Here is a 56,545-nt window from a genome sequence, read left to right as displayed (position 1 = left end):
CCACCGAGGCGATCGGTAGGGCGCATCGCACGCTCGAGGTTCACCAGTGCGCCCTCGCCCAGGCCACCGAGTGTCGTCAGCGACAAGGTCTCGGTGGACGCATCGGCCTGGAAGCTCGATGCATCGAACGCGATCACCGTCAGGCACACGCCATTCACCGCGATGCTCTCGCCGAGTTGCACGGCGTCGAACGGCAGCGTGCCGACGGCGACGGTCAGGCGGACGTCACCGCCCAGCGGCTGCAGCGCGGCGATGTGGCCGACGCCCTCGATGATGCCGGTGAACATCAGCACACCTCCGGCAGGAGGACGGGGAACGCAAAGGGAATCGTGGAAGGCATGGAACGTCTCTCGCTTGAACAGAGCGGAGACGCCTCCGGGCGCGAAGGCAGGCGCACGACGCCACGCTCGCGCATGGCTCGGCGATGCCGTCTTCTTTCATCCGGACTATGACCGTCGGCTCCGGCATCTGACCGGATCTGCTGACCCTTCGGCGGGACCGAAGGCGCTCGCGGGCTCGTCGCTGGGCGACCTACCGCCGGTGGGGAATTGCACCCCGCCCTGAAGACGTCGTTGGTGGTATGCCGGCGAACCGGCCGGGGCATTCTACCGCCTCGCTCCGGCGAAGGCCCTGAACGCAGCGTTCCGCGCCACTGCAGGAGGGGCTTCAGCCCCGATGCTTCCGGCGCCGTTGCGGATGGAAAACGGCCGGTCGGGGCTGAAGCCCCTCCTACACGGCTTTCCTGCGCAGGTGCAGGATCAGCGGCCAGCGCATGGTACGGACGCGCTGAGGATCGCCCCAGACTTCGGCCAGGGCCGGTGTATGGGCGTAGACCGGATCCTCGCCGGTCGCGGCGCGGTAGCTGCCGGTCGCCGACAGGCTGCCGAAGTAGCCCAGCAACGTGGGCAGGTTCCATTCGGCGGTCAGCCACAGGCGTGGCGTGGGTACGGCCTCGAACGGCCACACGTAGTCGCCGTACCCCATGTCCACGTCGGCGCGTTCGGGCGGCCAGTAGGGGTCGATATCGTCGCGGACCTTTTCGGCCACCTCGGCCAGGTCGTCTTCGAAAATGATGTCCTGGTAGGTCCAGGCGGCCAGTACGCCGCCTGGCCGCAGCACGCGGTCGCAGGTATCGAAGAAGCGGTAGCGGTCGAACCAGTGCAGCGCCTGCGCGACGGCCACCAGGTCCACGCTGAGGTCCGGCAGGCGGGTGTCTTCGGCCGGTTCGACCGCCAGGCTGACATTGGCGACGGCGCGCTCCTTCGCCCAGTGGCGCTCGATCTGCGCTGCACTGGGGTCGGTGGCGTACACATGGGCGAAGTGCGCCGCCAACCCGCGCGTCGCCTGGCCGCTGCCGCAGCCGGGCTCCCAGACCCGCGCATTGGCGGGCACGGCCGACGCGATCGCCTCGTACAGCGCCTCGGGATACGTGGGGCGCGAAGCGAGGTAGACATCAGCGACGCCGGAAAAATGATCCTTGAAAGCCACCATGGCGGGCGGTCAGCGGGCAGGTTGCAGCAGGAGGCGGTGATCTTCGCCAATCATGCGGCTGTCGACAATCTCCAGCTGCAGGCGGTCCGCCATCGCCTGGATGCCCAGTCCCCCGAACAACGGCCGGGCCTGGTCGCCCAACAGCATCGGCGCGACGTACAGCAGCACCTCGTCGGCCAGCCCGGCGGCAAGGAACGCGCCGGCCAGCGTGGCGCCCGCCTCGGCATGCACCTCGTTGATGCCGCGCGCGCCAAGCAGCTCAAGCACCGCCTTCAGATCGAAATTGCTGCCCGTCGCCGGCGCCACCACGCGCTGCACCGCCGTGTCGCGCGGTGGTTTGGCATCCGCGGCATGGATGTACAGCGTGGGTGCTTCGCCCTGCCGCACATTGCCGCGCGCCACCGTCGCCAGCCCGGGGTCCAGCACCACCCGCAGGGGCGGCTCGAACACCGTGTCATCCCCGAAGCGCACCGTCAGCGACGGATCATCCGCCAGCACGGTACCGGCGCCGGTCAGGATGGCCCCCGCACGGGCGCGCCAACGCATCACGTCGCGGCGGGAGGCTTCACCACTGATCCACTTGGAATCCCCGTTCGCCATCGCCGTGCGGCCATCCAGGCTGGTCGCCAGCTTCACCCGCATCCAGGGCCTGCCGCGTTCGACGCGCGACAGGAATCCACGATTCAGGCGCCGCGCCTGCGTCTCCATCAGTCCGGACTGCACGGCGATGCCTGCCGCGCGCAGTCTGTCGAAACCGGCACCATCGACCTGCGGGAAGGGATCGCGCATCGCCGCCACCACCCGGACCACACCCGCCGCGATCAGCGCATCCGCGCACGGGCCCGTGCGACCGGTATGCGCACACGGCTCCAGGGTGACGTAGGCCGTCGCGCCCTTCGCGCGTTCGCCCGCCGCCTGCAACGCGAACACCTCCGCGTGCGGCCCGCCGGCTTTCTGGTGCCAGCCTTCACCCACGATCTCCCCACCCTGCGCGATCACGCAACCCACCATCGGGTTCGGACGCGTGGTGTACGCCCCGCGTTCGGCCAGACGCAACGCACGCGCCATGCAGGTGTGATCCAGGGAGGAAAAAGCGAATTCGGTCATGCGTCATCCACGCGGCACGTCAGGGGCATGTGAACCAGTATGCGCCACGCGCTGCGCGGGCCGGATGGACATGACCACCACCGGTGTCCCATGCAGCGACGTGCACTCATCGACCTGCCAGCCCAGCGAGGTGTAGAAATCCTCATGCCACAGGGTGAACAGCCGGAGCACTGCCACGCCTTCCTGCGCAGCGTGCGCAACGGCGGCATCCACCAGGACCCGTCCACCGCCACGACCGCGCGCCTCCGGCAATACGAACAGGCTGCCCAGCCAGGGACTGCCGCGATCCTGCAGCGCCGGCGCATCCTCCAGCAGCAGACTGACAGACCCCAGCAGCGCCCGGTCATCCATCAGCAACAGCGTCGTCGGCACCGACGTGCGCGCCGCGTGATCCTCCAGCTCATCGGTGGCCGCCTGCAGGGTCCAGTCGTCGTACAGGCCGCCCCATTCGGCGTGGTGCCACGCGGCGAGCGCAGGTATGTACTGCCGGTGCCGACCGATCCAGTCGATGTGCACGAATCAACGCTTCTTGTTCTTGTCCGCGTGCTTGTCGAACGGCACCACATCACCGCCCAGCAGCGAGAGCTGGCCGGCGCCCGCAGGCAGGTCGCGCTCCAGCTTCTCGATCTCCTCGCGGAAATCGGCCACGTCCTCGAAACTGCGGTAGACCGAGGCGAAGCGCACGTAGCCCACATGGTCGAGCTTCCGCAGCTCGTTCATGACGAACTCGCCGATCTTGCGCGAGGCGATCTCGCGCTCGCCACTCATGCGGATGGCATGGATCACCGCGCGTACGGCCGCTTCGATCTGTTCTTCGGATACCGGCCGCTTCTGCAGCGCGCGGTCGAAGCCGGCACGCAGCTTGCGCGCATCGAAGGTGTCGCGGCGGCCATCGCCCTTGATGACCGCCGGCAGCTTGATCTCGATGTTCTCCAGCGTGGAGAACCGCTCCCCGCACGCCTCGCACTCACGGCGACGACGGATCGTCGCGCCGTCCTCGGATACGCGCGAATCGATCACGCGGGTATCGGTGTGCTGGCAGAAGGGGCAGTGCATCGTCGATCAGCCGTAGACGGGGTACTTCCGGCACTGCGCGGTCACGTTGTCCCGCACCTTCGCCAGCACGGCCTCGTCGGTCGGCGCGTCCAGCACATCGCAGATCCAGTTGGCCAGGTCGATGCAGTCCTGCTCGCCATAGCCGCGCGTGGTCACCGCCGGCGTACCGATGCGCAGGCCCGAGGTCACGAAGGGCTTGCGCGGGTCGTTCGGCACGGAGTTCTTGTTGACGGTGATGTGCGCCTTGCCCAGCGCCTCTTCCGCATCCTTGCCGCTGACGTCCTTGCCGATCATGTCGACCAGCATCAGGTGGTTTTCGGTGCCGCCGGACACGATCTTGTAACCGCGCGCGATGATCGTCTTCGCCATCGCCTGCGCGTTCTTCACCACCTGCGCCTGGTAGTCCTTGAATTCGGGCTCCAGCGCTTCCTTGAAGGCCACGGCCTTGGCCGCGATGACGTGCATCAGCGGACCGCCCTGGATACCCGGGAAGACGATGCTCTGCAGCTTCTTCTCGATCTCTTCGCCCGCCCCCTTGGCCACGATGATGCCGCCGCGCGGACCGCGCAGCGTCTTGTGGGTGGTCGAGGTGACCACGTGGGCATGCGGCAGCGGATTCGGGTAGACGCCGGCGGCCACCAGTCCCGCCACGTGCGCCATGTCGACGAACAGGTAGGCGCCGACCTTGTCGGCGATGGCGCGGAAGCGCGCCCAGTCCACCACCTGCGAGTAGGCGGAGAAGCCGGCCACGACCATCTTCGGCTTGTGCTCCAGGGCGAGCTTTTCGACCTCGTCGTAGTCGATCAGGCCCTGGTCGTTCACGCCGTACTGGATGGCGTTGAACAGCTTGCCCGAGGCGTTGACCTTGGCGCCGTGGGTCAGGTGGCCGCCGTGGGCCAGGCTCATGCCCAGGATGGTGTCGCCGGGGTTCAGCAGGGCGAAGTACACGGCCTGGTTGGCCTGGGAGCCGGAATGCGGCTGCACGTTGGCGTAGTCGGCGCCGAACAGCTGCTTCACACGGTCGATCGCCAGCTGCTCGGCGATGTCCACGTATTCGCAACCGCCGTAGTAGCGCTTGTGCGGGTAGCCCTCGGCGTACTTGTTGGTCAGCACGCTGCCCTGGGCCTCCAGCACGCGGGGGCTGGCGTAGTTCTCGCTGGCGATCAACTCGACGTGATCCTCCTGCCGGCGCGCCTCGTTGGCGATGGCCTGGGCCAGTTCGGGATCGTAGGTTTCGATGCGGGCGTCGCGCGGGAACATCGGGTCTCCGGGGCAAGGTCGGTCGGGAGGGCCGATTGTAGCCCGCCCGGGACCCCACGGACGAAGCGCCCTCCCGGTCCCGCTTGCCCACCGCCGCGAAAAGAAAAGCGCGCCGAAGCGCGCTTTTCGGTCACACCCGACCTTGGGCTTCAGTGATGCAGCAGCAGGTCCGCGATGATGCCGGTGGCGATGGCCACCATCAGCATGTTGCCGCGGTCGTCGCGGACCCAGTGGTAGCCACGGGGCGGGCGGCGCAGATCGTAGTAATCGTAGTCGTTCACCACGTACACCGGGCCACGGTAGTAGTCGCGGTAACGCTGGCCCTTCGCCCAGCGATGGTAGCCGGGCGCCGGGCGGTAGACCACGCGCGGCGGTGCGTAGTAGCGGCGGTCGTCGTAACGACGGCCATCGTGGTAGCCGTGACGGTACGCCTGGCGCTGATCACGGTAGTCGCGACGGTCATCGCGGCGGTCTTCGCGCCAGTCGCGGCGATCATCCCGCCGGTCATCCCGGCGGTCGTAGTGGTGCGAACGACCCCGGTCGTGGCCGCGATCATCGTCGCGCGCCAGCACGGGAGCGGTGACGGCGAAGGCCAGGACGGCGCAGGCCATGCTCTGGAAAATGCGCTTGGTATTCATGGAAACCCCTCTGTGTGGCACGTGAGTCCATGATGCGGATCGCATCTGAACCGATTCCCGCTGGAAAACGGTTACGGCTGTGTCAAAGGCGGGTTGGCGAAACGTATTCAGCCAGCGGTCGGGCGAGCCTTAGCGGCTATAATCGCCGCATTCCCAATTTGCCTCCCCGCCCGCCGTCCCCGGCCGGGCGCCGGGGCCTGCGTACCGGAGCCTGCATGTCCTCGCAATACATCTACACCATGAACCGGGTCAGCAAGGTGGTCCCGCCCAAGCGGCAGATCATCAAGGACATCTCGCTGTCCTTCTATCCGGGCGCCAAGATCGGCCTGCTGGGCCTGAATGGCGCCGGCAAGTCCACGGTACTGAAGATCATGGCCGGCGTGGACAAGGATTTCGAGGGTGAGGCCCGCCCGCAGCCCGGTATCAAGGTCGGCTACCTGGCGCAGGAGCCGGAGCTCAACCCTGAACACACCGTCCGCCAGGCCGTCGAGGAAGGCGTGGGCGATGTGCTGCAGGCGCAGGCCGCCCTCGAAGCCGTGTACGCCGCCTACGCCGAAGAAGGCGCCGACTTCGACGCCCTGGCCAAGGAACAGGAGCGTCTGGAAGCGATCCTCGCCGCCGGCGACGCGCACACACTGGAAAACCAGCTGGACGTGGCCGCCGACGCGCTGCGCCTGCCGCCGTGGGATGCCATCGTGGGCAAGCTGTCCGGCGGCGAAAAGCGCCGCGTGGCGCTGTGCCGCCTGCTGCTGCAGAAGCCGGACATGCTGCTGCTCGACGAACCGACCAACCACCTGGACGCGGAATCCGTCGAGTGGCTGGAACAGTTCCTTGCCCGCTACACCGGCACCGTGGTGGCCGTGACCCATGATCGGTACTTCCTCGACAACGCCGCCGAATGGATCCTCGAGCTCGACCGTGGTCGCGGTATCCCGTGGAAGGGCAACTACACCGACTGGCTGGTGCAGAAGGACGAGCGCCTGAAGCAGGAAGACAACCAGGAAAAGGCCCGCCAGAAGGCCATCCAGAAGGAACTGGAGTGGTCGCGCCAGAACGCGAAGGGTGGCCGCTCCAAGGGCAAGGCGCGCCTGGCGCGCCTGGAAGAGCTGCAGTCGGTCGACTACCAGCGCCGCAACGAGACCAACGAGATCTTCATCCCGCCGGGCGAGCGCCTGGGCAACAACGTCATCGAGTTCAAGAATGTCTCGAAGAAGTTCGGCGACCGCCTGCTGATCGACAACCTGAGCTTCCTGGTGCCGGGCGGCGCGATCGTCGGCATCATCGGCCCCAACGGCGCGGGCAAGTCGACGCTGTTCAAGATGATCACCGGCCAGGAAAAGCCGGACTCGGGCACCATCACCACCGGCCCCACCGTGCAACTGGCGTACGTGGACCAGAGCCGTGAAAAGCTCGAAGGCAACCACAACGTCTTCCAGGAGATTTCCGGCGGCCTGGACATCCTCAACATCAACGGCGTCGAGATCCAGTCGCGCGCGTACATCGGCCGCTTCAACTTCAAGGGCCAGGACCAGCAGAAGATGGTGGGCTCGCTGTCCGGCGGTGAACGCGGCCGCCTGCACATGGCCAAGACGCTGCTGCAGGGCGGCAACGTGCTGCTGCTCGACGAACCGTCCAACGACCTGGACATCGAAACCCTGCGTGCGCTGGAAGACGCGCTGCTGGAGTTCCCCGGCAACACCTTCGTCATTTCGCATGACCGCTGGTTCCTGGACCGCATCGCCACCCACATCCTCGCCTTCGAAGGCGACTCGCACGTGGAGTTCTTCCAGGGCAACTACCGCGAGTACGAGGAAGACAAGAAGCGTCGCCTGGGCGAAGACGGCGCCCGTCCGCACCGCCTGCGGTTCAAGGCGCTGAAGTGACGTGGTTGCGCGCACAGATGCGTGATCGCCTCTGACCTTGCCCAACGAGAACGCCGGCCCTGTGCCGGCGTTCTGGTCTGCGATCGGTCACTGCGTTCGACCTGCAAATGTGCGGCAATCGAATGCAAGGTGGGGTACTACCCTCCGACGGAGGTCGCCATCACCACTGCCACCGCTACCCCCATTACCACCTGGATGACAACGAAGAAGAGCCCACAACCCAGAAGGCCGCGCAGCAGCGATTTCCAGCGCGCATACGGCTGAAACAGCTGCATCAACGAAAAGATGCCGTAAACCGTCGAGACCAAGACCGACCACGCCGGCAAACCCGGGACCCAGCGTTGCAGAAGCAGCGCGATCGACCAGAAGACAAAGGTCTGGACGGTCAGGAAGGCCGCTATCACCAGCCATTCCGGGTAGTTCAGCGAACCGACGCGGTGAAAGGCCAACCGGAACGCCACTGCTTCGAACGGCAACAGCAGCAACGTCGCAGCCGCGAAATAGGCGTTCATCCAATCGCCGATCGACTTGGACGTGGTCGCCAACGCGGACGGCGATGCAGTTGCTCGCGTCGCCCATGCCGGTCCCCTGTCCGTGGTGCGCGGATTCCAGGCAAGCGTCGCGCATGCGTCCAACACGCGACGCCCGGCCGCCCCATCCCGGGGAAATCGCGCACCGCGACGGTGCCGATTAAAGCACTCCGCTTGCGCGCCGATAGCGCCTCAACACGGGGAGCGACTTCACGCTGCCGCATTCCGGCGCCGTGTCGCCCCGCCCCCTTCCCCACAAGGAGTTCCATGAACGCATGCGCTGTCGCCCCCGTGCCCGACGCCGGCATCGACGACCACATCCAGTCGGTATCGGGATTGTCGGATTCCTTGCTGAAACAACTGCGGCAATCGCTGCAGAAGATCGACGAGATCAACCGCATCACCCGCATCATCTCGATGAATGCACGCATCGAGGCCGTGCGTATCGGCAGCGCCGGACGCAGCTTCGGCGTGATCGCCGAAGAGATGGACACGCTGTCGCGACGGGTCAGCGACACCGCGCAGGAAATCGACCGCATGGCGGGTCGCACCAGCACCGATCTGCGCGAGCGACTGGACCAACTGCAGACCGACGTGCGCCGGACGCGGCTGACGGACCTGGCGCTGGCCAACATCGACCTGATCGACCGCAACCTGTACGAGCGCAGTTGCGATGTGCGCTGGTGGGCTACCGATGCGGCGATCGTCGCCGCCGCACACGACCCGCAACCGGCCGCGCTCACGCATGCCAGCCAGCGGCTCGGCCAGATACTGGATTCCTACACCGTCTATTTCGACCTCGTGCTCACCGACCTGCAAGGCAATGTGCTGACCAATGGCCGGCCACGCCAGTACCCGTCCGCAGGCCACTCGGTCGCGCAGCAGGAATGGTTCCAGTCCGCCATGTCCACGCGCAATGGCGAAGAGTTCGGCTTCCAGTCCATGCATGCGAGCACGCTTGCGGGCGGTGAGCGCGTACTGGTTTACGCCTGCACGGTGCGCGAAGGCGGTCGCGTACAGGGGCGCGTGCTGGGCGTGCTCGGCATTGTGTTCCGATGGGACGCACTGGCGCAGACCATCGTGGAACGGACGCCATTGTCGGAGGTGGAATGGCGCCGTAGCCGGGTCTGCATCGTCGATGCGCAGGGCCGGTTGCTGGCCGACACGCAGTCCGGCGCGGATGCCTCGCGACTCGATTTTCCTGGGCATGCATCCCTGTTCGCCCAGCCCCGTGGCGCGATCGACGTATCCATCGAAGGCCGCCCCCATTGCGTGGCACAGGCCGCGTCACCCGGCTACGAGACCTACCGCACCGGCTGGCATTGCGTGATCGTGCAAGGCGTCGACTGACGCCAGCAGCGCGACTCAGTCCAGCCACACCTCGCCGTCACGCACCTGCACGGCGACGGCGCACAGCGAATCGCCGCGGCAGGGCCCGGCGACGCAGTCACCGCGTACGAGTTCGAACGAGGCGCCGTGGGCGGCACAGACAAGGTGGCCGTCCTTGCTCTTGAGGAATTGACCGGGCGCCCAGTCCAGCCGTCTGCCGGCGTGGGGACAGACATTGAGCCATGCGCGCACATCGCCGCCATCGCGATGCAGGATCAACGACTCGGCATCGTCGCCGATCACGGCTTCAACCTCGGCGAAACCGCCGTCGGCGATGTCATTCAGTGCGCTCAGTCGCATGTCGCTTAACGAAGTCCTCACACGGTCATCAAACGGTCATCCGATACTGCGCGTACCGGCTCCGGCCGCATTCTGTCACGACGCAACGCCATGTACGCACGCCATTTCCAGTTCAATGCCTTCCGCCACGTGTTCGCTCCGCGCAAGCCGCGCCATCCGCTGCTGCGGGTCGGCCTGGGCCTGCTGGGTGTGCTGCTGCTCGGTGTGCTGGTGTTCTTCAGCGTGTTCGTCGGTGCCGCGATGATCGCCGGCGGCCTGGCTTACAAGCTCCTGCGCCAGCGGGGCAAGCCCAGCGCGCGCGATGCGCGGGTGGTCGACGCGGAGTACCACGTGGTCCGCAAGCCGGTGCTGCCGCTCTCGCATTGAGCATCTTGGCGGGGCGAGCGCGTTCCCGCCTACACTCTGCGGCCACATTCCCCGGGTGGCCGACATGACCGACATCATCCCTGCTCCGCCTGTTCCGCGCGTTCCGGTGCGCGGTGGCGGCACGTTCCCGGTGCGCCGCATCTTCTGCGTGGGCCGCAACTTCGCCGACCACGCGCGCGAGATGGGCGCGACCGCACCCGCTTCGAAGGCCGAGCGCGGCAGCCCCGTGTTCTTCCACAAACCGGGCGACGCGATCGTCACCGCGAATGCGGATGTTCCCTACCCGCCGGGCACGCGCGACCTGCACCACGAGGTGGAACTGGTCGTCGCACTGGGCAGCGACGCACCGCCCGGACCGCTCTCCCCCGGGGCCGCGAAGGCGCTGGTGATCGCCTACGGCGTCGGCCTGGACCTGACCCGTCGCGACCTGCAGGGCGCGGCCAAGGCCAAGGGCCTGCCCTGGGATACCGGCAAAGGCTTCGATCATTCCGCACCGGTCAGCGAACTGGTTCCAGCGGCGGATGTCGGGGTGCTGGAAGACCGCACGCTGACCCTGCGGGTGAACGGCGACATGCGCCAGCATGGCGCGCTGCACGACCTCATCTGGGACGTGGCCGACATCCTGCACGAGTTGTCCATGCTTTACGCGCTGAAGGCGGGCGACCTGGTCTTCATGGGCACGCCCGCAGGCGTGGCTGCGCTGGTGCCGGGCGACACGTTCACCGCCACCCTCGACGGCGTGGTCGAGTTGCGCGGCCGTATTGCCGGCTGATCGACGGTGCGTGCGATATAGTCGGCGCCGACGCCGCAGAGGCGCCGACTGACGAGGACATGGGATGGGCATGATCAGCGAGTTCAAGGAGTTCGTGTCGCGCGGCAACGTGGTCGACCTGGCCGTCGGCGTGGTCATCGGTGCCGCGTTCGGCAAGATCGTCAGCAGCCTGGTGGATGGCATCGTGATGCCGCTGGTGGGCCTGACGATGGGCGGCGTGAAATTCAGCGACCTGGCGGTGACCCTGCGCGCGGCGCAGGTGGATGCGGCGGGCAAGGAGATCGTGCCGGCGCTGCTGTTGAAGTATGGCGCTTTCCTGCAGACCGCCATCGACTTCCTGATCATCGCGTTCGTGATCTTCCTGTTCCTGAAAGCCTACAACCGCGTGCGTGCACCCGCGCCGGAAGCCGCCACGCCCGAGGACATCGTGCTGCTGCGCGAGATCCGGGACGCACTGAAGAAATAACGGCACGCGGCGTTCCGGATCGGCAACGCCGTCGACGGAAACACGGGGCCACGGGCTGGTAAGCTCGTGGCCTTCGTTTTCCGGGACCCTCCATGCGTCTTGCTCCGCTGCTGCTTGCCCTGGCCGTCACCGCGCCCGCCTTCGCCGCCTCCCGCGAAACCCGCATCCCCGACACCGCACTGGCCACTGCCGCGCAACTGCGCGAGCAGGCCCTCACGGACCGCACCGGCTGGAACGTCGTCGAATCACTGACGACCGAAGTGGGCCCGCGCCTGGCCGGCAGCGAGGCCGACGCGAAGGCGGTCGCGTGGGCACAGGCGAAGTTCAAGGCACTGGGTTTCGACAAGGTTTGGATCGAACCGGTGACGTTTCCCAAGTGGGTGCGCCGCAGCGAAAGCGCGGCCGTGCTCGGCACGCACGCGCAACCGCTGACGATCACCGCGCTGGGCGGCAGCCCCGCGGGCAAGGTGGACGCGGAGATCGTGCGCTTCGCCGACCTGGCCGCACTTGAAGCGGCACCGGCGGGCTCGCTGGCCGGCAAGATCGCCTTCGTCGACTATCCGATGAAGGCCGCGCGTGACGGCAGCGACTACCGCAACGGCGGCGCGATCCGCTCGAAAGGACCCTCGGCGGCGATCCGCAAGGGCGCCATCGCGTTCCTGATGCGCTCGGCCGGCACCGACAACCACCGCGTCGCGCATACCGGCATCACGCGCTTCGACGAGGGCCTGACGCCGGTACCGTCCGCGTCGCTGACCATCCCCGATGCCGACCAGTTGGCGCGCCTGTTGCAGCGCGGCCCGGTGCGCGTGTCGCTCGTACTGGATTGCGGCTGGGACGGCGAGTACACCTCGCACAATGTCATCGGCGAGATCACCGGGCGCAGCCTGCCCAAGGAAGTGGTGGTGATCGGTGGCCACCTGGATTCGTGGGACCTGGGCACCGGCGCGATCGACGACGGCGCGGGCATCGGCATCACCATGGCGGCGGGGCATCTGATCGGCCAGCTCAAGCAGGCGCCGAAGCGCACCATCCGCGTAATCGCCTTCGCCAACGAAGAGCAGGGCCTCTACGGCGGCAAGGCCTACGCGGAGAAGTACCTGGCCGACATCACGCGCCACCAGATCGCCGCCGAAAGCGACTTCGGCGCGGGCCGCATCTACGCGTTCAATACCGGCGCGCCGGACCATGCGCGCAAGGCGACCGAACAGATCGCGCAGGCACTGGCGCCGCTGGGCATCGAGTACGCACCCGGCAAGGGCAGCGCAGGCCCGGACATCAGTCCATTCGCCGCGAAGGGCATGGCGTGGGCGTGGCTGGCGCAGGACGGCAGCGACTACTTCGACCTGCACCACAACGCCGATGACACGCTGGACAAGATCGACCCGGCGGCGCTGGCGCAGAATGTCGCGGCGTACACGGTGTTCGCGTACCTGGCGGCAGAAGCCGAGGGCGATTTCGGCAGCCAGCTGAAGGAGTAGACCTGTAGGAGGGGCTTCAGCCCCGACCCTCACTGCTGACTACCGAGATCGCAAAAAAACGAAGTCGGGGCTGAAGCCCCTCCTACAGTTTTGTCGACAGACGCTGCTTCCACTGCGCCAGGAACACCGCCGTCGCGGCGGCGACGTTGAGGCTCTCGACTGCACCGCTGCCGGGAATCGACAGGCGCAGGTCGCAGGCCTCGGCGAGGCGCGCATCCATGCCCTCGCCTTCCGCGCCCATCACGTAGATCAAGCGTTGCGGCAGTCTTGCCGCGAACAGGTCATCTCCCCCGCGCACGACAGTGGCGGCCAGCGCAAAGCCTGCGCCGCGCAATTGCGCCAGCGCATTCTCCGGGTGGCCCATCCGCACCAGCGGCACCTGTTCGGCGCCGCCCTCGGCCACACGCGCGGCGGCACCGGACAGCGCCAGCGTGGAGTCGCGCGGCAGCAGGATGCCGGCCACGCCGAAATGCGCGGCCGAGCGCAGGATGGCGCCGAAGTTGTGCGGATTGCCCACGCCGTCCAGCCACAGCGCTGCGGCCGGCTGTCCCTCGGGAAGCGCACGCAACCAGTCCGTCATCGGCGACGGCGCCAGTTTCAGCACGTCGGCCACCACGCCTTCGTGGTGCGTGCTGGCAGCCAGGCGATCCAGATCACCCTCCTCCACCACCCGGTAGCCGACACGGTGCTTGACGCACCATGCCAGCAGGGGTTTCAGCGCGGGGATGCGCGCTTCGAGGAGATACAGCTTGCGGATGGCGTCGGGGCGCCGCGCGAACACCGCCTGCACGGCATTCAGACCGTACAGGCGCATTTCCTCGCGTGAAGCGTCCGCAGGACGTTCGACACCGGAGGCTTGGACGCGGGGTGGACGCTCATCCTGCGCCCTTGGCGGACGCCGGCGATCCGGCGGATTGCCGGGCGGACGCGGCGGACGGGTGTTCCAGGGATTGCTCACGTCAGGCCTGCTTCTTCCAGAAGTGCGCGTTGCGGATGCCGAGCGCTTCCGGATCGAAGGTCGGGTCCAGCCCCTGCTTCTTCTGCCGCTCGTAGTCGCGCAACGCGATCAGGGCCGGCTTCTGCAGGATCAGGATGGCGATGACGTTCAACCATGCCATCAGACCCACGCCGATGTCGCCCAGCGTCCACGCCATCGCGGCGTTGTGGTACGCGCCGAACACGACCATGCCCACGATGCCCAGGCGCAGCAGTAGCGTCGCCAGCGGGTGGGTTTTCTTCACGCCGGCCAGGTAGGTCAGGTTGGTCTCGGCCATGTAGTAGTAGGCCATGATCGTGGTGAAGGCGAAGAAGAACAGCGCCAGCGCCACGAAGCCTGCGCCCCAGCCCGGCAGCACCGATTCCACTGCCGCCTGGGTGAACTGCGCACCTTCCGATGGCTGCAGGCCGGGAACGCCGGAGAAGATCTCGACCAGCGTGTCCTTGCCGTTCTCGCTGACCGTCTTGAACGTGTTGTACATGCCCGTCGACAGCAACAGGAACGCCGTCGAGGTGCACACCAGCATGGTGTCGAAGTAGATCGCGAACGCCTGCACGTAGCCCTGCTTGGCGGGGTGCGAGACTTCGGCGGCCGCGGCGGCGTGCGGGCCGGTGCCCTGGCCGGCTTCGTTGGCGTAGATGCCGCGCTTCACGCCCCAGGCGATGGCCTGGCCGATGATCGCGCCGAAGGCCGCATGCGCACCGAACGCGCTGGAGAAGATGTCGGCGAACATCGCCGGCACCTTGCCGGCGTTGGCGATCATCACGATCACCGCCATCAGGATGAAGGCCAGCGCCATGAACGGCACCACCACCTCGGCGAAGGTCGCGATGCGCTTGATGCCGCCGAAGATGATGACCGCTAGTACGGCCGCCACGCCCAGCCCGATCCAGAGTTTCAACGCGCCGGTGCCGCCCACGGCGGCGCAGTCGCCCATGCCGCAGAGCACGTTGGTGGCGCTGTCGGCGATCGCGTTGGCCTGCACGCCCGGCAGCAGCAGGCCGGTGGCGATGACCGTCGCCACGGCGAAGGTCACCGCGTACCACTTCAGCCCCATCGCCTTCTCGATGTAGTACGCCGGGCCGCCGCGATAGCGCCCTTCGCCGTCCTTCTCCTTGTAGATCTGCGCCAGGGTGCACTCGATGTACGAGGTCGACGCGCCCAGGAAGCCCATCACCCACATCCAGAACACCGCGCCCGGGCCGCCATAGGCGATCGCCGTGGCGACGCCGGCGATGTTGCCGATGCCCATGCGTCCGGCCATCGAGATCGCCAGCGCCTGGAACGAAGACACGCCGGCGTCCGACTTCTGGCCCGTCACCGTCAGGCGGCACATCTCGGCGAAACCGCGCACCTGCATGACGCGGGTGCGGATGGTGAACCACAGGCCGGCACCCAGGCACAGCGCGATCAGCGCATTGCTCCAGATGATGCCGTTCAACCAGGCAAAAAAGGCTTCCACGGGGATGGGTCTCCGGTCGTTGATGCAGGGATGCGGGAAAGCGGCGGGCGAGCGCTGCCAAGTCCCTGAAAGATACCCGTAACCTGCGCCGCTGCGCAGTCCCCACGTGGATTCAGGGCCAGATCCGGCCCAGGAGCCGCAGGTCGTGCAGCCCGTCGGGCTTGCGCACGGCCGCACGGCGCACGCCTTCCTGCTGGAAGCCGTTCTTCTCCAGCACCCGTGCCGAGGCGGGATTGACGTCCAGCACGTTGGCCTCGATCCGATGCAGATCGAGCGCAGGCACCGCCCATTCCAGGTAGGCCGCGACGATGCGGGTCATGTGTCCCTGTCCCCAATGGCGGCGCCCCAGCCAGTAACCCAGTTCCGCCGCATGGGCCTTCTCGCCGTGGCGTGGGCGCACGCCGATGCCGCCGCAGGCCTCGCCGCCGATCTCTATCGCGAGCACGGGATGATCGAGGTCGACCACGCGACCGGCGAGGAAGGCTTCGCCATCCGCGCGCGTATAGGGATGCGGGAAGCGGTCGCTCAACCCGCGCGGTACAAGCGGGTCATCCGCATGCCGCACCAGGGCGTCCAGGTCATCATGCTGCCAGGCACGCAGCACGAACCCCTCGCCCTCCAGCCGGACGCCGGCGAACGGACGTCCGCCGGACTCAGCCATGGCCGCCCACGGAAGGGGTTTCCGCTTCCAGTTTGCCCAGCTCGTGCGCGACGGCTTCGGGCGAGCGCGTGTACGGCGCCAGCAGCGCATAGAACGCAGGCACCACGTACAACGACAGCAGCGTGGAGAAGGTCACGCCGAAGATCACCACGACGCCGATGGTCGCCCGGCTGGCCGAACCCGGGCCGCCGGCGAGCACCAGCGGCACTGCGCCCATCACCGTGGCCACCGACGTCATCAGGATGGGACGCAGGCGCACGCGCGCCGATTCGGCGATGGCGCGCGCCACATCCGCCCCGTCATCGCGCAGCTGGTTGGCGAACTCGACGATCAGGATGCCGTTCTTCGCCGCCAGGCCGATCAGCATCACGATGCCGATCTGGCTGAAGAGATTCAGCGTGCCGCCGGTGACCCACAGGCCGATCAGCGCGCCCAGCACCGCCAGCGGCACGGTCAGCATGATGATCAGCGGGTGGATGAAGCTCTCGAACTGCGCCGCCAGCACCAGATAGACGATCAGCAGCGCCAGCGTGAAGGTCAGCAGGATCGCGCCACCGGCTTCCTGGTACTCGCGCGACTCGCCCTTCCAGTCGATCTGCGCATAGTCCGGCAACTCCTCGGCCACCGTCTGCCGCGTCCATTCCAGCGCCTCGCCCATCGTGTAGCCGGGCGCGAGGCCGGCGCTGATGGTGATCGCCCGCAGGCGGTTGAAGCGGTTGAACGTGCCCGGCTCGGCGATCTCGCTCAGCGTCACCAGGTTGGACAGCGGGATCAGCGCGCCGTCGCTGCCGCGCACGTAGGTCTGCGCCAGATCCTCGGTATTGGCGCGCTTGTCGCGGCCGGCCTGCAGCATGACGTCGTACTCCTCGCCGTTGTCCACGTACGTGGTCACCTGGCGCGAGCCCATCATCGTTTCCAGCGTGCGGCCGATCTCCTGCACCGACACCCCGAGGTCGGCGGCGCGGTCGCGGTCGATGTTCACCCGCATCTGCGGCCGCGTTTCCTTGTAGTCGGAATCCGGGTCCTGGATGCCCGGGTTGGATTCCATCCGTTGCAGGATGCGGTCGCGCCACTGCGCCAGCTCGACGTAGTCGGGGCCACCCAGCACCAGCTGGTAGCGCTGGCCACGGCTGCCGACCAGGCCGCCGGCCACGTTGGCGCGCGCCTGCACGCCCGGCAGCCTGGACAGCTCGGCGCGCAGGCCGTTGACGACGTCGTCCGTGGTGGCCTCGCGCTCGTGCCAGTCCTGCAGAAACACGATCACCTGGCCGGTATGCATGTCCTCGCTGCCGCCGAAGCCGCGCGGCACGCGCGAGTTGGCGCGTTCGATCGGCTTGTCGCCGCCCACCTGGCCCATCACGATGCGCTCGACCTGCTGCATCTGGTTGACCATGTAGTCGAAGCCCGCGCCTTCCGGGCCATCGACCATGACGAAGAAGCGGCCGCGATCTTCCGCAGGCGCCAGTTCGCTCGGCACGCGCAGGCCGAGCACGACGATGGCGATGCCGCACAGCGCCATGGCCGCCAGCACCAGGCCGAGGATGCGCTTGCCGGTCAGGCCGACCAGGCGCTCCACGTGCCGGCCGTAGCCGTCGCTGACGCGGGTCAGCGTGCGGTTGGTCCACGCGTTGAGTCCGCGCGGCTCGGTATGCGGCCGCACCAGCTTGGACGACATCATCGGCGTCAGCGTCAGTGCGACGAAGGCCGAGATCGCCACCGCCGCCGCCAGCGCCACGGACAACTCGCGGAACAGGCGCCCGGTGTTGCCCTCCATGAAGCCGACGGGCAGGAACACCGCCACCAGCACCGCCGTGGTCGCGATCACCGCGAAGGCCACCTGGGCAGTGCCGCGGCGCGCGGCCACCAGCGCCGGTTCGCCCAGATCGGCGCGGCGCTGCACGTTCTCCAGCACCACGATGGCATCGTCCACCACCAGGCCGATGCAGAGCACCAGCGCGAGCAGGGTCAGCAGGTTGATCGAGAAGCCGAACGCATAGAGCGCGATGAAGGCGGAAATCAGGCAGACGGGCACGGTCACTGCGGGGATCAGCGCCGCGCGCAGGCTGCCGAGGAACAGCCAGATCACCAGGAACACCAGCACCATCGCCTCGCCCAGCGTCCAGTAGACACGCTCGATCGAGGCCTCGATGAACGTGGTGCTGTCGAAGGCGACGAAGATGTCGGTGCCTTCCGGCAGCGTCTGCTGGATGATCTCGGCCTCGGCGCGCGCCGCGCGCGCCACGTCGAGCGCGTTCGCGGTGGACGTGCGCACGATGCCCAGGCCGACGTTCGGCACCGCGTTGCTGCGCAGGTAGGAGCGACGCTCTTCGGCACCCAGTTCCACCTTGGCCACGTCGCCCAGCCGCACCACGTAGCCGTCCGCGCCCTTGCGCAGCGGCAACTGGGCGAACTGCTCCGGCCGCTGGTACCCGCGCTCGACGCGCAGGGTGAAGTCGCGCGTGGCCGATTCGATGCGGCCGGCCGGCAACTCGATGTTCTGCGCGCGCAGCGCGGTCTCGACATCACCGGTGGTCACGCCGCGCGCCGCCATCGCCTCGCGGTCCAGCCAGATCCGCATCGCATAGCGCTGACCGCCGCCGAGCTGCACGCGCGCCACGCCATCCAGCGCGGACAGGCGGTCCAGCACGTAACGGTCGGCGTAATCGGTCAGCTCCATCGTGTCCATCACGGTGGAACGCATGTTCAACCAGATGATGACGTCGGCGTCGGCCTCGACCTTGGAGATCTGCGGCGGATCGGCTTCGTCCGGCAGGCGGTTCATCACGCGGCTGACACGGTCGCGCACATCGTTGGCGGCAGCCTCGATGTCGCGGCTGAGGTTGAACTCGATGGTCACGTCGGCGCGGCCGTTGCGGCTGCTCGACTGGATGGTCTTGATGCCCTCGATGCCCGACAGACCGTCCTCGAGGATCTGGGTGATGCGTGTTTCGACCACCGCCGCCGACGCGCCCGGATAGTTCACCTCCACCGACACGATGGGCGGGTCGATGTTGGGCAGTTCGCGCAGGGTCAGCCGCAGGAACGACATCACGCCCAGCACGACCAGCAGCAGGCTGACCACCACCGCGAAGACGGGGCGCTTGATCGACAGATCGGAGAGCTTCATGCGCTCAGCCCTGGCCGTCGGCGGCGGGGGCGTCCTGCTTGGGCGTCGCCGCCGGGGCGGCATCGGCCACCTTCACGCCCGGACGCAGCTTGCCGGTGCCGTCGATGACGATGCGGTCGCCGGCGGCAATGCCCTTCATGATCTCGACCTGGCCGTCACGCCGCACGCCTGCGGTCACCGCCGCCTGCTCGACGCTGCCATCCGGCTTGACCCGGTAGACGAACGAATCGCGGCCCACCTGCACCACCGCGATCTCGGGAATCACCAGCGCCTGCCGCTCGGGACGGAACAGGCGTACGTCCAGCAGCATGCCTGGACGCAGCTTGCGCTCGGTATTCGGGAACACCGCACGCACGGTCACGGCGCGCGTGGTCGCGTCGATGCGCGCTTCGATGGTCTCCACCTCGCCCTCGAACGATTCGCCCGGATACGCGGCAGCAGTCGCGGTCACCGTGTTGCCGGCCTCGACAGACGCCAGCGCGGCCTCCGGCACCTGGAAGTCCACGTACATGCGCGAGATGTCATCCAGCGTGGCGATGGTGCTGTTGGCGGTGATCAGCGAACCGGGACTGACCTGGCGGATGCCCAGGACCCCGGCGAACGGCGCGCGCACGCTGCGGTCGCCGATGTCGGCGCGCGCCTGGCGCACGCGCGCGGCGGCGGCATCGCGCAGCGCGAGCTGGGTATCCAGTTGCGAACGGGCGATCAGCTGCTGGTCGGCGAGTTCCTTCTGTCGACGGTAGAGACGTTCGGCCTCCGCGTAGGTCGCCTCCGCCTGCACCAGCGTGGCCTGCGCGGCGTCGCCCTTCAGCGTGACCAGGGTCTGGCCAGCCTTGACCTGCTGGCCGCTTTCGAAATGCACGTCCTGCACGATCTCGCTGACCTTCGCGGTCAGGGTGACAGACTCGCGTGCCTTCGCCGTGCCCAGCGCCTGCAGGGTGTCGCTCCATGCGGCCTGCCGGACGACCTGGGTGGTGACCGGGATGGGCCGCTCGCCCGCGCCGCCATTGCCGTTGCCCTTCGCCTGCGCACCCTTGTCACCGCCACAGGCGGCAAGCAGCAAGAGGGGCAGCGCGACCAGCAGGGCGCGGGGGGCAAATCGGTTGAGCATGGAACTTCCCGTAATTTCCGTTATTCACGCAGTCTACCGGCCGTACGTGAAACACGCTGCAGCGGATGCGGCGGTTCGTGCGGGAAACGCGCCAAAGGGCATGGGGTGCACATGCCAAACCATGACCTATGACCCTTGCCGGCTGCGGCGAGGTCGGCCCTTGCGTTACTCCAGGCCCAGCTTCGCCAGCACCTGGAGCGCCAGGGTCTGGGGGTCCTGTTCGCCCGCGTGCAGATGCACATCGGGGTGCTCGGGGGTTTCATACGGCGAATCGATGCCGGTGAAATTCGGGATCAACCCCGCGCGGGCCTTGCGATACAGGCCCTTCACATCGCGCGCCTCGGCGAGATCGAGGGGTACGTCGACGAAGACCTCGATGAACTCACCGTCGGCGAACCGGTCGCGCGCCATCCGCCGCTCCGCACGGAAGGGCGAAATGAAGCTGACCAGCACGATCAGGCCGGCGTCGGTCATCAGCTTCGCCACCTCGGCCACGCGACGGATGTTCTCCACGCGATCCTCGTCGGTGAAGCCGAGGTCGCGGTTCAGCCCATGGCGCACGTTGTCGCCATCCAGCAGGAAGCTGTGGTAGCCCAGTGCATGCAAGCGCTTGTCGACCAGGTTGGCGATGGTGGATTTGCCCGCACCGGAAAGGCCGGTGAACCACAGGACTTTCGGCACCTGCCCCTTCTGGCGCGCACGCGCGGCCTTGTCGACATCGACATGCTGCCAGTGCACGTTGCCGGCGCGGCGCAGCGCGAAGTCCAGCGTACCCGCAGCGGCCGTGCCGTTGTCGTAACGGTCGATCAGGATGAAGCTGCCCAGCGCGCGATTGTGCGCGTAGGTATCGAAAGCGACCGGTTCATCCAGACTGAGGTTGCAGTAGCCGACCTCGTTGAGCTCCAGCCGCTTGGCGGCCAGGTGCTCCTGGGTGTTCACGTCGATGCGGTGCTTGATCTCCGTCACCGTGGCCGACACCGTGCGCGCACCGATCTTCAGCCAGTAGGGCCGGCCCGGCAGCAGCGGCGCGTCGGACATCCACAGCAGGTGCGCGGCGAACTGGTCGGCGACCTCGGGCGGATCGCCGGCGGCGGCGATCACGTCGCCGCGGCTGATGTCGATCTCGTCTGCCAGGGTCAACGTCACGGCCTGGCCGGCGTGCGCCGTGGCGACTTCGCCATCCGGGCCAAGTACCTGCTCGATGCGTGAACGGCGCGCGGACGGCAGCACCACCACCTCGTCGCCCGGCTTCACCTCGCCCGCCGCGATCGTGCCTGCATAGCCGCGGAAATTCTGGTGCGGGCGGTTGACCCATTGCACCGGCAGGCGCAGGCCCGCGCCGGTATCGTGCGCGTCGACCTGCACGCTTTCCAGGTGTTCCAGCAAGGCGGGGCCGGTGTACCAGGGCGTGCGCGCGGAACGCGTGGACAGGTTGTCGCCTTCCAGCGCCGACAGCGGGATGCAGGTGATCGATGCAATGCCGAGCCGCTGCGCGAGCGCGCGGTAATCTGCGGCGATGCGTTCGAACACGGCCTGGTCGAAATCCACCAGATCCATCTTGTTCACCGCCAGCACCACGTGGCGGATGCCGAGCAGCGAGACGATGTAGCTGTGCCGGTGGGTCTGCGTCAGCAGGCCCTTGCGCGCATCCACCAGCACCACCGCCAGGTCCGCGGTGGATGCGCCGGTGGCCATGTTGCGCGTGTACTGCTCATGCCCGGGGCAGTCGGCGACGATGAACTTGCGCTTGTCCGTATCGAAGTAGCGGTAGGCCACGTCGATGGTGATGCCCTGCTCGCGTTCGGCGGCCAGGCCGTCCAGCAGCAGCGCGTAGTCGATGCGCTCACCCTGGGTGCCGTGCTTGCGGCTGTCCTTTTCCAGCGCGGCCAGCTGGTCGTCGAACAGGCGCTTGCTGTCGTACAGCAGGCGGCCGATCAGCGTGCTCTTGCCATCGTCCACGCTGCCGCAGGTGATGAAGCGCAACAGCGGCTTGGATTCGTGCTGCTTCAGGTAGGTGGCGATGTCGCTTGCGGTATTCATGCAGCGGCCACCGACATCATCGTCATGCGCGTCAACTCCAGACCGGTATCGTCATCCCAGCGAACGCTGGGATCCACTTTGATCTTGCAGGGAGCCCAGGCAAGCGTCATTGATCGCGCGAACACCAACTTCGATCCCAGCGTGCGCTGGGACGACGGCGGAGGGATGCTCATCAGAAATAGCCCTCCAGCTTCTTCTTCTCCATCGATGCACCCGGGTCCTGGTCGATCACCCGGCCCTGGCGCTCGGAACTGGTGGTCACCAGCATCTCGGCGATGATCTTCTCCAGCGAATCGGCGTTGGAGTCGATGGCGCCGGTCAGCGGGTAGCAGCCCAGGGTGCGGAAGCGTACGCGGCGCTGCTGCGGCACTTCGCCGTCGCGCAGCGGCAGGCGCTCGTCATCCACCAGGATCAGCGCGCCGTCGCGCTCCACCACCGGACGTTCGGCGGCGAAGTACAGCGGCACCACCGGAATGTTCTCGCGGTAGATGTAGAGCCAGATGTCCAGTTCGGTCCAGTTGGACAGCGGGAACACGCGCACGCTCTCGCCCTTGTGGATGCGCGCGTTGTACAGGTTCCACAGTTCGGGGCGCTGGTTCTTCGGGTCCCAGCGGTGCTTGTCGTTGCGGAAGGAGAACACGCGTTCCTTCGCGCGCGACTTCTCCTCGTCGCGGCGGGCACCGCCTATCGCGGCATCGAAGGCGTACTGGTCCAGCGCCTGCTTCAGGCCCTGGGTCTTCATCACGTCGGTGTGCACGGTGGCACCGTGGCTGATCGGCCCGATGTCCTGAGCGATCCCGTCCGGATTGATGTGTACCCGCAGATCCACGCCGGTGTCCGCGGCGCGCCAGTCGCGGAAGGCGATCATCTCGCGGAACTTCCAGCGGGTGTCCACATGCAGCAGCGGGATGGGCGGCCGGGCCGGCGCGAACGCCTTCAGCAACAAGTGCAGCAGCACCGAACTGTCCTTGCCCACCGAGTACAGCAGCACCGGATTGCGGAATTCGGCGGCGACCTCGCGGAGGATGTGGATGCTTTCCGCTTCCAGGCGGTCGAGATGGGAGAGGCGGGGTACGGCGGTCATCGAGGCAGGCAAAGGAGGCGAAGGACCCGGACACGCTAGCCTAGCAGGGCGTTGGTGCCGGGTCCGGAGGCCGGGAAGTATTCGGCTCGCGCCTCATGCCGGCGAAATAAGCTCAGGCCATAAGCCCATAACCATGCGTCCTTTCAACGCGTGGCGTCGCCTTCCTAACATCGGTCGTCCCAGTCGCGCCCACGGGCCATACCGAATGTCCGCCACCCAGCCTGTTCCTGCCCCCATCCCCCTCGCGGAGGAACGGCGGGCGCTGCTGGCCCAGGCGGTCGCCGGCCTGGATGGCGCCAGCCTGTGGTGGATCTCGGGGTACACGGCCGGCCTGGCCCAGGCGCAACTCGCGCCGGCTGCCCACGCCGCCCCCCAGCCTCTGGCCGTCGTGCCGGCCGCCGGCCCGCAGGCCGGCCAGCGCCTGACCATCGTCTACGGCAGCCAGACCGGCAATGCCCGCCGCACTGCGGAAACGCTGGCGCAGCAGGCCGAAGCCGCCGGATTGTCGGTTCGCCTGCTGCGGGCCGATGCCTACCCGCAGCGCGAGCTCGCCAGCGAGCGCCTGCTGTACATCGTCATCAGCACCCAGGGCGAAGGCGACCCGCCGGATGACAGCATCGGCCTGGTGGAATTCCTGCGCGGCAAGCGCGCGCCGAAGCTGCCGGAACTCAAGTACGCCGTCCTCGGCCTGGGCGATTCCAGCTATGCCGACTTCTGCGGCATAGCCACGCGCCTGGACGCGCGCCTGGCCGAACTGGGCGGCAGCCGCCTGTTCGCTGCCGGCCTGGCGGATCTCGACATCGATACCGTCGCCGCCCCGTGGCGCGAACAGGCACTGGGACATGCGCGCGAGCTGCTGAAGGCACCCGCCGTCACCTCGCTCGCCTCCGTCACCCCGCTGCGCCCGGGCCATGCGGCCGCGTGGTCGCACGAGCACCCGTTCCCCGCCGAGCTGCTGCTCAACCAGCGCATCAGCGGTCGCGACTTCAAGGGACCGCGCTTCGGCCAGCACGGCGTTGCCGACAAGGACGTGCGCCATATCGAACTGTCGCTGGAAGGCAGCGGCCTGCACTATGAACCCGGCGACGCGCTGGGCGTGCGCCACCGCAATCCCGCCGCGCTGGTCGATGGCGTGATCGAGGCGCTGCAGCTGGACGGCGAGAGCGCCGTCAGCGAAGGCGGCGATACCCTGCCGCTGCGTGAATGGCTCGCGGCGCGCCGCGAACTGACCCGCGTGTCGCGTCCGTTCCTGGCCACGCATGCCGCACACGCGCAGGCGGAAGAACTCAACACCCTGCTCGGCCCGGCGAACGCACCGGCGCTGGCGCAGTTGTTCGGCACCCACCAGATCATCGACGTGCTGCGTCGCTGGCCCGCCGACTGGTCCGCGCAGGAACTGGTCGCCGCATTGCGCCCACTGGCGCCACGCCTGTACTCCATCGCCTCCAGCCGCAAGCGCGTGGGCGAAGAAGCCCACCTGACCGTCGACGTGCTGGGCTACGACGCCTTCGGCCATGCACATGGCGGTGCGGCCAGCGGCTTTCTCGCCGCACGCGGGGAAGGCGACCAGGTACCGGTCTACATCGAGGCCAACGAACGCTTCCGCGTGCCCGCCGATGGCAGCCGCGACATCCTGATGATCGGCCCCGGCACCGGCGTGGCGCCGTTCCGCGGGTTCGTGCAGGAGCGCGCCGAGACCGGCGCGCGCGGCCGCAACTGGCTGTTCTTCGGCGCCCAGCATTTCAACCACGGCTTCTTCTACCAGAGCGAGTGGCAGGACGCGCTGCGCAGCGGCGAACTGCACCGGCTGGACCTGGCCTTCTCGCGCGACCAGGCACGCAAGGTGTACGTGCAGGACCGCCTGCGCGAACGCGGCCGCGAGGTCTACGACTGGCTGCAGAACGGCGCGCACCTGTACGTGTGCGGTGCCATCGGCATGGGCAAGGACGTGCATGCGGCGCTGCAGTCCATCGTCGCCGAGCATGGCGGGCTTGATGAGGAGGCCGCCCGCGAGTACCTGGTGCAGCTGCAGACGGAGGGGCGCTACGGGCGCGACGTGTACTGACGACCCCGCTTTTGTAGGAGCGACGTAAGTCGCGACCTGCAACCTTCCGGTCGCGACTTACGTCGCTCCTACAGTGGAACACCGATGAGCAACCACTCCGTCGAAGACATCAAATCCGAGAGCAACCGCCTGCGCGGCAGCCTGCTCGAGAGCCTGGCCGATCCGGTCACCGGCGCGCTGCGCGAGTCGGACCAGACCCTGATCAAGTACCACGGCAGTTACCAGCAGGACGATCGCGACCTGCGCGACGAGCGCCGCCGCCAAAAGCTCGAACCCGCGTTCCAGTTCATGATCCGTACGCGCACGCCCGGCGGTGTGGTCACGCCGGAGCAGTGGCTGAAGCTGGACGCCATCGCCACACAGTACGCCAACCATTCACTGCGCATCACCACGCGCCAGGCCTTCCAGTTCCACGGCGTCATCAAGCGCGAACTGAAGGCGACGATGCAGGCCATCAACGCCGCACTGATCGACACGCTGGCGGCCTGCGGCGACGTCAACCGCAACGTGCTGGTCGCCGCCAATCCGCTGGAGTCGCGCGCGCACGCCGAGGTGCAGGCCTGGGCGGCAAAGCTGTCCGAACACCTGCTGCCCAACACCCGTGCCTACTACGAGATCTGGCTGGACGAGGAGCAAGTGGCCGGCAGCGGCGAGGAAGAAGAGCCCATCTACGGCGCCACCTATCTGCCGCGCAAGTTCAAGATCGGCTTCGCGGTGCCGCCGGTCAACGACGTGGATGTGTTCGCGAACGACCTCGGTTTCATCGCCATCCTCGAAGACGGCGCCCTGGCCGGTTTCAACGTGGTGATCGGCGGTGGCATGGGCGCGACCCATGGCGATGCGGAGACCTATCCGCGCATCGGCAACGTGGTCGGCTTCATCACGCCCGACCAGCTGCTCGAGGTCGCCACGGCCGTCGTCACCACCCAGCGCGACCTCGGCAACCGCGAGCTGCGCAAGCGTGCGCGCTTCAAGTACACCATCGACGACCATGGCTTGGAGAAGGTGGTCGGCGAAATCGAACGCCGCAGCGGCGTGGCCCTGCAGCCCGTGCGTGCCTTCCGCTTCGACCACAACGGCGACCGCTACGGCTGGGTCGAGGGCGAAGACGGCCGCTGGCACCTGACCCTGCACCTGTACGCCGGCCGGATCGCCGACGCCGGGACCACGACGCATCTCACCGGCCTGCGCGAGATCGCCAACGTACACCGTGGCGAGTTCCGCATGACCGCGAACCAGAACCTCGTCATCGCCGGCGTGCCGGCGGGCGAACGCGAGCGCATCGATGCGCTGGTGAAGACGCACGGTCTGGATGCCGGTGAACGCCTGGGCACCGCCCTGCAGCGCGCGGCCGTGGCCTGCGTGGCGCTGCCGACCTGCGGCCTGGCGATGGCCGAGGCCGAACGCTACCTGCCCGGATTCACCGACCGGCTGCAGCCCCTGCTCGACAAGCACGGCCTGCGCGAGGCGCCGATCGTGCTGCGCATCTCCGGTTGCCCGAATGGCTGCTCGCGTCCCTACCTGGCCGAGATCGCGCTGGTCGGCAAGGCGCCGGGGCGCTACAACCTGATGCTCGGCGGCGACGCCCGTGGCCAGCGGCTCAACACGCTGTACCGCGAGAACATCGACGAGGCCGCCATCCTCGACACGCTCGACGGCCTGTTCGCGCGCTACGCCGGCGAACGCGACGACGGCGAAGGCTTCGGCGACTTCCTCCATCGCAGCGGCGTGGTCGCCCTGCCCGCCTACCCCACCCATCGACAGATCGCACTGGAACTGCACGCATGAGCGCCCTCGCCCTTTCCCTGGACACGGACCAGATCGCCGAGCACAACGCGTGGCTGGAGACGCAGACCGCCGAGCAGCGCATCGCGTGGGCGCTGCAGCATGGCCCGGCGGAAGCGGCGATGTCGTCGAGCTTCGGTGCGCAGGCGGCCGTGCTGTTGCACATGGTCACGCAGCAGAAGGCCGACATCCCGGTGGTGCTGATCGACACCGGCTACCTGTTCCCCGAGACCTATCGCTTCGCCGACGAACTGACCGAACGCCTGCAGCTCAACCTGCAGGTGTTCCGCCCGCTGGTCAGCCGCGCCTGGATGGAAGCGCGCCATGGCCGCCTGTGGGAACAGGGCCTGGTCGGCATCGAGCAGTACAACAGCCTGCGCAAGGTCGAACCGATGAAGCGCGCCCTGAAGGAACTGGGCGTGGGCACCTGGTTCACCGGCCTGCGCCGCAGCCAGGCCACCAGCCGGGCCAACGCACCGGTGCTGCAACAACGCGAGGACCGCTGGAAGCTCAACCCCATCGTCGACTGGACCGACCGCGACGTCTGGCAGTACATGAAGCAGCATGGCCTGCCGTACCACCCGTTGTGGGAGCAGGGCTACGTGTCGATCGGCGACTTCCACACCACGCGCCGCTGGGAGCCCGGCATGCGCGAGGAAGACACCCGCTTCAACGGCCTCAAGCGCGAGTGCGGCATCCACATCGACGTCTGATGGCAGCCCCGGCAGCCTGAGGCATTCGCGTCGGGCCAGCCCGGTTTCGTCGCCGCATCGCGGGGTCCGTCGCGCACCCTCTTCCCTCCCGGGACGGGCGGGCTATCCTCCACGGCACTCCCGAAGCCGCGGTGTCCCACGTGTTCCCAAGCCTGCTCCTGATCGTCCGCATCCTTGTCGCCTGGTTCGGCGCAGTGCTCATGGCGGGCTTCATCTGGAACGGCATCTTCGAACGGACCATGCTGTCGGGTGCGGCCGAATGGCTGTTCAACCTTGCCTCGACCCTGGTGATGCTGTCGGTGCTGATCGGCCTGATCAGCCATCTGCGCCGGATCTGGCTGATCACGGGACGGCTGGACAGCACCACGCTGTCGAGCCGCCAGCGCCGGCAGATCGAAGTGCCGCTGGATACGGCCGCCGCCTTCGCCCTGATCGAAGGCGCGCTGCGCGAACTGCCGCGCGCGGAGGAGACGGAGAGCGCCCCCGACAGTCTGCAGGTACGGGTCAAAGTGCGTCGGGTGGACAGTTTCGACGGTCCCAGCCAGCCCTCACGCTTCAACATCATGGCCCGCTTCGCGGTGAAGCGTGACCTGGTGCAGGCCACCGTCACCCCCGGCAATGGCACCAGCAGCATCACCCTGATGCTGGGCCCGGATGCCAGCGCCTGGCTCGACCTGTTCGTGCTGGACGACGGCGTGAACGTGGAGAACGCTGAAGCCGTCACCCGCGCCATCACCCGCCGCGTCGCCGACCAGCGCCGACAGGAACAGGCCGACGTCGAGAAGACCGTCAGCGAGAAGGAACTGACCGTGGCGCGCCTGAACCTGCTCAACGCGCAGGTGGAACCGCACTTCCTCTACAACACGCTCGCGAGCGCGCAGGTGCTGACCCGCACCGATCCACCGCGTGCCGACATCATGCTCGGCCACCTGATCCACTACCTGCGCAGCTCGCTGCCGCGCACCGACGAGGCGCTGTCCACCTTGGGCGAGGAACTGGAGCGCACCCAGGCCTACCTGGAGATCCTGAAGATCCGCATGGGCACCCGCCTCAACGTACAGGTGGAAGTGCCGGACGCGCTCAAGGCGGTACCGATGCCGTCGATGATGCTGCAGACGCTGGTGGAGAACGCCATCAAACACGGCCTGGAGCCCAAGACCGGCGGCGGCACCATCTGGATCCTCGCCCGCAAACACGACGACCACGCCACGCTCACCGTCGCAGACGACGGCCAGGGCTTCGGTGGCCAGAGCACCGGCACCGGCATCGGCCTGAAGAACCTGCGTGAACGCCTGCGCCTGACCTTCGGCGGCGAGGCTTCGTTCGCCATCGTGTCCAATTTCCCCAGCGGCGTAGCCGCCACGCTGACGCTGCCGCTGACCGGCAAGGCAGGTGCCGCATGAACTTCCGGGGCGTGATCGCCGAAGACGAGGAGCTGCTGCGCACCGCGCTGTCCTCGCTGTTGAAGGAAGCCTGGCCGCAGCTCGACATCGTGGCCGAGTGCGAGGACGGCGCCAGCGCGCTGGAATCCATCGCCGAGTTGCAGCCCGACGTCGCTTTCCTCGATATCCGCATGCCGGGGCTCACCGGCATCGAGGTCGCACGCGGCCTGGCCGATGCGAGTCCACGCACGCAGGTGGTATTCGTCACCGCCTACGACCAGTACGCCATCGATGCGTTCGAGCAGGGCGCCATCGACTACCTGCTCAAGCCGATCACGCGCGAGCGGTTGCTGGCCACCGTGCAGCGCATCCAGGCACGCGCCGCGGCGGGCCATCCCGACGGCGCAACGCTGGAAGCGCTTCTGCGCCACCTGTCGGCACGAGAAGTAACGTCGTCGAAGCCGCCGCTGGTGTGGATCACCGCCAGCGCGGGCAAGGACACCCGGCTGATCATGGTGGACGACGTGGCCTACTTCCAGGCCGACAACAAGTACACCACCGTGATGACCGCCGAAGGCGAATCGCTGCTGCGCACCCCACTGCGCGAGCTGCTCGATTCGCTGGATGCCAACACCTTCAAACAGATCCACCGCTCCACCATCGTCAACATGAAGGCCGTCGCCTCGGTCAGCCGCGATGACGCAGGCCGTGGCCGGCTGAAGTTGAAGACGCGTCCGGAAACCCTGACCGTCAGCCAGCCCTTCATGAGCCTGTTCCGCAACATGTAGTCGCCGTTCTAAACCCGGCCGCTCCGCGCGGCATCCAACGTGGCATCACCGGCACGGCGCGCCTGCGTCGTGGATGGCTTGCCTTTGCCCATCGAAACACCAGAGGAAACGCCATGCGCATCGTCACGTCCCTGCTGTCCTGCCTGATGGCCCTGGCAGGATGCAACGAGAAGCCCAGCGTCACCACCATCCACCACAGCAGCGCCAACGGCGTGGACACGCTCTTCAGCAAGACCACGGTGCGGGAGGGCGTGGCGAGGTTCGAGTGCTTCGCCAGCGAGAGCGGCCAGTGCCATTACCTCGTTTACACCGAACACTGCCCTGCGCCCGCACCGGGCAAAAACCCTGCGCCCTGCACGCGCACGACGCTGGAGAACTTCGCGCTGGCGCCCGGCAAGACCCATGAGATACGCGGACTGCCCACCCGCTACCGGGAATGCGTGGCGCAACAGCAGGTCGGGGAGAGTTGCCCCTCGTAGACGGGAACCCATGTGCGCCTCATGCCGCCGGGGCGCCGAGATGACGGCGCTCCAGCAGGATCGCCAGCAGGAAGCCGATCAGGTAGGCCAACACGTCCAGCGCATCCGGCGTGCTGCCCAGCACGACGCGCAGCACGGGTGAGGACACCTGCCAGCCCGTCTGCTGGCTGACGTACTGCGCGGCCTCGATCGCGAGCCCCACGGCGAGCGCCAGCAAAGGCCGCACCGGCGGACGCATCCAGGCGACGGTGGCGAGCAGGCAATGCACCCAGACCACTGCGAGCACGTCGCCCACGAAGCCCCTTGTCCAGCCGAGCCCCGCGCCGACGGTCGCCAGCAACACGAGCAATACCAGCAATGCCAGCGCCCAGGCGGCGGAGACCGCGTCGAACCGCCACCTCATGCGTGCGCGCCGCCCGTCAGCCGCCAGCGCAATGCGCGCCCTCCAGCGACTTGCCACCACAGGCCAGGCACTTGCGGTACTTCTGTCGCTGCCGGTTGTAGCGCACGCGCGACATCATGCCGCCGCAGGCGCAGCGCAGCTCGCGGCCCCGCGCCCAGCGGTACAGCCGCCAACTGGAATGCAGCGCCCACGCGGTGCCCAACAGGATGGCGAGCAGGAACGACAACGACGCCAGTCGTTGCGGTGGAATACCCACCAGCACGCGCTCGGTGCGGGTGACGGCTTCGGCCGTCGCCAGCCCGCCGAGGGTGATGACGACCGCCGGCACGTACATGCGCAGCACCATCTTCGATATGCGGTTCATCGCGGTATCCGACCGTGTCGACGAGACTTCAGGCTCGCGCAGGTCGGGGGATGCCGTCAATCACGTGATCGGGGGACGATTCAACTGGTGATCGTTTGGGTGAGCGCTGCCCACGTTGGGGGCTCGGGCCAATCCGGATCCTGGTTGCCGTCGATCACCCGGCGCAGGTCGCGGCGGTCGATCTGCGGTGCCAGCGCGCGCACCAGGTCCAGCGCGTAGTCGCGCAGCACGCGCTCACGCGGCAGCACCGCCCACGTGATGCATTCCTTGACCTCCGCCGGTGCCGGCCATGCGCGCAGATCGGTGTCGGTGGCATTCACCGCCATCTCGGCCAGCAGACCCACGCCGAGGCCGGCGCGGACGTAGGTCTTGATCAGGTCGGCATCGAGCGCGGTCAGGGCGATGTTCGGCTCCAGCCCCACCTTGGCGAAGGCGCGTTGCAGCGATGACCCCGGCCGGGTGGAGGATTCGTAGCTGATGAGGGGCTGCCCGGCGAGATCGGCCATCCCCGGCACGCGACCGAGCTCTTCCAGCGCGTGGCCGCGTGGCACCAGCACCAGCCGGCGCCAGCGGTACAGCGGCACGGCGATGCCCGCCTGTGGCTGATCGCCGGCGGTACTGACCACGGCCATGTCGGCATCGCCCTGGGTCAGCAGGTCCAGCGCCTGGCTTTCCGGCGCCTGCTGCAGATGCACGCTCACCTGCGGGAAATCCCGCTTGATCTGCGCGATGGCTGGCGGCAACACGAAGCGCGCCTGCGTATGCGTGGTCACCAGCACCAGCTGGCCCTGGCTCTCGCGGCGCTGGTTGGCGGCGTAGGTGCGGATGTTGTTGGCCTCGGCCAGCACCAGCCGCGCGCGCTCGATCACTTCGTTGCCGGCGGGCGTCACGGCTTCCAGGCTCCTGCCCTTGCGCACGAACAGCAGGAAGCCCAGCTCGTCTTCCAGTTGCTTGAGCTGCTTGGACAGGCCGGGCTGGGTGGCATGCACTCGCGCCGCCGCCAGCGTGATGTTCAGGTCGGCATCGGCGATGGCCACCAGATAGCGAAGTTGGGTCAGCGTCATCGGCGTGGGGCGCGCATCGGCCCACCGGGAGGGGGCCTTGGACTGTAGAGGATTTGTCCGGACCGTAGCCGGCCGGCCTTATAACCGCAGGATATATGGTTCTCGTGGGATGTCATTTCCGACCGCCATGAGGCGGCAGTACGGTCAGCAACCCAGCCGCCATCCTCTCCATGCCCGTGAGTGCTCCGTTGTTCCCCCTGTTCGCCGACCTGCAAGGCCGCCGGGTACTCGTTGTGGGGGGCGGCCCGGTCGCGGAAAGGAAGACAGCCGCGCTGCTGCATGCCGGCGCCCGTCTGCGCGTCGGCGCGCCGGAGCTCACGCCGACGCTGCGCACGTGGCACGAGGAAGGACGCATCGACTGGATTGCCGGGCGTTTCGATGCCCACTGGCTGTCGGGGGCATGGCTGGTGGTCGCCGCGACCGACGATGCGTCGGTCAACCGCGCGGTCGCCGCCGCCGCCGAAGCGCGCCACGTGTTCGCCAATGTCGTGGACGATGGCGAACTCTCCAGCTTCCAGGTGCCCGCCATCGTCGAACGCGGCCCGCTGCAGATTGCCATCTCCAGCGGCGGCGGCGCACCGATGCTGGCCCGCCACCTGCGTCGCCAGCTCGAAACCCTGCTGGATGATTCCTGGGCCTCGCTGGCCGACCTGTTCACCCGGCAGCGCCTGCGCATCCGCCAGCGCTTCCCGCAGCCTGGCGAACGCCGCCGCTTCTTCGAGAAGCTGCTGGCGGGCCCCTTGCCCCGCCTGTTCCGCCAGCAGTTGCACGCGCAGGCCGAACAGCATTTCCAGGCCATGCTGGATGAGCGCACCGCTGCCACGCACGTCGGTTCCGTCGCGGTGGTTGGCGCCGGCCCCGGCGATGCCGGCCTGCTGACGCTCAACGCCTTGCGCGCCATGAACGAGGCCGACGTCATCCTGCACGACCGCCTGGTCAGCGACGACGTGCTGCGCCTCGGCCGCCGCGATGCGGCCTACATTGAAGTAGGCAAGTCGGCCACTGGCCACAGCACCCGCCAGGAGGAAATCCATGCGCTGATGCTGGAGCACGCGCGCGCCGGCAAGCGCGTGGTGCGGCTGAAAGGTGGCGACCCGTTCGTATTCGGCCGGGGCGGCGAAGAACTGGAATTCCTGCGCGCACACGACATTCCCTATGAGGTGGTGCCCGGCATCACCGCCGCCGTTGCGTGCGCCGCGTACGCCGGCATCCCGCTGACCCATCGCGACCACGCGCAGTCGGTGAAGCTGGTGACGGCGCACTGCAAGGAGTCGTTCGACACGCTGGACTGGCAGGCGCTGGCGCAGGAGCGGCAGACACTCGCGGTCTACATGGGCGTGGCAGGGCTCGAAGGCCTGCGCGACCGGTTGGTGCAGCACGGCCGAGCAGCGTCCACGCCCTTCGCTCTGATCGAAAACGGCACGCGCCGCGAGCAACGCGTGCTGAATGGCACCCTGGCCGATCTTCCGGAAACCGCGCGTTTCCATCAGGTACGTTCACCTGCCCTCCTGGTCCTCGGCGAGGTGGCCGCGCTGGCGGATGCGCTGCACTGGTTCGGCGCGCCGCCGCTCGGTGCAGGCGCGCCCACACATTCCCGCAACCTCCCGGCGCCCACACTGCAGGCCGCCTGATCCACCGCTTACCTACGGAGACCCCATGGCCGTTTACGACAGCATCCTCGACACCATCGGCCGCACCCCGGTCGTCAAGCTGCACCGCGTCGCACCCGAGCACGTCACGCTCTACGCCAAGGTCGAATCGTTCAACCCGGGCGGGTCGGTGAAGGACCGCCTGGCGCTGGCGATCATCCTCGATGCGGAGGCCAAGGGATTGCTGAAACCCGGCGACACCATCGTCGAAGCGACCTCCGGCAACACCGGCGTCGCACTCGCCATGGTCGCCGCCGCGCGCGGCTACAAATTCGTGGCCACGATGGTCGAGACCTTCTCGATCGAACGCCGCAAGCTGATGCGCGCGTACGGCGCCAAGGTGATCCTGACACCGGCCGCCGAGCGTGGCAGCGGCATGGTGCGCCGCGCCGAAGAACTGGCGAAGCAGCACGGCTGGTTCCTTGCCCGCCAATTCGCCAATCCCGCCAATCCCGCCTATCACCGGCAGACCACGGCGGCGGAAATCCTGCGCGATTTCGCCGGCCAGCGACTCGATCACTTCGTCACCGGCTGGGGTACCGGCGGCACGCTGACGGGCGTGGGCGAAGTGCTCAAGGTCGCGCGTCCGGAAGTGCGCATCACCGCCTCCGAACCGGCGGGCGCCTCGTTGTTGCAGGGCAAGGAATGGCAGCCGCACAAGATCCAGGGCTGGACCCCGGACTTCGTGCCGGACGTGCTGAACCGCGAGGTGGCCGACGAGATCCTGCCGGTCACCGACGTGGAGGCCATCGCCACCGCGCGCCGCCTCGCGGCCGAGGAAGGCATCTTCGTCGGCATCTCCGGCGGCGCCACGGTCGCTGCCGCGCTGCAGGTTGCGCAGAAGGCCAAGCCCGGCGACGTGTTGCTGGCGATGCTCCCGGACACTGGCGAGCGCTACTTCTCCACGCCGCTGTTCGAAGGCGTCAACGAGGGTTCGGACGACGACTGGCTGGCCTCGCTGGGCGACGCCGCGCTGCCGTGACGGATCAGCCGGACGGCGGCGCGTCGCATTCGCGCCGCCACGTCCATTCCAGCGCCTTGCCGTCATCGCGGCCGTCGTCGACGCGGGCATGCAGCGTGTCGACGTCCCGTCGCTGGTAGATCACGCGACGCGGAAAGTCGTGCGAAGGATTGGCGAACACGACGCGATCCTTCTCCACGCTGGCCGCCGGGAACGCGGTGACCGCGCCACCGCCCGGCTGCGCCAGCAACACCCAGCGCCCGTCCTGCTGCGCGATGCGCATGAACTCGAAGCCGGTCGCCTTGCCATCGCGCGAGTCACGGTGCATGCCGACCAGAAGGCCGCCGCGCGGCGCCATCCAGGTTTCCTCGCTGAATGTCTTGCCATGCTGGCCGCACCAGTGGCCCGCCAGCCACTCCAGTTCTCCGGCATGTGCGCCGGAGGCCACCGCCAGCAGCAGGCCGGTCATGCACGGGATGGTTGGCTTCATGGCATTGCCCTCATCGACGTGACGCCTCAATACATCGGCTTGCCGTCGCTGTCGACGGTGACGGTACAGATCTCCACGATCGTCCAGATGTACATCGGCAACCAGAGCAGCCAGCACGAGAGCACGCTGACCAGCAGCTGGATCAATCCCCTCTGGTTGTAGCCGGCATAGAAGTTGTGCACCCCCGGCACGCCGATCAATCCCAGCAGCGCACCGAACAGGATGAAATTGGTACGGCTTTTGCCCTGCGCCACGGCCTGCTGGAAGTATCCCGTCGCCACGCCACATTGCGGGCACGCGACGGCCTCGTCGACCAGCTGCTGGCCGCATTGTCTGCAGAACATCCGACATCCCCCGAGTGAACGGCACGCACGTTAGCAGGCCGACGCGGGCGAATCCACGTTTGTACGGGGTCCTGTAGGAGCGACGTGAATCGCGACCGTCTGTCGTCCGCCATATTGGCCTCTGGTCAAGCCGGGCGCGGCAAGATGATGCGCTGTCTGCGAGATCCCAACATGGATGGCGTGCGGTCGCGACTCACGTCGCTCCTGCAGTGAGCACCTCACTGCTCGTACAGCTCCAGCGGCAGGTCGTCCGGATCGGCGAAGAAGGTGAAGCGACGACCCGTGTACTCGTCCACGCGGACCGGCTCGCATTCCACGCCATGCGCGTAAAGATGGGCGACGGCAGCATCAAGGTCCGCGACGCGCAGCGCCAAGTGGCGCAGTCCGCACGCCTCCGGTCGCGACACACGCGGCGGCGGCGAGGGAAAGGAGAACAGCTCGACCTGCGCGCCATCGGGCAGCGCAAGGTCGAGCTTCCAGGAATCGCGTTCTGCGCGATAGTGCTCCGCAACCATGCGCAGTCCGAGCACGTCGGTATAGAAGCGCTTCGAGCGCGCGTAGTCGGACGCGATGATCGCGACGTGGTGCAGGCCTTCGATCTTCATGCGGGCAGTGTAAACGCAGGCATCGCTACCGCTCTCCGGTACTCAATGCGCCGCAGCGGCATCCGCACCGGCACCCCCCGACGGCGCCTTGCCGCCGCGCATCAGCAGCACCAGCGGCATCGACACCAGGGTGAGCAGCATCATCAGCTTGAAGTCGTTGAGATAGCCGATGGCCGCTGCCTGCCGGTTGACCTCGGCATTGAGCATCGCCAGACCGGTGGCCGTGGACGGATCCGTCGCCGCGGGCAGCAGCGTGGTCTCCGCGCCAAACGCGGGAATGCGCGCGCCGATCTCGGCATGGTTCACCTGCATCGCGCGCGACAGCATCGTCATCACCACCGAGATGCCGACCGACGAGCCGATGTTGCGCACCAGGCTGAAGAGGCCGGCGGCTTCGGTGCGCTGGTGCGGCTCCAGCGTCGCGTAGGCCACCGTGGAGATCGGCACGAATACCAGACCCAGCCCCATGCCCTGCACCACGCCCAGCCAGACGATGGACTGCATGGAGGCATTCGGACCGAACTGCGTCATGCCATGCAGCGAAACGACCATCAGCGCCATGCCGACCAGGATGGGCCAGCGCGCGTCGATGCGGCCCAGCAGGCGCCCGACGACCATCATGCTGAACATCGTGCCCACGCCGCGCGGCGCCAGCACCAGGCCGATGGTCAGCACCGGATAGTTCATCAGCGTGCTCAGGTACGGCGGCAACAGCGCCAACGTGGCGAACAGCACGATGCCGACGACGAAGATCAGCGCGCAGCCGACCGCGAAATTCGCGTTCTTCAACAGGCCAAGATCGAGCAGCGCGTGGTCGCGCTTGCGCCACCACCACAGGCCGTACATGTACAGCGCGAGGAAGGCGAGCGCGGCTTCGATCTGGATCTCGACACTGCCGAACCAGTCCTCGCTCTGCCCGCGATCGAGGAACAGCTGCAGCGCGCCGATGCCCAGCGCCAGCAAGCCGAGACCGATACCGTCGAGCTTACGCTCCTGCACCGCGTCCTTCTTGACGCTGGCCATGATGCCGACCAGCGCCAGGATGCCGATCGGCAGATTGATCAGGAACACCCAGTGCCAGCTGTAGTTCTGGGTCAGAAAACCACCCAGCGGCGGCCCCAGGATGGGCCCGACCATGATGCCCATGCCCCACATCGCCATCGCGGCGCCGTGTTTTTCCTTCGGGAAGGCATCCAGCAGCAGCGACTGCGAAATCGGCACCAGCGAGGCGCCGAACACGCCCTGCAGGATGCGGAACATCACCATCTCGCCGATGCCGCTGGCGATGCCGCACAGCAGCGAGGCGACGGTGAAGCCGCTGACCGCGATGATCAGCAGGCGGCGGCGCCCCAGTCGGCCCGCCAGCCAACCGGTCACCGGGGTCAGGATGGCGGCGGCGACGATGTAGCTGGTCAGCACCCACGACACCTGGTCCTGGGTGGCCGACAGCGAGCCCTGCATGTCGGGCAGCGCGACGTTGGCGATCGTGGTGTCCAGCGCCTGCATCAGCGTGGCCAGCATCACCGAGCCGACCAGCAGCGTGCGCTTGCCGGTGTCGTCGTGCGCAGGTGCGGGGGAGACGGCAGTCGTGCTCATGGAAAAATCCGGAGGGGATCGACGCACGCGGTGCGTGACGATCCAGAGGTCACCCGGGGCGCGGCGTCAGCGGGGCCGGGCCCCACCACAGTGCCCTCGCCCGCATCCGCGCACGCCCGGGATGACATGGAAAGGAACTCAGCGCGCGGCAGTGGCGCGGCTGGAGGCGGTACCGCCCTCGCGCAGTTCAACATGCACGTCGGCGCTCATGCCGGCGCGCAGCTGCGGCGCATCGGCGGCGGCGCTGTCGATCTCCAGGCGCACCGGGATGCGCTGCACGATCTTCACCCAGTTGCCGGTCGCGTTCTGCGGCGGCAGCACGCTGAACTCGGCGCCGGAGGCGGGTGCGATGGAGGCCACGTGCGCCTTCCACTTCACGCCGGGGTAGGAGTCGACTTCGATCGTCGCGGCCTGGCCGACCTGCATCTTTGTCAGCTCGGTTTCCTTGAAGTTGGCTTCCACCCAGATCGGCGAGGTGGCGACCAGCGGCATCGCCGACTGGCCGACGTTGATGTACTCGCCCACCTGAAGGTCGTGCAGGCCGACGATGCCGTCCGCGGGCGCGCGCACTTCGGCGTGCGCCAGGTCCAGCCTGGCTTTGGCCAGCATCGCCATCGCGGCGCGATACTCGGGCAGGTCCTGCGTAGGCGTACCCGGGCTGCCGCTCAGCGAAGCGGTGGCTTCGGATTGCGTGGCGATGGCGTCGCCCAGGTCGGTGCGCGCTTCGGCCACGGCGTGGCGCGCGTCGTCCAGCATCTTGCGCGACACCAGTTGCTGGCCGGCGAGCTGCTGCATGCGCTGGAAATCGCGCTGCGCCCACGCCAGCGTCTCGCGCGCGGCCTGGATCGAGGTGCCGGTGCCGACGACCTTGGCGCGGCTGGCGCTGGCCGAATTGGCCATGCGCGCGACCAGCGCTTCGTTCTGCGCGACCGCGATCGTCAGCGGATCGGCATCGATGCGGAAAAGCAGGTCGCCCTTCTTCACCGGCTGGTTCTGCTGCACGGCGACTTCGACCACGCGGCCGCCGACCTGCGGCGCGATCAGGATGCGCTCGGCCTTGATGTAGGCGTTGTCGGTACTCACTTCGCGCTGCGAGGCGAGGTACTCCCAGCCGAAGAAGCCGGCGACGGCCAGCGGGCCGGCCACCCACAGCCACACGGGCACGCGGCGGCGCTTGGGAGCGGAGGGGGTGGCCGCGTTTTCGCCGGCCTGGTTGATCTTGCTGGTCATGGTGGGGGTCAGCTCTTGCGGAGGGAGGATTCGCCGCGGCTGGCGCGGTCGAGCTGGGAAAGGTTTTCGCGGATCTGGCCGAGCACCTTCAGGGTCGTCGCCAATTCATCGGCATCGACGCCGACCAGGCAGTCCTCGCGTACGGAGACGGCGACGGCTTCGATGTCGTGCATCACCGCGTCGGATTGCGGCAACAGGTGCAGGCGCCATACGCGGCGGTCGTCCGGGTCGCTGCGGCGTTCGATGAAGCCGGCCTTCTGCAGGCGATCCAGCACGCGTCCGACGGCGATCGGCTCCATGTCGAGCAGGTCGGCCAGCTCTGACTGGGTGATGCCTTCGCTCTGGTGGATCCGTTTGAGCGCGCGCCACTGCACGCGGGTCAGGCCCAGGTGCGCGGCGCGCCGGTCGAACACGCGACCGAACAGCCGGCTGAGGTCCGCGATGAGGTAACCGATGGTGCTCTTGGCGTTTACAGTGCTCATGGGTGCCTATGATATAGATGCCTAAGCAATAATGTTCAAGGCAGAGAATTCCGTTCAGCCGCGCTTTCGTCACGGGCCAGTGTTTCAGGAACGAACCGCTCGCTCCCCGCATGACGAGACCATCCCCTCACTCCTTGACGGGATGGATGCCCGGGCCAAGCGACAGAGGGGTCCTCGTTCCCGCGCCTTTCATGCACCGCAGCCGAAGGCGCCGGGTTCCCGCCCGTGCGGGAATGACGGTCGGGGAAATGGACGCCACCGCCGGATTCCGGATTCCGACCCTCGGAAACGACGACGCCGGCACAAGGCCGGCGTCGCGATCACTGCACGGTGGCGCGGGCGCTTACCCTTCCCACTTGCCCAGCGCGGCCAGGCCATTCTCCTTGGCGCGCTCATAGACCACGGCCTGCGCCTTGGCGAAGTTGCCCTTCAGGTCCTGCGACCACAGCTTCAGCGCGGCCTGCTGCATGGCACGGCCGTAGGAGAAGCTCAGCGGCCACGGCAGGTTGCCCAGCTGGTTCATGGCGTTGAGGTGGGCGGTCGACTGCTCGTCGGTCTGGCCGCCGGACAGGAACACCACGCCCGGCAGGATCGCCGGCACGGTGCTCTTCAGGCACATGACGGTCGACTCGGCCACTTCGTCGACGTCGGCCTGCTCTTCGCAGTCCTTGCCGGCGATGACCATCGAGGCCTTCAGGATGGTGCCTTCCAGCAGCACGTTCTGCTCGTACAGCGCACCGAACAGCGAGCGCAGCACGGCTTCGGTCACTTCGTAGCAGACCTCGATGTTGTGGTCGCCGTCCATCAGCACTTCGGGTTCCACCATCGGCACCAGGCCGCATTCCTGACAGAGCGCCGCATAACGGGCCAGCGCGTGCGCGTTGGCCTCGATGCAGGTGCCGGACGGGATGTCTTCGCCGATGGTGATCACCGCGCGCCACTTGGCGAAGCGCGCGCCGAGCTTGTAGTACTCCTTCAGGCGGTCACGCAGGCCGTCCAGGCCTTCGGTGACCACTTCGCCCGGGCAGCCGGCCAGGGCATGCGTGCCCTTGTCGACCTTGATGCCGGGAATGATCCCGTTGTCGCTCATGTACTTGGCGAACGGCACGCCGTCCTTGGTGGACTGGCGCAGGGTCTCGTCGAATAGGATCGCGCCGGAGATGTAGTCCGACAGCTTCGGCGTGGTGAGCAACAGCTCGCGGTAGGCGCGACGGTTCTCTTCCGTGTTCTCGATGCCCACGCCCTCGAACCGCTTGGCGATGGTGGTGGTGGACTCGTCGATCGCGATGATGCCCTTGCCCGCGGCCACCATGGCCTGGGCGGTTTCGGCAAGCTGTTCGATGCTCATGGGGTTCCTGGGGAAGCGGCGGGAAAGATACCAATTGTAGCCCGCGCCGCGCCGGCAGCGGGCAACCATGACGACGGACGCGCCGCAACGCGCCCGGATCCGGACGCGGCGGGAATCCCGGGAAAGCGGTTACAGCTCGCCCAGCCCCTCGGCCTTGCCGCGCTCGCCCATCTGCAGCAGGCGAAGGGTATTGGTGGCGCCGTGCTTCTCCATGTGGTCGCCGCTGGTGAAGATCACGCGGTCGCCCTCGGCCAGCAGCTCTCGGTCGTGCAGCACGCGCATCGCATCGCGCGCGGCCTCACGGGGCGCAAGCCCACGGCTGTCGAAGGCGATGGGGAACACGTCGCGGATCATCGCCATCTTGCGGCGTGCGCCGTCGTGGCGCGAGAACGCGTAGATCGGCGCATTGGAACGGAAGCGCGACAGGAAGCGCGCGGTACCGCCGGATTCGGTCATCGCCACGATCGCGCGCACGCCGATGTGCTCGGAGAGGAACATCGTCGCCATCGCGATGGCCTGGTCGGCGCGCTCGAGGTTGCGCGGCGCCTTCTCAAAATCTGTGTCCATCTCGAACTGCTTCTCGGCGCCGAGGCAGATGCGTGCCATCGCCTCCACCGCGCGCACGGGATAACTGCCCGCAGCGGTTTCCGCCGACAGCATCACTGCGTCGGTGCCGTCGATGACGGCGTTCGCCACGTCCAGCACTTCGGCGCGCGTGGGGATCGGGCTGTCCACCATCGACTGCAGCATCTGGGTGGCAGTGATCACCACCTTGTTGCGCGCCAGCGACTCCCGGATGATCTTCTTCTGCAGGCCGGGCAGCTCGGCATCGCCGATCTCCACGCCCAGGTCGCCGCGCGCCACCATCACCACGTCGCTGGCGTCGACGATCTCGGCCAGGTTCTCGATCGCCTCGGTGCGTTCGATCTTGGAGACCAAGGCCGCATCGCAACCATGCTCCCGCGCGATGCGGCGCGCCTCGTTCATGTCGTCGGCATTGCGGCAGAACGACACGGCGATGAAGTCCACGCCGATGTTCTCGGCCACGTAGGCGATCAGCTCGCGGTCGCGCTCGGTCAGCGCGCCCAGCGACAGGCCGCCGCCCTGCTTGTTCAAGCCCTTGCGGTCGGACAGCACGCCGTCGTTGAGCACGGTGCAGACGATGCGCTCGCCATCGACCTTCACCACCTGCAACTGCATCAAGCCGTCGTCCAGCAGCAGGACATCACCCGCTTCCACGTCGCCCGGCAGGCCGAGGTAGCTGACGCCCACCTGCGAGGCATCGCCCGGGGGCGCGTCGACACTGGCCACCAGGTCGAAGCGGTCGCCGGTCTTCAGCACCACCTTGCCTTCGGCGAACCGTTCGACGCGGATCTTCGGTCCTGGCAGGTCGGCGAGGATGCCGACCTCCGCGCCCACGCGCTGAGCCGCCAGACGCACCGCTGCGGCGCGCTTGGCCTGGCCCGAGGGATCACCGTGGGAGAAGTTCAGGCGCACCACGTTGACGCCGGCACGGAACAATTCCTCGAGCACGCCGGGCGGGTCCGTCGCCGGTCCGAGGGTGGCGAGGATCTTGGTGCGGCGCTGGCGTTCGGTCATGATGCGGATTCCCTGTGATCGCGCAAACGCTACCACAGCGAAACTTCTTCGGAACGACTGACATTCCCCACGTCATGCCGCTGTCCCGGGACAGCCCTCCGCGCACAGGGTGTGGCGCGAGGAAAGCGCTGTTTCAAAGCACTTTCCTGGTGATCCGCGCACACGCGCGACTGGTATTTTTTTGGTCTCTGCGTGCAAGCCGCATGCTGCGCACGCACACCCGAGTGCGCAAAAAACCGAGCGATGAAACGCGCGTTTGACCGCACGCGTTCCGGCTCAGGCGAACAATGGCCGCAATTGGTCGGGCGCGTCCGCGAGGTGGCTGGCGCCGGCCTCACGCAGCTCCTGTTCGCCACCGAATCCCCACAACACGCCGACACTGCGCATGCCGTGATGGCGCGCACCGTCGATGTCCATGTGGCGATCCCCGATCATCCAGCACGCCCCCGGTGCCAGCGACAGGCGTCGCAATGCTTCGCCAATCAGGTCCTTCTTGTGGCTCAACCGGCCATCAGCAGTGGCGCCGATGATGTCCTCGAAATGCTGGCCGAACGGCAGGTGCGCGAGGATCTTGCGCGCATGCAGCTCGTTCTTCGCGGTGACCACCGCCAGCCGGTGGCCGTCGGCACGCAACCGTTCGATCGCCTCGCCGATACCGGCGTAGACCTGGTGCTCCAGCCACCCGTGCGACTCGAAGCGCTCGAGGTACAGCTCGACCGCCGCTTCGACCTTCGCCGGGTCGCCCAGCAGCGGCATGAAACTGGTCCGCAGCGACGGGCCGATCCAGCCGCGCAGCTCGGCCTCCGTCGGTATCGGGTGCTCCAGCTGCGTCAGTGCATGCGCGATGCAGCGCGTGATCCCGACGGCCGAATCGATCAGCGTACCGTCGAGATCGAAGAACAGCGCGGCACGACTCACTGACCGCGTGCCTCCAGCGCTGCGACGGCGGGCAGCGTCTTGCCTTCCAGGAACTCCAGGAATGCGCCGCCGCCGGTGGAGATGTAGCTGACGTCACCGGCGATGCCGTACTTGTCCACTGCCGCGAGTGTGTCACCGCCACCGGCGATGGAAAATGCGCCGGATTGCGCGATTGCACGCGCCAGCGTCTCGGTGCCCTTGCCGAAGGCGTCGAACTCGAACACGCCCACGGGCCCGTTCCACACCACCGTGCCGGCCGACTTGATCAGTCCGGCATAGCGCTGTGCGGTCTGCGGACCGATGTCGAGGATCAACTCGTCGGCCGCGACCGCGTTGACGGCCTTCACCGTCGCCGGCGCATCGGCGGCGAACGCCGTGGCGACCACCACGTCGGTCGGCAGCGGGATCTCGGCGCCACGCGCCTTCGCGTCGGCGTCGATCTTCCTGGCGGTGTCGATCAGGTCGGCCTCGTACAGCGACTTGCCCACGGCATGGCCTTCCGCGGCGATGAAGGTGTTGGCGATGCCGCCGCCGACGATCAGCTGGTCGACCTTGCCGACCAGGCTGGTCAACAGCTCCAGCTTGGTGGAGACCTTGCTGCCGGCGACGATGGCCAGCAGCGGGCGCGCAGGGCTGGCGAGCGCCTTGTCGAGCGCATCCAGCTCGGCCATGAGCAGCGGGCCGCCGGCCGCCACCGCAGCGAAACGGATCACGCCGTGCGTGGACGCCTGCGCTCGGTGCGCCGTGCCGAAGGCATCCATCACGAACACGTCGCACAGCGCCGCGTACTTCCTCGACAGCGCTTCGTCATCCTTGCCTTCGCCGATGTTCATGCGGCAGTTCTCGAGCAGGACGACCTGGCCCGGCCGCACGTCCACGCCGTCCACCCAGTCCTTCACCAGCGGCACGTCAACGCCGAGCAGTTCGGACAGGCGCGCGGCCACCGGCGCCAGCGAGTCGGCTTCGCTCCACACGCCTTCCTTCGGTCGGCCCAGGTGCGAGGTGACCATCACCGCCGCGCCTTTCTGCAACGCCAGTTTCAGCGTGGGCAGGGAGGCGGTGATGCGCTGCTCGGAGGTGATGCGGCCATCGTCGATGGGCACGTTCAGATCTTGGCGGATCAGCACGCGCTTGCCGGCGAGGTCGAGGTCGGTCATGCGGACGATGGGCATCTTGGGTCCTGGGCAGCGGGGAAGATGCTCATTGTCCCGCCTGCCCATCCGTGCCGCAAACGAACGCCTGGACTACGCGGGTGGACGGTTGCGGAGCAGGCTGAAGGCGAATGCCGCCACCAGCCCTGCGCCCAGCACCAGCAGCGCCCACAACAACCAGGCCTTCCAGTCGCGCGGAGTCGGCGGCGGCACCAGCGCGGCATCGCCGGCCAGCGATGCGGAAGTGGCGAGGTAGGCGGGCGAAGGTTGCCACTCGGCACCCCGATCGCGACGCAGTGCATCGAGCAGTTCCGGCATCGGCACCGTGGCGCGACGCGCCGCTGCGCTTCCCGCCACCAGCGCGTAAGGCGGCGTGCCCTGCGCAAGGAAGACCATCACTTCCGGGCGATACCCCAGGCGCAGCGTGGGCGCCTGTTCCGGCAGCGCGCCGCGACTGCGCAGGCGCCAATAGCGGTCGCGCGCGGGGCCGCTGGCCAGGGGTTGTTCGGGCGATGCACTGGGCCGGTCGCCGCCCACGCGATAGGCCACCCAAGGGCCGGCACGCAGGCGCCAGGGTGCGTCGGTCGCGTCGCGACTCTCCAGCGTCCATTCGCCCACGGCGTAGTCGTCCATCGCCAGGTCGGCGAGCGCGATCGGGTAACGTCCATCGCCCTGGTAGACGTAGCTCTCCACGCCCTGCTCGGATGTCCTGCGCCCCTGGAGTTCCGACCACTGCACCGCCTGCTGCAGGTGCTCGGCGTCCAGACGCACGCGCACCTGGCGGATGGGCAGCGCGGGCGATGCGTCCAGCGGCACGAAACGGACATAGCGGAAGCCGCCGTTGATCGGCACTTCGTCGCGCAGCAGGCGCTGTGGCCCGCGCTGCAGTTCGACCAGCGTCGCACGTGCCTGCAGCACCTCCCATGCCTGCAGGTCCTGACTGCCTTCCACGCGGTAGCTCGCCTCGCGCGGGGTGCCCGGATCCCAGGTGATTTCCAGCGCTTCCATGCTGTCGCGGACCCCGCTCAGGTCCACCAGGAAGGCGCGCGCGGGCGCCGTGGTTCCCGTGCCCGCGCTGTCGGCCTCGATACGAACGATGCGTCCGTTCTCACCGAACTGCGCCGACACGCGCGACGAGGTGCCGGCGTCCTGTGGCGTTGCCGGCAGCGCGAACCACGGCACCACGATGCGTCGCGCGGGCAGCGCCGTCGGTTGTTCGGGCCCGAACAACGCGGCTGCCACCGGCTTGCCGTTCGCATCCAGCACGTCCACGTCGCGCAGGTCGGGCCATGCCGTGGTGGCGTAGACCTCGCGATCCAGCACCACCCGGTACGCGCCGGCCTGCTCGCCGGACAGCACCAGCGGCCAACGCTTGGCGTAGGACGCGGGCGTCTGCGCCAGCGCGGTGGCCGGCAGCAGCAACAGCATCACCAGGAACGTCTTCATGCGGCGGCCTCCTCCTGTCCCGACCGACGCGGCGGCGCCGGCGCCAGATAACCCACCACGGTGCACAGCAGGCCATAGGCCATGAATGAGCCGATGCCCAGCAGGTTGCCCAGGTGCTGGCGGTCCACGAACACCAGCTTCGCCAGTACCACGGCCATCAATACCGCACCGCCCAGCCACAGCATGCGCTGGCCGCGACGCGAACCGATCACCCAGCCCAGCACGCCCAGCACGCTCCAGGTGACCGTCAGACTGGTCTGCGCCAGGCTGCCGGAGATCAAGCTGTCGCTCCAAGGCACCCCACCCCAATGGTGGACGGCATGCAGCACCACGGAGGTGATCCAGACGAATGCCAGCGTGGACAGCAGGACGATCTGCGTCGGCGGCAGCACGCGGGCTTCCGGCATCCACCAGCGCAGCAGCAGCACCAGCGTGGCGAGCTGCGCCAGCTCCATCGGATTCAGCACGGGAATCCACGGCAACGGGGCGGCGCCACCGGCCACGAACAGCGACCCCATCCACCACAGCCCCAGCGCGGCGAACAGCGTGCCCAGCAACGGCGTACGCCAGGCGTCGAAGCGCCCGCCCAGCGGCGCGGCCAGCCAGTGCCAGCGGAACAGCGCGAACGCCACGACGACCAGCCATGGCAGCGCGATGAGGCCCGCCTGCCAGCCGTCACCCATGCCTTCCACGTGTTCGGGCAGCCATGCCAGCAACAGGCTGGCCACCAGCGGCCACACCAGCCACCACACGAACTGTGCGGCGCCGGCCAGGCGATGTTCGCTGTCGCGCAGGCACATCAGGCTGCGCACGCCGAGCACCGCGTAAGCCAGCCACGCCCAGCCACCGTGACCGGCGAACGGCTGCTGGTGCGCGCCGGACTGCCACAGGGCCAGCGGCACGGCCGAGGCCAACGCGGCCAGCGTGGTCCACGCCAGTGCGGTGGCGGGACGTCGGCGGTGCACTTCCGCTGCCAGCCAACCGGTCAGTGCGGCGAAGGCCAGCATCGCGTCGGGTTCGTTGCGGTGGCCGAGGTGGGTCAGGATCTCGACCGCACCGTTGCCCAGCCACCAGGCCAGGCCCCAGAGGTAATACAGCAGCGCCACACCACCGAAGCGGCCGCGGTACGCCCATGCACTGGCGAAACCGGCAACGGCGATCAGCAACGCGCTCATGAACGCGGCATTCGCGAACATCGGCATGGCCGTTGGCGCATACCCGGACGCCGCATCCGCGCTCGCGATGAAGAACGCCACCGCCGCCGCGAGTTGCAGCCCCGCGCCGGTCAGCTGCGGCAACAGCCGCGACTGCCGCAGGCCCAGCCACGCCAGCGCCGCGCCCTCGAGCGCGAACACGCAAGCCGTGGCCTGCGCCGACAACGCCAGCGGTACCGCCAATGTGGCGAAGCCGATCGCCAGCAGCGCGTAGGAGTGCGCGAGCGTGTCGTAGCTCTCGCGGCGACGCAGCAGCCACGACAATCCCGCGTACAGCACGCCCAGGCCCAGCGCACAGAACGCCAGCGGCAGCCGGCTGTCCTCGAACGTGCCGCCCTGCATGAGGCCGGCCTGCAGCGAGAACACGACCAGCGGCATGCCGAACACCAGGCAGCCGTCGATGAAGTCGCGCCGACTCGCCGGCTGCCGTCGCGCGAACAGCAACGGGATGAGCAGGTAGAAGACGAAGAACAACGCCAGGAACGGCTGCGTGGTGGCGTACTTCTCCGGCGCATAGTCGAACAGGCCCCACGCCGTGCCGATGCCGAAGGTGAAGACGAAGCCGAGCAGGTTGAGCACGCGCCACGACTTGTACCAGGCAATGCCCACGATGGCCGCATTGAGCACTGCGTAGTACGAGAACAGCGCCACGTGGTTGCCACTTCCCGTCGACAGCCAGATGGGCGCCAGGAAGCCCGCCAGCAGCGCGAACACCGCGAGCGACCTGGCATCCTGCAGCACCGCGAGCATGCCCGCGCCGGCCACCAGCACGATGCTCAGCGCGAACGCGGCACCGGCAGGCATCAGGCCGAAGATCTTGAACGCCGCAAACACCACCAGCAGCAGCACGCCGATGGCGCCGCCCTGCAGGCTGAGCGCGAACGTGCGATTGCTCTCGCGCTTGCGCCACGCGAACGCCAGCGCGCCGAGTGCGGCCGCCGCGATCCCGGCCAGGCGAAGCTCGGGCGGGAGGGTGAACCAGCCCTGGTCGGCGCCGTATTTCAACAATGCCGCCACGCCGGCGAACAGCACCAGCACACCGATCTTCACCGGCACGTTGCCGACGGTGAACCAGCGTTGCACTGCGCGCACGGCTTTCGTCGCGAAGTCGGGGCGCGACGGTGCAGCCGGACGCGGCGGCATCGACGGCGCAGGCTGCTGATAGGCCTCGGGGCGTGGCGACGGCGGAATGGGCGGTGGCCCGGCCGGGCGCGACGGCGGCGTTGTGGCGGTGGGCGCCGGACGGGGTGGCGCGGGTTCGCGCGTCAGGTCCGCCAGCGTGGGACCTTCCTCCGCTACCGCAGCCTGCACCGTGGGTGCGGGCGCAGCGGCGCGCGCGGGGGCGGGTGCAGGTTCGGTCGCGCGCGCACTGCGCAACTGGGTCACCTGATCCTCGAGCATTGCCACGCGGCGCTTCAGCCCGCTGACCGCCACCAGCGCGACGATGAGCAGCACCGGCATCGCCAGTACGGCCAGCCCCACCAGCACCAACAACCCGACCACGTCATCCATTCCCCGACCTCGCCTGTGCGTGTTTCCGGTGCAAGGACGCGGAACGCCGCGTCCTGCGGCCGTCCATGCAGCCGCGCCCGCAGCCTCGGGCATGGCCCGGGGATTTGCAAGATTCCGATCCGAGGGTGATGGCGGACAGCGCGCCGGGTATCACCTCGCAATACCCGGAAACGACACGGGCGCCCTGAGGCGCCCGTGCGTCAAACCGGCCTGGTACGGCTTACTTGCCCGCGACCACGCGGACCATTTCCAGGCACTTGTTGGAGTAGCCCCACTCGTTGTCGTACCAGCTGACGATCTTCACGAAGGTCGGATCCAGCGCGATGCCGGCCTCGGCGTCGAAGATGGAGGTGCGGGTATCGCCGCGGAAGTCGGTGGCGACCACCTTGTCCTCGGTGTAGCCCAGGATGCCCTTCAGTGCGCCCTGGCTCTGCGCCTTCATCTCGGCCTTGATCTCGTCGTACGTGGCCGGGTTCTCGAGTTCGGCGGTCAGGTCGACCACCGACACGTCGCTGGTCGGCACGCGGAACGACATGCCGGTCAGCTTCTTGTTGAGCGAGGGGATCACCACGCCGACGGCCTTGGCCGCACCGGTGGACGACGGAATGATGTTCTCCAGGATGCCGCGGCCGCCGCGCCAGTCCTTGTTGCTTGGGCCGTCGACGGTCTTCTGCGTCGCGGTCGCCGCGTGCACGGTGGTCATCAGGCCACGCTTGATGCCCCACTTGTCGTGCAGCACCTTGGCGATCGGTGCCAGGCAGTTGGTGGTGCACGAGGCGTTGGAAATGATCGCCTCGCCGTTGTAGGTCTTGTCGTTGACGCCGTAGACGAACATCGGCGTGTCGTCCTTCGACGGGGCCGACAGGATGACCTTCTTCGCGCCGGCATCGAGGTGCTTCTGCGCAGTGACCTTGTCGAGGAACAGACCGGTGGATTCGATGACGACATCCGCGCCAACCTCGTCCCACTTCAGGTTGGCCGGATCGCGCTCCTGGGTCAGGCGGATTTTCTTGCCGTTGACGAACAGCGCGCCGTCCTCGACCTTCACGTCGCCGTCGAACCGGCCGTGCACGGAGTCGTACTGCAGCATGTACGCCAGGTAGTCCGGTTCCAGCAGATCGTTGATGGCGACGACCTCGATGTCGTTGCCGAAATTCTGCACGGCGGAACGCAGCACGTTGCGCCCGATGCGGCCGAAGCCATTGATACCCACCTTGATCGACATTGCTCAGGACTCCTGCGGCCACGCGCGCGGCGCGGCGGGGTTGACGGGGGCCGCCATTCTAACAGGCCGCCCCCGCGGCGCCGCCGCACGGGCATTGATCAGGATCAAGGCGGCGCCGGATGCACGGGCAGAGACTGGCACCACATTCCAACGAGCGTCACCATCATGAAGAAGACCCTGATCCCGATTGCCATCGCCCTCGCACTGGGCGCCGCCGTTCCCGCCTTCGCCCAGTCCAAGGGCGAGTGGACGCTGGGCGTGGGCGCGCACCAGGTGAACCCCAAGTCCGACAACGGCTCGCTGGCCGGCGGCACGCTGCCGCTGGACATCGACAGCGACGTCAAGCCGACCATCACCTTCGAGTATTTCCTGCGCGACAACCTGGGCCTGGAAGTGCTCGCCGCGCTGCCGTTCAAGCACGACATCGCCGTGGACGGCGTCGGCACGGTGGGCAGCACCAAGCACCTGCCGCCGACCGTCTCGCTGCAGTACCACTTCAACGGCAAGGGCAAGGTCTCGCCCTTCCTCGGCGCCGGCCTGAACTACACCACGTTCTTCAGCGAAGACACCAAGGGCGCGCTCGCAGGCACCGACCTCAAGCTGGGCGATTCCTGGGGCCTGGCCGCACATGTCGGCATGGACATCAAGGTCAGTGAACGCGGCGCCGTGCGCGTGGATGCGCGCTGGATCGACATCGACTCCGACGTCAAGGTCGATGGCGCCAAGCTCGGCACCGCCAACATCGACCCGCTGGTCTACGGCGTGGCGTATGTCGTGAAGTTCTGAGCAGATAGCCGCATCGCCTGACGAGGTCAAATGGGGACGGCCCGTGTCGGTTAAAGTACCGGCATGGTCCGTCCTCTCTTTTTTGCCGCCTCCCTCGCCCTCTCCTTTGCTCTCGCGCTGCTTCCCATGCCTGCGCATGCGTGGGGCCCCCTCGGCCATCGGCTGGTGGCGCTGCTGGCATGGGATGACCTGGCGCCGGATACGCGACGCCAGGTCGAAGCCCTGCTGCAGGGAGAACCGGATCCGACGCTCGCCGGCGTCGCCAGCTGGGCCGACGACCTGCGCGAAAACGATCCGGTCCTCGGCCGCAAGACCGCACGCTGGCACTTCGTCAACATCGGTGAGCATGACTGCGTCTACGAGCAGCCGCGCGACTGCCCGGGCGGCAACTGCGTGGTGGAAGCCATCAGGGCACAGACCGCGATCCTCGCGGACACCCGGCGCACACGCGCCGAACGCGTGCAGGCGCTGAAGTTCGTCGTGCATTTCGTCGGCGACGTGCACCAGCCGCTGCATGCAGGCTACGCGCACGACAAGGGCGGCAACGATGTGCAGGTGAACTGGAACGGACGCGGCACCAACCTGCACACCCTCTGGGACAGTCGCATGCTGGCATCCACCGGCCGCAGCGAAGCCGACTACCTGCGCCATCTTCGCGCGCTGCCGAAGCCATCCCTCGACACGATCACCCTGCCGCCGCCCTCGCCCGCCTGGGCCGAGCAATCGTGCCGCGTGGCGACCCAGCCCGGTTTCTATCCGCCTCGCGCGAAACTCGAGCAGCGCTACGTCGACCAGCACCTGCCGGTGGCCGAACGCCAGCTTCGGGCAGGCGGCGCGGCATTGGCTGCCGTGCTGAACAAGGCCCTCGACCATCACTGACCTCCTGCTCACCGCTCACCGCTCACTGCCGAAGATCATCGAATAGTCCGTTCCCCCAGGAGTCGTTCGCATGAACCTGCCCACGTCGCTCCGCCGAGCATCCGCTGCACTGGCCCTGCTCGCGGCCACCTTCATTGCCCCTGCCGTGCAGGCGCAGGACGACGCACCGCTCACCGTGTTCGCCGCCGCCAGCCTGAAGGAATCGCTGGACGAGGCCGCAGCGGCCTACCAGAAGCAGACGGGGGTATCGGTCCGCGTGTCCTACGCCGCCAGTTCCGCGCTCGCGCGCCAGATCGGACAAGGCGCACCGGCAGACGTGTTCTTCTCCGCCGACCTGGAATGGATGGACTACCTGCAGCAGCGCGGCAAGCTGCAGGTCGCCACGCGGCGGGACCTGCTGGGCAACCAGCTGGTGCTGGTCGCACCGAAAGCGCGCCAGGCAAGCGTGGACCTGAAGCGCCCGGCGACACTGCTGGCCGCACTGGGCCAGGGCCGCCTCGCCGTGGGGCAGACCGCGACGGTCCCGGCAGGCAAATACGCCCGCGCATCGCTGGAGTCGCTGTCGCTCTGGAACGGCGTCAAGGCGCGCCTGGCCGAATCGGAAAGCGTGCGCGCGGCATTGATGCTGGTGGCACGCGGCGAGACGCCGCTCGGCATCGTGTACGCCTCGGATGCGAAGGCCGAGCCGGCCGTGCGCGTGCTGGCGACGTTCCCGGAGGATTCGCATCCTCCCATCGTGTATCCCGTGGCTGCGCTGCGGGGCCCGCGTACGGCACGGGCGACGCCCTTCGTGCAATGGCTGGCGTCACCCGCTGCCGATGCGATCTTCGCGCGGCATGGCTTCACGACGAAGGACTGACGCCGACGTGTTCGACGTCTTCAGCCCGGAAGAACTCACCGCGATCCGGCTCAGCCTGAAGGTGGCGCTGGTGGCGGCCCTGGCGAGCCTGCCCTTCGGTGTCCTCGTCGGCTGGCTGCTGGCGCGCACGCGCTTTCCCGGCAAGGCACTCCTGGACGCCGTCGTGCACCTGCCGCTGGTGCTGCCGCCGGTGGTGATGGGTTACGCGTTGCTGGTGACGCTGGGCACGCAGGGAACTGTCGGCCGCTTCCTGCAGGAACAGCTCGGCATCGTGTTCGCGTTCCGGTGGACCGGTGCGGCACTGGCGTGCGCCGTGATGGGATTTCCATTGATGGTGCGTTCGATCCGGCTCTCGCTGGAAGCCACCGACCGCCGGCTGGAGCAGGCCGCCTCCACCCTCGGCGCCGGCCCGTGGCGCGTGTTCTTCACCATCACCCTCCCGCTGGCCTGGCCCGGCCTGGTCGCCGGCAGCGTGCTGGCGTTCGCCAAGGCGCTGGGGGAATTCGGCGCCACCATCACCTTCGTGTCGAACATTCCCGGCGAAACACAGACGCTGTCGTCGGCGATCTACGGCCTGATGCAGGTGCCGGGTGGCGAAGCCGGCATCTGGCGCCTGGCGGCCGTGGCCGTGGTGATCTCGCTGGCCGCGCTGCTGTTCTCCGAATGGCTGGTGCGACGCCACCACACACGGCAGGGAGAGGACAGCTGATGCTGCGGCTGGACATCGAACTGCGCCGCGGGAACTTCCACCGTCGCGTGCACATCGACGACGATGCACGCGTGATCGCGCTGGTCGGCCCGTCGGGCGCGGGCAAGACCTCGGTGCTCAATGCCATCGCGGGGCTGCTCACGCCGGCGGCCGGCCGCATCGACGTGGACGGCCATTGCCTGTTCGACAGCGCGCGCCACGTCGACGTGCCCGTGCATCGCCGCCGCGTGGGCTACGTTTTCCAGGATGCGCGCCTGTTCCCCCATCTCGATGTGCGCCGGAACCTGCAATACGGCCGTCATGGCGGACGGGGCGCGCCGCAGTTCGGTTTCGACGCCGTCGTGGACCTGCTCGGCATCGCGCCCCTGCTCGCCCGCCGTACGCGCAACCTGTCGGGCGGCGAGGCGCAGCGGGTGGCGATCGGCCGCGCCCTGCTCTCGCAACCCTCGCTGCTGCTGTTCGACGAGCCGCTGTCCGCACTGGACCAGGCCCGGCGCGAGGAACTGATCCCGTACCTGCAGCGCGTGCGCGACGAGATCCGCCTGCCCATCGTCTATGTCAGCCACCATCCGGACGAAGTGCGGCGCGTCGCCGATTCCGTACACGTTCTCGACTGAGCGGCGCGTATCCTGCCGCCACGATATTGGAGCGGCGCCATGACCAGGCAGAAGCGCTGGAAGGAGTTGCCGGTGGACCAGGTACGTCGCTACCTGGAACCCGGTCCCGTCGTGCTGCTCAGCACGGCACACAAGAACGAACGCGCCATCATGACGCTGGGCTGGCACATGATGCTGGGCTACGACCTGGTGGGCACCTACATTTGGGACGCCAACCGCAGCCACGCGCTGGCACGCGCCAGCTGCGAGTGCGTGATCAACCTGCCGACCGAAGACCTGCTGGACACCGTCGTGCGCATCGGCAACTGCAACAGCGCCGAACAGGACAAGTTCGACCGCTTCGGCCTCACCGCCCTGCCCTCGCGCGAGGTGGATGCGCCGCGGATCGCCGAATGCCACGCGCAGTTCGAATGCCGATTGCACGAGACCCGCATCACCGCCGACTACCCGTTGTTCGTGTGGCGCGTGGTGCATGCGCGCGTCGCCGCCTCGCCGCGCATCCCCCGCACCCTGCACTACCGTGGCGACGGCCGTTTCATGGTGTCGGGCCGCGAGGTATCGCGGCGGCGCCTGTTCCGTCCGGACATGCTGGAGCAATGAGGCCATGGCCGATCAACGCGCGGCTCGTTACGCTGGCACCATGACACAGCACCTCACTACGCTCGACGAAGCCGTCGACCTGATCCTGTCCCGGACGCCGGGCCCGTTGCGCATGGGCGCCCCGCTGGGCATCGGCAAGCCGCATCGCCTGTTGAATGCCCTGTACGCGCGCATCGCACGCGATCCGGCACGCCCGTGGTCGCTCTACACCGCGCTGTCGCTGGACCCGCCCGCCGGCGGCAAAGGCCTGGAGGGCCGCTTCGTGGCGCCGTTCGCCGCGCGCCACTTCGGCGGGGACTTCCCGCGCCTGGACTACGTGCAGGCGATGAAACGCGACGCGCTGCCGCCGAACATCGAGGTGGAAGAGTTCTACATGCAGGGCGGCGCCCTGCTGCGTTCGAGCACCGCGCAACGCCATTACGCCAGCCTCAACTACACCCATGTCGCGCGCGCCCTGGCCGACCGCGCGCTCAACGTGATCGTGCAGAAGGTCGCGCGCGAGCCCGGTGGCACGCGACTTTCGATGTCGTGCAACAACGACCTGACCCAGGACACCGTGGATGCTGTCATGGCCCGCGGCCTGCCCCGCCCCTTGCTGGTGGCCGAAGTGGATCCGCAGCTGCCCTGGATCGGCGGAACGGCGGCGGTGGACGAAGCGTACTTCGACATCGTGGTCACGCCACCGGGGCCCTATCCGATGCTGTTCGGCCTGCCGCGCCAGCCGGTGTCGGATGTGGATTACGCCATCGGGCTGTATGCCAGCACGCTGGTGCGCGACGGCGGCACGCTGCAGATCGGCATCGGTGCGCTGGCCGACGCACTGAGCCATGCCCTGGTGCTGCGCCATACCGACAACGCCACGTACCGGCGTGTGCTGGCGGCCCTGGATCCGGAACTGGAGCGGCATCCCGCCGTCCTCGCCAGTGGCGGGCTCGACCCGTTCGCCATCGGCCTGTATGGCTGCAGCGAGATGGTCAACGAAGGCTTCAAGCGGCTGGTGGAAACCGGCGTGATCCGGCGCAAGGTGGCGGACGACGAGGCACTGATGCAGCGCATCGCCGACGGCAGCGCGAACCTGGGCGACCATGCGCGACTGGAGCGCGATGGCGAATACCTGCACGGCGCCTTCTACCTTGGCTCGCCCGCATTCTACGAGTGGCTGCGCGAACTGCCGGACGACCAGCGCCGCGCCATCGGCATGCGCCGGATAAGCATGATCAACGAACTGCAGCACGGGCAGGAAACTCTCGCACGCCTGCAGCGCCGCGATGCGCGCTTCTTCAATTCCTGCATGATGGCGACGGTACTGGGCGCGGCCGTCTCCGACGGCCTCGACGACGGGCGGGTGGTGTCCGGCGTGGGCGGGCAATACAACTTCATCGACATGTCGAACGCCCTGGACGGCGCGCGCAGCGTGCTGATGTTCCGCGCGGTACGCGAGGATGCCGGCAGCGCCGGATCGAACGTACGCTGGAACTACGGCCACACGACCATCCCGCGCCACCTGCGCGACCTGTACGTCAACGAGTACGGCATCGCCGACCTGCGCGGAAAGAACGACGAGGACTGCATCATCGCCATGGGCGGCATCACCGACACGCGTTTCCAGCGGGGACTGATGGAACAGGCGCAGCGCGCGGGCAAGCTGCGCACCGGCTTCCACCCGGCTGCGCACTGGATCGACAACACGCCCGTGCACCTGTCGGCGCGCCTGCGTGCCTTCCGCCACGACGGCACGCTGCCGGACTACCCGCTGGGCAGCGATTTCACCGATGTGGAACAGCGCATCGTCAGGGCGCTGAGCTGGTTGAAGGCGAATGCCGCCACGCCTTGGAAGAAGGCGGGCATCGTGCTGCGCGCGATGGGCGCGCGGACCGACGACGAGGAAGCCATGGTGCGCATGGGACTGGCGGCACCGGGAAGCCTGGGTGAGCGGATCGAAGCGAAGTTGCTGGCGTTGGGCTTGCGGGAGACCCGCTGATGGCTGCAGGCGTCGGGGCTGAAGCCCCTCCTACAAGAGCTGCATTCTGTAGGAGGGGCTTCAGCCCCGACCGCGGTCCC

The 56,545-nt window shown here is 67.9% G+C and carries 54 protein-coding genes and 1 riboswitch (1 of these 55 only partly in view); of the genes, 21 read left to right on the top strand and 33 right to left on the bottom strand.

Annotated elements, in window-relative coordinates; all coding sequences use genetic code 11:
• The 7 genes from AC3DET_RS14105 to AC3DET_RS14075 form a co-directional block, all read right to left on the bottom strand.
• A protein-coding gene (locus AC3DET_RS14105) for a riboflavin synthase (RefSeq protein WP_488392024.1) crosses the window boundary here: on the bottom strand, positions 1–287 show its beginning. It extends 325 nt beyond the left edge of the window; only the first 287 of its 612 coding nucleotides appear in the window; it begins with the start codon at positions 285–287; its stop codon lies off the left edge, out of view.
• Between the two features lie 138 nt (positions 288–425).
• Positions 426–572: riboswitch (FMN riboswitch) on the bottom strand.
• A 157-nt stretch (positions 573–729) separates the two neighbouring features.
• The gene (locus tag AC3DET_RS14100; RefSeq protein ID WP_446538163.1) at positions 730–1,491 is read right to left on the bottom strand and encodes a class I SAM-dependent methyltransferase; all 762 of its coding nucleotides are present in this window, start codon (positions 1,489–1,491) and stop codon (positions 730–732) included.
• A gap of 9 nt (positions 1,492–1,500) precedes the next feature.
• The gene (ribD, locus tag AC3DET_RS14095; protein ID WP_337731533.1) at positions 1,501–2,598 is read right to left on the bottom strand and encodes a bifunctional diaminohydroxyphosphoribosylaminopyrimidine deaminase/5-amino-6-(5-phosphoribosylamino)uracil reductase RibD; all 1,098 of its coding nucleotides are present in this window, start codon (positions 2,596–2,598) and stop codon (positions 1,501–1,503) included.
• 3 nt (positions 2,599–2,601) lie between these two features.
• Complete coding sequence (locus AC3DET_RS14090; RefSeq protein WP_446538165.1) at positions 2,602–3,114, bottom strand: GNAT family N-acetyltransferase; 513 nt, start codon at positions 3,112–3,114, stop codon at positions 2,602–2,604.
• A 3-nt stretch (positions 3,115–3,117) separates the two neighbouring features.
• Complete coding sequence (gene nrdR / locus AC3DET_RS14085) at positions 3,118–3,654, bottom strand: transcriptional regulator NrdR (protein WP_192202052.1); 537 nt, start codon at positions 3,652–3,654, stop codon at positions 3,118–3,120.
• A gap of 6 nt (positions 3,655–3,660) precedes the next feature.
• Positions 3,661–4,914 carry a serine hydroxymethyltransferase gene (glyA, locus tag AC3DET_RS14080; protein WP_446538166.1) on the bottom strand — a complete coding sequence of 418 codons (1,254 nt, stop codon included), beginning with the start codon at positions 4,912–4,914 and terminating at the stop codon, positions 3,661–3,663.
• A gap of 149 nt (positions 4,915–5,063) precedes the next feature.
• Positions 5,064–5,552 (bottom strand): RcnB family protein, encoded by a 489-nt coding sequence (locus tag AC3DET_RS14075; RefSeq protein ID WP_337731536.1) that lies wholly within the window; start codon positions 5,550–5,552, stop codon positions 5,064–5,066.
• A 215-nt stretch (positions 5,553–5,767) separates the two neighbouring features.
• Here AC3DET_RS14075 and ettA point away from each other — a divergent pair, with 215 nt between their 5' ends.
• Positions 5,768–7,435: an energy-dependent translational throttle protein EttA gene (ettA, locus tag AC3DET_RS14070; protein ID WP_062357777.1), complete on the top strand. Its 1,668-nt coding sequence runs from the start codon at positions 5,768–5,770 to the stop codon at positions 7,433–7,435.
• Between the two features lie 137 nt (positions 7,436–7,572).
• Here the strand turns inward: ettA and AC3DET_RS14065 are convergent, their stop codons facing one another.
• A complete protein-coding gene (locus AC3DET_RS14065; protein ID WP_488392023.1) occupies positions 7,573–7,947 on the bottom strand; it encodes a hypothetical protein in 375 nt (124 codons plus the stop codon).
• 285 nt (positions 7,948–8,232) lie between these two features.
• On the opposite strand from AC3DET_RS14065, the gene AC3DET_RS14060 reads away from it, so the two are divergent.
• Entirely contained in the window at positions 8,233–9,315 is a 1,083-nt protein-coding gene (locus AC3DET_RS14060) for a methyl-accepting chemotaxis protein (RefSeq protein WP_488392022.1), read from the top strand.
• 15 nt (positions 9,316–9,330) lie between these two features.
• Here the strand turns inward: AC3DET_RS14060 and AC3DET_RS14055 are convergent, their stop codons facing one another.
• A complete protein-coding gene (locus AC3DET_RS14055) occupies positions 9,331–9,654 on the bottom strand; it encodes a Rieske (2Fe-2S) protein (RefSeq protein ID WP_337731539.1) in 324 nt (107 codons plus the stop codon).
• Between the two features lie 90 nt (positions 9,655–9,744).
• Here AC3DET_RS14055 and AC3DET_RS14050 point away from each other — a divergent pair, with 90 nt between their 5' ends.
• The 4 genes from AC3DET_RS14050 (at position 9,745) to AC3DET_RS14035 (ending at position 12,739) form a co-directional block, all read left to right on the top strand.
• Positions 9,745–10,020 carry a hypothetical protein gene (locus tag AC3DET_RS14050; RefSeq protein WP_337731540.1) on the top strand — a complete coding sequence of 92 codons (276 nt, stop codon included), beginning with the start codon at positions 9,745–9,747 and terminating at the stop codon, positions 10,018–10,020.
• Between the two features lie 64 nt (positions 10,021–10,084).
• Positions 10,085–10,792, top strand: a complete 708-nt coding sequence (locus AC3DET_RS14045) for a fumarylacetoacetate hydrolase family protein (protein ID WP_337731541.1) — start codon at positions 10,085–10,087, stop codon at positions 10,790–10,792.
• A gap of 64 nt (positions 10,793–10,856) precedes the next feature.
• Positions 10,857–11,258 (top strand): large-conductance mechanosensitive channel protein MscL, encoded by a 402-nt coding sequence (gene mscL, locus AC3DET_RS14040; RefSeq protein WP_337731542.1) that lies wholly within the window; start codon positions 10,857–10,859, stop codon positions 11,256–11,258.
• Positions 11,259–11,350: 92 nt separating this feature from the next.
• Positions 11,351–12,739 carry a M28 family peptidase gene (locus AC3DET_RS14035; protein ID WP_488392021.1) on the top strand — a complete coding sequence of 463 codons (1,389 nt, stop codon included), beginning with the start codon at positions 11,351–11,353 and terminating at the stop codon, positions 12,737–12,739.
• Between the two features lie 82 nt (positions 12,740–12,821).
• Here AC3DET_RS14035 and AC3DET_RS14030 read toward each other — a convergent pair whose 3' ends face one another.
• The 8 genes from AC3DET_RS14030 to cysD form a co-directional block, all read right to left on the bottom strand.
• The gene (locus AC3DET_RS14030; protein WP_488392020.1) at positions 12,822–13,697 is read right to left on the bottom strand and encodes a TrmH family RNA methyltransferase; all 876 of its coding nucleotides are present in this window, start codon (positions 13,695–13,697) and stop codon (positions 12,822–12,824) included.
• Position 13,698: 1 nt separating this feature from the next.
• Complete coding sequence (locus AC3DET_RS14025; protein ID WP_337731545.1) at positions 13,699–15,198, bottom strand: alanine/glycine:cation symporter family protein; 1,500 nt, start codon at positions 15,196–15,198, stop codon at positions 13,699–13,701.
• Positions 15,199–15,310: 112 nt separating this feature from the next.
• Positions 15,311–15,859, bottom strand: coding sequence for a GNAT family N-acetyltransferase (locus tag AC3DET_RS14020; protein WP_488392019.1), 549 nt, complete (start codon positions 15,857–15,859; stop codon positions 15,311–15,313).
• Positions 15,852–18,986, bottom strand: a complete 3,135-nt coding sequence (locus AC3DET_RS14015; protein WP_337731547.1) for an efflux RND transporter permease subunit — start codon at positions 18,984–18,986, stop codon at positions 15,852–15,854. Before AC3DET_RS14015 ends, AC3DET_RS14020 begins: the two co-directional genes overlap by 8 nt.
• 4 nt (positions 18,987–18,990) lie before the next feature.
• Positions 18,991–20,097, bottom strand: coding sequence for an efflux RND transporter periplasmic adaptor subunit (locus tag AC3DET_RS14010; protein WP_488392018.1), 1,107 nt, complete (start codon positions 20,095–20,097; stop codon positions 18,991–18,993).
• 165 nt (positions 20,098–20,262) lie between these two features.
• The gene (cysN, locus tag AC3DET_RS14005; protein ID WP_488392017.1) at positions 20,263–22,137 is read right to left on the bottom strand and encodes a sulfate adenylyltransferase subunit CysN; all 1,875 of its coding nucleotides are present in this window, start codon (positions 22,135–22,137) and stop codon (positions 20,263–20,265) included.
• The gene (locus tag AC3DET_RS14000) at positions 22,134–22,310 is read right to left on the bottom strand and encodes a hypothetical protein (RefSeq protein WP_488392016.1); all 177 of its coding nucleotides are present in this window, start codon (positions 22,308–22,310) and stop codon (positions 22,134–22,136) included. Before AC3DET_RS14000 ends, cysN begins: the two co-directional genes overlap by 4 nt.
• Entirely contained in the window at positions 22,310–23,221 is a 912-nt protein-coding gene (cysD, locus tag AC3DET_RS13995; protein ID WP_488392015.1) for a sulfate adenylyltransferase subunit CysD, read from the bottom strand. Before cysD ends, AC3DET_RS14000 begins: the two co-directional genes overlap by 1 nt.
• A 205-nt stretch (positions 23,222–23,426) precedes the next feature.
• On the opposite strand from cysD, the gene AC3DET_RS13990 reads away from it, so the two are divergent.
• The 6 genes from AC3DET_RS13990 to AC3DET_RS13965 all read left to right on the top strand — a co-directional run bounded on the left by AC3DET_RS13990 (position 23,427) and on the right by AC3DET_RS13965 (position 30,433).
• Positions 23,427–25,286: an assimilatory sulfite reductase (NADPH) flavoprotein subunit gene (locus tag AC3DET_RS13990; protein ID WP_488392014.1), complete on the top strand. Its 1,860-nt coding sequence runs from the start codon at positions 23,427–23,429 to the stop codon at positions 25,284–25,286.
• An 84-nt stretch (positions 25,287–25,370) separates the two neighbouring features.
• Entirely contained in the window at positions 25,371–27,074 is a 1,704-nt protein-coding gene (gene cysI / locus AC3DET_RS13985; protein WP_488392013.1) for an assimilatory sulfite reductase (NADPH) hemoprotein subunit, read from the top strand.
• A complete protein-coding gene (locus AC3DET_RS13980; RefSeq protein ID WP_488392012.1) occupies positions 27,071–27,784 on the top strand; it encodes a phosphoadenylyl-sulfate reductase in 714 nt (237 codons plus the stop codon). The genes cysI and AC3DET_RS13980 overlap by 4 nt, the downstream gene beginning before the upstream one ends.
• A 140-nt stretch (positions 27,785–27,924) precedes the next feature.
• Positions 27,925–29,187 carry a histidine kinase gene (locus tag AC3DET_RS13975; protein WP_488392011.1) on the top strand — a complete coding sequence of 421 codons (1,263 nt, stop codon included), beginning with the start codon at positions 27,925–27,927 and terminating at the stop codon, positions 29,185–29,187.
• Positions 29,184–29,954, top strand: a complete 771-nt coding sequence (locus tag AC3DET_RS13970) for a LytR/AlgR family response regulator transcription factor (RefSeq protein ID WP_277727251.1) — start codon at positions 29,184–29,186, stop codon at positions 29,952–29,954. Before AC3DET_RS13975 ends, AC3DET_RS13970 begins: the two co-directional genes overlap by 4 nt.
• A gap of 113 nt (positions 29,955–30,067) precedes the next feature.
• A complete protein-coding gene (locus tag AC3DET_RS13965; RefSeq protein ID WP_446538181.1) occupies positions 30,068–30,433 on the top strand; it encodes a hypothetical protein in 366 nt (121 codons plus the stop codon).
• A gap of 19 nt (positions 30,434–30,452) precedes the next feature.
• Here AC3DET_RS13965 and AC3DET_RS13960 read toward each other — a convergent pair whose 3' ends face one another.
• The 3 genes from AC3DET_RS13960 to AC3DET_RS13950 form a co-directional block, all read right to left on the bottom strand.
• Positions 30,453–30,836 carry a ribosomal maturation YjgA family protein gene (locus AC3DET_RS13960; RefSeq protein ID WP_488392010.1) on the bottom strand — a complete coding sequence of 128 codons (384 nt, stop codon included), beginning with the start codon at positions 30,834–30,836 and terminating at the stop codon, positions 30,453–30,455.
• 16 nt (positions 30,837–30,852) lie between these two features.
• Positions 30,853–31,200 (bottom strand): hypothetical protein, encoded by a 348-nt coding sequence (locus AC3DET_RS13955; protein WP_337731558.1) that lies wholly within the window; start codon positions 31,198–31,200, stop codon positions 30,853–30,855.
• Between the two features lie 80 nt (positions 31,201–31,280).
• On the bottom strand, positions 31,281–32,264 hold the full coding sequence (locus AC3DET_RS13950; protein WP_192202077.1) for a LysR family transcriptional regulator: 984 nt from the start codon (positions 32,262–32,264) through the stop codon (positions 31,281–31,283).
• A gap of 170 nt (positions 32,265–32,434) precedes the next feature.
• Between AC3DET_RS13950 and cysG the strand changes: the two genes are divergently transcribed.
• Positions 32,435–33,895, top strand: a complete 1,461-nt coding sequence (cysG, locus tag AC3DET_RS13945; RefSeq protein ID WP_488392009.1) for a siroheme synthase CysG — start codon at positions 32,435–32,437, stop codon at positions 33,893–33,895.
• A 25-nt stretch (positions 33,896–33,920) separates the two neighbouring features.
• A complete protein-coding gene (cysK, locus tag AC3DET_RS13940) occupies positions 33,921–34,895 on the top strand; it encodes a cysteine synthase A (protein ID WP_488392008.1) in 975 nt (324 codons plus the stop codon).
• A 4-nt stretch (positions 34,896–34,899) separates the two neighbouring features.
• Here the strand turns inward: cysK and AC3DET_RS13935 are convergent, their stop codons facing one another.
• From AC3DET_RS13935 to gap, 13 genes are all read right to left on the bottom strand, one after another.
• Positions 34,900–35,364, bottom strand: coding sequence for a DUF6265 family protein (locus AC3DET_RS13935; RefSeq protein WP_488392007.1), 465 nt, complete (start codon positions 35,362–35,364; stop codon positions 34,900–34,902).
• A gap of 26 nt (positions 35,365–35,390) precedes the next feature.
• The gene (locus AC3DET_RS13930) at positions 35,391–35,708 is read right to left on the bottom strand and encodes an NINE protein (protein WP_192202081.1); all 318 of its coding nucleotides are present in this window, start codon (positions 35,706–35,708) and stop codon (positions 35,391–35,393) included.
• Positions 35,709–35,926: 218 nt separating this feature from the next.
• Positions 35,927–36,313 carry an SMU1112c/YaeR family gloxylase I-like metalloprotein gene (gene gloA2 / locus AC3DET_RS13925; protein WP_488392006.1) on the bottom strand — a complete coding sequence of 129 codons (387 nt, stop codon included), beginning with the start codon at positions 36,311–36,313 and terminating at the stop codon, positions 35,927–35,929.
• A gap of 42 nt (positions 36,314–36,355) precedes the next feature.
• Positions 36,356–37,909 carry an MDR family MFS transporter gene (locus AC3DET_RS13920; RefSeq protein ID WP_488392005.1) on the bottom strand — a complete coding sequence of 518 codons (1,554 nt, stop codon included), beginning with the start codon at positions 37,907–37,909 and terminating at the stop codon, positions 36,356–36,358.
• A 138-nt stretch (positions 37,910–38,047) separates the two neighbouring features.
• Positions 38,048–39,139, bottom strand: coding sequence for an HlyD family secretion protein (locus tag AC3DET_RS13915; protein WP_488392004.1), 1,092 nt, complete (start codon positions 39,137–39,139; stop codon positions 38,048–38,050).
• Positions 39,140–39,147: 8 nt separating this feature from the next.
• A complete protein-coding gene (locus AC3DET_RS13910; RefSeq protein WP_488392003.1) occupies positions 39,148–39,621 on the bottom strand; it encodes a MarR family winged helix-turn-helix transcriptional regulator in 474 nt (157 codons plus the stop codon).
• 343 nt (positions 39,622–39,964) lie between these two features.
• Positions 39,965–40,969 carry a class I fructose-bisphosphate aldolase gene (locus AC3DET_RS13905; RefSeq protein ID WP_192202085.1) on the bottom strand — a complete coding sequence of 335 codons (1,005 nt, stop codon included), beginning with the start codon at positions 40,967–40,969 and terminating at the stop codon, positions 39,965–39,967.
• Between the two features lie 129 nt (positions 40,970–41,098).
• The gene (gene pyk, locus AC3DET_RS13900) at positions 41,099–42,568 is read right to left on the bottom strand and encodes a pyruvate kinase (protein ID WP_192202087.1); all 1,470 of its coding nucleotides are present in this window, start codon (positions 42,566–42,568) and stop codon (positions 41,099–41,101) included.
• A gap of 276 nt (positions 42,569–42,844) precedes the next feature.
• The gene (locus AC3DET_RS13895) at positions 42,845–43,486 is read right to left on the bottom strand and encodes an HAD hydrolase-like protein (protein ID WP_488392002.1); all 642 of its coding nucleotides are present in this window, start codon (positions 43,484–43,486) and stop codon (positions 42,845–42,847) included.
• Entirely contained in the window at positions 43,483–44,658 is a 1,176-nt protein-coding gene (locus tag AC3DET_RS13890) for a phosphoglycerate kinase (protein WP_488392001.1), read from the bottom strand. The genes AC3DET_RS13895 and AC3DET_RS13890 overlap by 4 nt, the downstream gene beginning before the upstream one ends.
• A gap of 72 nt (positions 44,659–44,730) precedes the next feature.
• Entirely contained in the window at positions 44,731–46,083 is a 1,353-nt protein-coding gene (locus AC3DET_RS13885) for a DUF3999 domain-containing protein (RefSeq protein ID WP_488392000.1), read from the bottom strand.
• Positions 46,080–48,800 carry a DUF2339 domain-containing protein gene (locus tag AC3DET_RS13880; protein WP_488392158.1) on the bottom strand — a complete coding sequence of 907 codons (2,721 nt, stop codon included), beginning with the start codon at positions 48,798–48,800 and terminating at the stop codon, positions 46,080–46,082. Before AC3DET_RS13880 ends, AC3DET_RS13885 begins: the two co-directional genes overlap by 4 nt.
• 229 nt (positions 48,801–49,029) lie before the next feature.
• On the bottom strand, positions 49,030–50,034 hold the full coding sequence (gene gap / locus AC3DET_RS13875) for a type I glyceraldehyde-3-phosphate dehydrogenase (RefSeq protein ID WP_488391999.1): 1,005 nt from the start codon (positions 50,032–50,034) through the stop codon (positions 49,030–49,032).
• Positions 50,035–50,199: 165 nt separating this feature from the next.
• Here gap and AC3DET_RS13870 point away from each other — a divergent pair, with 165 nt between their 5' ends.
• From AC3DET_RS13870 to AC3DET_RS13840, 7 genes are all read left to right on the top strand, one after another.
• Complete coding sequence (locus tag AC3DET_RS13870) at positions 50,200–50,820, top strand: OmpW/AlkL family protein (RefSeq protein ID WP_192202092.1); 621 nt, start codon at positions 50,200–50,202, stop codon at positions 50,818–50,820.
• A gap of 126 nt (positions 50,821–50,946) precedes the next feature.
• Positions 50,947–51,699, top strand: a complete 753-nt coding sequence (locus AC3DET_RS13865; RefSeq protein WP_337731569.1) for a S1/P1 nuclease — start codon at positions 50,947–50,949, stop codon at positions 51,697–51,699.
• Between the two features lie 70 nt (positions 51,700–51,769).
• Positions 51,770–52,558, top strand: a complete 789-nt coding sequence (gene modA, locus AC3DET_RS13860) for a molybdate ABC transporter substrate-binding protein (protein WP_488391998.1) — start codon at positions 51,770–51,772, stop codon at positions 52,556–52,558.
• Entirely contained in the window at positions 52,536–53,267 is a 732-nt protein-coding gene (gene modB, locus AC3DET_RS13855) for a molybdate ABC transporter permease subunit (RefSeq protein WP_337731571.1), read from the top strand. The genes modA and modB overlap by 23 nt, the downstream gene beginning before the upstream one ends.
• A complete protein-coding gene (gene modC, locus AC3DET_RS13850) occupies positions 53,267–53,884 on the top strand; it encodes a molybdenum ABC transporter ATP-binding protein (protein ID WP_337731572.1) in 618 nt (205 codons plus the stop codon). The genes modB and modC overlap by 1 nt, the downstream gene beginning before the upstream one ends.
• A gap of 39 nt (positions 53,885–53,923) precedes the next feature.
• Positions 53,924–54,484, top strand: coding sequence for a flavin reductase family protein (locus AC3DET_RS13845; RefSeq protein ID WP_488391997.1), 561 nt, complete (start codon positions 53,924–53,926; stop codon positions 54,482–54,484).
• A gap of 40 nt (positions 54,485–54,524) precedes the next feature.
• A complete protein-coding gene (locus tag AC3DET_RS13840; protein ID WP_488391996.1) occupies positions 54,525–56,465 on the top strand; it encodes an acetyl-CoA hydrolase/transferase C-terminal domain-containing protein in 1,941 nt (646 codons plus the stop codon).
• Positions 56,466–56,545: the final 80 nt, after the last annotated feature.

The sequence above is a fragment of the Pseudoxanthomonas sp. 97-1-1 genome, from assembly GCF_057773125.1.
This window is presented reverse-complemented; position numbering and strand designations above follow the sequence as displayed.

Coding starts and splice junctions, on each gene's coding strand:
- AC3DET_RS14100 (WP_446538163.1), bottom strand. CDS start 1,491: ATGGTGGCTTTCAAGGATCATTTTTCCGGCGTCGCTGATGTCTACCTC.
- ribD (WP_337731533.1), bottom strand. CDS start 2,598: ATGACCGAATTCGCTTTTTCCTCCCTGGATCACACCTGCATGGCGCGT.
- nrdR (WP_192202052.1), bottom strand. CDS start 3,654: ATGCACTGCCCCTTCTGCCAGCACACCGATACCCGCGTGATCGATTCG.
- glyA (WP_446538166.1), bottom strand. CDS start 4,914: ATGTTCCCGCGCGACGCCCGCATCGAAACCTACGATCCCGAACTGGCC.
- AC3DET_RS14075 (WP_337731536.1), bottom strand. CDS start 5,552: ATGAATACCAAGCGCATTTTCCAGAGCATGGCCTGCGCCGTCCTGGCC.
- ettA (WP_062357777.1), top strand. CDS start 5,768: ATGTCCTCGCAATACATCTACACCATGAACCGGGTCAGCAAGGTGGTC.
- AC3DET_RS14065 (WP_488392023.1), bottom strand. CDS start 7,947: ATGAACGCCTATTTCGCGGCTGCGACGTTGCTGCTGTTGCCGTTCGAA.
- AC3DET_RS14060 (WP_488392022.1), top strand. CDS start 8,233: ATGAACGCATGCGCTGTCGCCCCCGTGCCCGACGCCGGCATCGACGAC.
- AC3DET_RS14055 (WP_337731539.1), bottom strand. CDS start 9,654: ATGCGACTGAGCGCACTGAATGACATCGCCGACGGCGGTTTCGCCGAG.
- AC3DET_RS14050 (WP_337731540.1), top strand. CDS start 9,745: ATGTACGCACGCCATTTCCAGTTCAATGCCTTCCGCCACGTGTTCGCT.
- AC3DET_RS14045 (WP_337731541.1), top strand. CDS start 10,085: ATGACCGACATCATCCCTGCTCCGCCTGTTCCGCGCGTTCCGGTGCGC.
- mscL (WP_337731542.1), top strand. CDS start 10,857: ATGGGCATGATCAGCGAGTTCAAGGAGTTCGTGTCGCGCGGCAACGTG.
- AC3DET_RS14035 (WP_488392021.1), top strand. CDS start 11,351: ATGCGTCTTGCTCCGCTGCTGCTTGCCCTGGCCGTCACCGCGCCCGCC.
- AC3DET_RS14020 (WP_488392019.1), bottom strand. CDS start 15,859: ATGGCTGAGTCCGGCGGACGTCCGTTCGCCGGCGTCCGGCTGGAGGGC.
- AC3DET_RS14015 (WP_337731547.1), bottom strand. CDS start 18,986: ATGAAGCTCTCCGATCTGTCGATCAAGCGCCCCGTCTTCGCGGTGGTG.
- AC3DET_RS14010 (WP_488392018.1), bottom strand. CDS start 20,097: ATGCTCAACCGATTTGCCCCCCGCGCCCTGCTGGTCGCGCTGCCCCTC.
- cysN (WP_488392017.1), bottom strand. CDS start 22,137: ATGAATACCGCAAGCGACATCGCCACCTACCTGAAGCAGCACGAATCC.
- AC3DET_RS14000 (WP_488392016.1), bottom strand. CDS start 22,310: ATGAGCATCCCTCCGCCGTCGTCCCAGCGCACGCTGGGATCGAAGTTG.
- cysD (WP_488392015.1), bottom strand. CDS start 23,221: ATGACCGCCGTACCCCGCCTCTCCCATCTCGACCGCCTGGAAGCGGAA.
- AC3DET_RS13990 (WP_488392014.1), top strand. CDS start 23,427: ATGTCCGCCACCCAGCCTGTTCCTGCCCCCATCCCCCTCGCGGAGGAA.
- cysI (WP_488392013.1), top strand. CDS start 25,371: ATGAGCAACCACTCCGTCGAAGACATCAAATCCGAGAGCAACCGCCTG.
- AC3DET_RS13980 (WP_488392012.1), top strand. CDS start 27,071: ATGAGCGCCCTCGCCCTTTCCCTGGACACGGACCAGATCGCCGAGCAC.
- AC3DET_RS13970 (WP_277727251.1), top strand. CDS start 29,184: ATGAACTTCCGGGGCGTGATCGCCGAAGACGAGGAGCTGCTGCGCACC.
- AC3DET_RS13965 (WP_446538181.1), top strand. CDS start 30,068: ATGCGCATCGTCACGTCCCTGCTGTCCTGCCTGATGGCCCTGGCAGGA.
- AC3DET_RS13960 (WP_488392010.1), bottom strand. CDS start 30,836: ATGAGGTGGCGGTTCGACGCGGTCTCCGCCGCCTGGGCGCTGGCATTG.
- AC3DET_RS13955 (WP_337731558.1), bottom strand. CDS start 31,200: ATGAACCGCATATCGAAGATGGTGCTGCGCATGTACGTGCCGGCGGTC.
- AC3DET_RS13950 (WP_192202077.1), bottom strand. CDS start 32,264: ATGACGCTGACCCAACTTCGCTATCTGGTGGCCATCGCCGATGCCGAC.
- cysG (WP_488392009.1), top strand. CDS start 32,435: ATGCCCGTGAGTGCTCCGTTGTTCCCCCTGTTCGCCGACCTGCAAGGC.
- cysK (WP_488392008.1), top strand. CDS start 33,921: ATGGCCGTTTACGACAGCATCCTCGACACCATCGGCCGCACCCCGGTC.
- AC3DET_RS13935 (WP_488392007.1), bottom strand. CDS start 35,364: ATGAAGCCAACCATCCCGTGCATGACCGGCCTGCTGCTGGCGGTGGCC.
- AC3DET_RS13930 (WP_192202081.1), bottom strand. CDS start 35,708: ATGTTCTGCAGACAATGCGGCCAGCAGCTGGTCGACGAGGCCGTCGCG.
- gloA2 (WP_488392006.1), bottom strand. CDS start 36,313: ATGAAGATCGAAGGCCTGCACCACGTCGCGATCATCGCGTCCGACTAC.
- AC3DET_RS13920 (WP_488392005.1), bottom strand. CDS start 37,909: ATGAGCACGACTGCCGTCTCCCCCGCACCTGCGCACGACGACACCGGC.
- AC3DET_RS13915 (WP_488392004.1), bottom strand. CDS start 39,139: ATGACCAGCAAGATCAACCAGGCCGGCGAAAACGCGGCCACCCCCTCC.
- AC3DET_RS13910 (WP_488392003.1), bottom strand. CDS start 39,621: ATGAGCACTGTAAACGCCAAGAGCACCATCGGTTACCTCATCGCGGAC.
- AC3DET_RS13905 (WP_192202085.1), bottom strand. CDS start 40,969: ATGAGCATCGAACAGCTTGCCGAAACCGCCCAGGCCATGGTGGCCGCG.
- pyk (WP_192202087.1), bottom strand. CDS start 42,568: ATGACCGAACGCCAGCGCCGCACCAAGATCCTCGCCACCCTCGGACCG.
- AC3DET_RS13890 (WP_488392001.1), bottom strand. CDS start 44,658: ATGCCCATCGTCCGCATGACCGACCTCGACCTCGCCGGCAAGCGCGTG.
- AC3DET_RS13885 (WP_488392000.1), bottom strand. CDS start 46,083: ATGAAGACGTTCCTGGTGATGCTGTTGCTGCTGCCGGCCACCGCGCTG.
- gap (WP_488391999.1), bottom strand. CDS start 50,034: ATGTCGATCAAGGTGGGTATCAATGGCTTCGGCCGCATCGGGCGCAAC.
- AC3DET_RS13870 (WP_192202092.1), top strand. CDS start 50,200: ATGAAGAAGACCCTGATCCCGATTGCCATCGCCCTCGCACTGGGCGCC.
- AC3DET_RS13865 (WP_337731569.1), top strand. CDS start 50,947: ATGCCTGCGCATGCGTGGGGCCCCCTCGGCCATCGGCTGGTGGCGCTG.
- modA (WP_488391998.1), top strand. CDS start 51,770: ATGAACCTGCCCACGTCGCTCCGCCGAGCATCCGCTGCACTGGCCCTG.
- modB (WP_337731571.1), top strand. CDS start 52,536: ATGGCTTCACGACGAAGGACTGACGCCGACGTGTTCGACGTCTTCAGC.
- modC (WP_337731572.1), top strand. CDS start 53,267: ATGCTGCGGCTGGACATCGAACTGCGCCGCGGGAACTTCCACCGTCGC.
- AC3DET_RS13845 (WP_488391997.1), top strand. CDS start 53,924: ATGACCAGGCAGAAGCGCTGGAAGGAGTTGCCGGTGGACCAGGTACGT.
- AC3DET_RS13840 (WP_488391996.1), top strand. CDS start 54,525: ATGACACAGCACCTCACTACGCTCGACGAAGCCGTCGACCTGATCCTG.